Source organism: Bacillus sp. FJAT-25509, assembly GCF_001420605.1.
GTDB lineage: Bacteria > Bacillota > Bacilli > Bacillales > Bacillaceae_G > Gottfriedia.
This window is the reverse complement of record NZ_LJIZ01000016.1, coordinates 230,687-288,357: the sequence shown is the minus strand read 5'-3', so window position 1 is coordinate 288,357 and position 57,671 is coordinate 230,687. Positions and strand designations below refer to the sequence as shown.

Sequence of the window (57,671 nt, the reverse complement as noted above, 5' to 3'; positions counted from 1 at the left end):
TCCACTTGTAAATAAGGATGTACTTTACCATTCACAATGACTGCATCACCAACAAATTCAGGGATTATAGACGTTTGTAGTTCTTTGATTGGCTGATCTGGTTGTTTTGGATAATAAAGTGAACCATCATGATTAAAACTTTTATCTTGTATCAATAGCGGGATATCATATTTCCCATTCGGTAAATTTAATGAACTTTCCTTTTGATCACTAATGAGATAGAATCCTGCTAAACCAGCATAAATATTAAGCCTTGTAATGCCAAGTGCATGATCATGGTACCAAAGCGTAGAAGCGCAATCACAATTATCATATCGATATACTTGCTTACTAAAATAACGTCCAACTTGTTTATAATCTTTTGTAAACCAAGCTTCAGGATAGCCATCGCTTTCAGGCTCAACACAAGCACCATGTACATGCACTACCGTTCTGACTTGAGGGACATCTTTATTTGCACCATGAACAGTATAGTCGATCGGAAATAAGTGTTTATCAGGGAGATCATTGATCCATTTAATAAACACGGTTTCACCTTTTTCTACTTTAATTGTAGGTCCAGGATAACTTCCTTCATACCCCCAAACAGTCGAGTCATTTAACTCACTATGGAGCGATTGCTTAAACTCCGTCATCGTAACTTCATAATAAGTATAGAAATGATCTTTCCAACGTGGTTTTAAAATTGGTGGAATGGGTAGTTCGTCTACGAATTTAGAAAGATTCATTTTTAAAGGCTCTCTGTCATTAAAATTCATCTAGATCCTCCTTTTCTAAAATATTCATATTCCTGTAATAAGAAATAATTGACCAATCAATCACTACAAAAAAAGAATTTAGCTATTAAAATGAGACACTTTTTGAAAAACTCGCCTAAATGGAACTGACTTTGCAATTTTCTTATCATAAAGAGCAGTCAAAAGGTACCCTATATTTGTATCGCTTAATTCATATTTCCTTGCTCCTATACATAACAAGGAATGCTGAGGTGGAAACAATCATTTTTATTTTGAATGTTAGCTATAGTCGTATGAGCGTTAAAAATGATTAAAAATACATACCCAAAGTAATCCGATTTTCCTATTTAAGGAAGAATGTATCTTGTTTTACCTGTTCCGACTAGGATATAATGTTTGTAAGATTTTGAACGGTCTGTAAATTTAAAGAATTAACTAGGAGGAACAGGTTGTGGTGAAGGAAATGAAAGAACAAGTAAAAGTTTTTGCCCTTGGTGGGGTAGGTGAAATCGGAAAAAACATGTATATAGTCGAAGTTGGTGAATTGATTTACGTGTTAGATGCAGGTTTAAAATTTCCTGACCAAGAAATGTACGGAATAGATCATGTCATACCTGATGTAAGTTATTTAGAGAAAAACGCACATAAAGTAGTAGGTGTTTTTATTACACATGGGCATGAAGATCATATTGGTGCGATTCCATATATTATGAATAAACTTCCACAAGTAAAGTTTTACACGAATAAATTAGCTTATTTATTTATTAGAGAAAAATTAAGTGAAAAGGGCATTAAAAACCTTGAGCAATTTGAACTATATGACGAAACCACTTTATTAACATTTGAAAATAGTTCAATTAGTTTTTTTAGGACTACTCATAGTATTCCAGATTCATTTGGATTTTGTGTAAATACACCACAAGGTGCGGTCGTTTTTACTGGAGACTTCAAATTTGATCAATCGAAAAGTCCTTATCCAGGTGCTGATTTAGGTAAACTAGCACTAATTGGAGATAAAGGTGTTTTATGTTTGCTTTCTGATAGCACAAACGCAGAAAGACAAGGGTTTTCGGGGTCTGAGAAGAAAGTATCGGAAGAAATTAAAAAAGAAATTATGAATGCAAAAGGAAGAGTTTTAGTAACTTGCTTTTCTTCAAATATATATCGCATCCAACAGGTTATTAATGCAAGTGTAGCGGCTGGTAGAAAATTAGCAGTAGTCGGAAGCAGTATGATGAAATCGATTGAAATAGCGAAGGAATTAGATTATTTATCGATTCCCGATGATTTAATGATTTCAGTTGTGGATACAGATAATTATAAAGAAAGAGATATTGTCATCCTAACTACAGGTACACAAGGAGAACCGATGGCAGCCCTTTCAAAAATTGCTAAAGGTACGCATAAACAAGTTTCAATCCGAAAAGGTGATACTGTATTAATGTCAGCAACAGCTATTCCAGGAAATGAAATGTTAGTTGCATCTTCTGTTAATCTATTATTTAGAGCTGGCGCAAATGTTATTTATGGCTATAAAAAGGTACATGTATCTGGTCATGGCTATGAAGAAGAATTAAAATTAATGCTTGAGTTAATGAAGCCAAAATATTTCATACCAGTTCATGGTGAATATCGAATGCAAAAAGCACATTCACATATTGCGGAAGAAGTAGGAATGGCAAAAGAAGATATTTTTATTGTTGAAAAAGGGGACATCGTTTCGTTTAAAGATGGTCAAGCTTCTCGTACTGAAAAAGTCGATGTTGGCAACGTTTTAATTGACGGAATTGGTGTAGGTGATGTTGGAAATATCGTATTACGTGATCGTAAGCTACTGTCTCAAGATGGAATACTAATTGTTGTGGTAACATTTAACAAGCAAAAGAAAGCGATCATATCCGGCCCTGAAATTATAACTCGTGGCTTTGTGTATGTTCGTGAATCCGAAAAATTAATAACTAGATCAACTGAAATTGTAAAAGACATAACAGAAAAAATGTTACAGAACGATCAAATTGAATGGACATTATTAAAAAATTCAATTAGAGATGGATTAAGCGCTTACTTATATGAAGAAACAAAAAGAAGACCAATGATTCTTCCAATATTAATGGAAGTATAGTTTTAAATTGTGAGTTACTTCTTATTCTGAGATGGGTATGATTTCCTTATTATTTTCACATACTAACTTGTATGAAAAATGATAGGGGGAACCATTTTGACAAATTCAAATAATGAAACACCTATTCCAAACGAAGAAGCACCTCCAAAGCCAAATGATCAAAAGGATATGAGCATTGTTGAAAAAATTCAACAGCTAGGACAAACAAATGTTCCAGCAAGCAATGATTCAAAAATTCATTGTCTAACGATAATTGGGCAGATTGAAGGGCATGTAGCATTACCACCTCAAAATAAGACAACTAAATATGAACATTTAATCCCGCAATTAGTTGCAATTGAACAAAATCCTAAGATTGAAGGATTATTAATCGTTCTAAATACTGTCGGTGGAGATGTGGAGGCTGGTCTTGCGATCTCAGAAATGATTGCAACATTAACGAAACCTACTGTATCAATCGTTTTAGGCGGTGGACATAGTATCGGAGTACCGATAGCAGTAAGTACTGACTTTTCATTTATTGCTGAAACGGCAACAATGACGATCCATCCAATTCGTCTAACTGGTTTAGTAATTGGTGTACCTCAAACGTTTGAATATCTTGATAAAATGCAAGAAAGAGTAACTCGTTTTGTTACAAAGCATTCAAATATTACAGAAGAACGTTTCAAGGAATTAATGTTTACAAAAGGTAATTTAACAAGAGATATTGGCTCAAATGTAGTTGGTGGAGATGCAGTAAAATATGGACTAATTGATGATGTAGGTGGCATTGGGCAAGCATTAAGTAAATTGCAGGAATTAATTGACGAACGGAAAGAAAAGTCAAATAAAGAGGAGAATGAATTTTGATTCTTTATACAATTATGCCAATTGAATCGATTTTTCCTGTTGATCAACAAGAATACACATCACAGCAGTTTATGGAATACAATGGTGTTCCAATGTTGGTTGATAGTGTTGGGGGTACAGCTTTTGAAATTAAAAGAATTGTCAGTACCGATCCGCAGCATTTTATGCAATATTCACCTGGTCAAAGAATTTTAGTTCTTCCAACTTGAGGTAATTATTAACAATACATGGTAAACATATGTTCTGATATGTTATAATAAATTCAATTTAAGGAAGCAGCCAAAAGGCTGCTTTCTTTGGCGAATCTGCAAATTTTGATGGGGGTGAATTACATGGCAAAGCAGAAGCAGCAAAAATCAAAAGCTCGAAAATCAGTAAGTGGCAATGGTTCAATATGGTATGAAATTAGTGGATTAATATTTTTAGCCCTATCAATCGTAACAATTTTAAAACTTGGTATTGTAGGTAAAGCTTTTGTATTATTCTTGAGATTCTTCTTTGGGGAATGGTACATGCTTAGCTTTCTTTTTATAATCGGTTTATCTGCATATAGCATAATTTATCGAAAAAGACCTCCATTTGTTTCGAGTATTACGATTGGTGGATTGTTAATCTTCTTTAGTATATTGATGTTTAGTCATGTTACTCTATTTGATTTATTAGCAAAAAATAATCAATTTCCTGATCAATCTGTCATAAAAAGTACGCTAGATTTATTCTTAATTGAAGCCAAGGGTAAAATTAGTACGGTGGATCTTGGTGGAGGTATGATTGGAGCGATACTTTTTGCAGTTTTATATTTCTTATTTGATCGAACCGGTGCGATTCTATTCGGAATCATTGCAATAGTCGCGGGAGTTTTATTTATTACTGGTAAGCCACTTGGCGGTTATTTGTATCAATATATAATGCCAAAAGTAAGAAATTTAATTTCAGATACATGGAAGGATTTTACAAATTTCTGGAAACGTGGTCGTGAACAAAAAACTACTAGTAGACGAGCTGAGGCTAAACAAAAGAGAAAAGCAAGGAAAGATTCATATGAAGACAATGATCATGATGAAGAAGTGTCAAATGGTAATAGCTTAAATTATCAAGTTAAAAATTCATATGAAAATGAGAACATCGAGCCGAAAAAAGAAATTCAAATCGAATATTCTCCTACATATCAGGCACCTAAGGAACCAGAATTGATAATTGCAAATAATTCAAATCAAATCCAGGCTCATTTTGCAGAGGAAGACGATCAGTCAATCGAATTGCCAGTTGCAGAAGTAGGAATTGATGATAAGGTAGATTACGTATTACCATCAATGGATTTATTAGCCTATCCAAAGGGTGCTAAAAAACGTGAAAATGAGTCTAAGCTTAAGGAAAATGCGGACAAGCTTGAAAGAACATTTCAAAGTTTCGGTGTAAAGGCTACAGTAACAAAAGTACATCATGGACCTGCGGTAACAAAATATGAAGTATACCCTGAAGCAGGGGTAAAAGTTAGTCGTATTGTAAATCTTAGTGATGATTTAGCACTTGCACTTGCAGCCAAAGACATTCGAATTGAAGCTCCAATTCCAGGTAAATCTGCGGTTGGTATTGAAGTACCTAATACGAATATAACGACTGTATTACTTAGAGAAGTTCTCGAAGCAAAAAATCCGAAATTACAAAATCCATTAGCTGTATCGTTAGGAAAAGATATTGCCGGTGATGCTGTATTTGCAGAGCTTAATAAAATGCCGCATTTACTAGTAGCTGGGGCGACAGGTAGTGGGAAAAGTGTATGTATAAATGGAATCATTGTTAGTATCCTAATGAATGCAAAACCATCTGAAGTAAAGTTAATGTTAATCGATCCGAAGATGGTTGAATTGAATGTTTATAATGGTATTCCACATTTGCTAACTCCTGTTGTAACAAATCCTAAAAAGGCTTCACAAGCGTTACGAAAAGTTGTTAGTGAAATGGAAAGAAGATATGAGCTTTTTTCTCATTCAGGTACTAGAAATATCGAAGGTTATAACGAATTAACTAAACAAAATAATACGATGACTGATTCAAAACAACCTTTATTACCATTTATCGTCGTGATTGTTGATGAGTTAGCAGACTTAATGATGGTAGCTTCGAGTGATGTGGAAGATTCAATCACTAGATTAGCTCAAATGGCACGTGCAGCGGGTATCCATTTAATTATTGCTACACAAAGACCGTCTGTTGACGTTATCACGGGTGTCATTAAAGCAAATATACCTTCTCGAATTGCTTTTAGTGTATCTTCTCAAACAGATTCTCGTACAATACTTGATACTGGTGGAGCAGAAAAACTATTAGGAAGAGGAGATATGTTATATCAACCAATTGGTGCATCTAAACCAATTCGAGTACAAGGAGCATTTTTATCTGATGATGAAGTTGAACGAGTAGTCGAGTTTTCAATCTCTCAACAAAAGGCTCAATACCAAGAAGAAATGATGGTAAAAGAGGAAAAAGATGGGAAATCTGAAGTGAATGATGATCTTTATAATGAAGCTGTTGAGTTAGTATCAAATATGCAATCAGCCTCGGTATCACTACTACAAAGAAGATTTAGAATTGGTTATACAAGAGCTGCAAGATTAATTGATGCTATGGAAGATAATGGTATAGTTGGTCCGTATGAAGGTAGTAAACCTAGGGAAGTATTAATTAGTAAACCAGTGGAAGATGAGCAAGCCTTGTCTTAACAAAAAAGAAAAAATTGTCGAAACATTATTGACATTTTTAGACATAGAATGATATTATTTCTTCAGATAAATTGATAGTCCTCATATAATATCGACATGATGGGTCGGAAGTTTCTACATTGCAACCAATATTTGCAATACTATGGGGAAAAAGCATTATTATGGAGAAATGGTTTATATTTACGAAATCAAAAACTCTTATAATCTAGCTTTTTCACTAAGTGGAACTGTAGATTATAAGAGTTTTTTTATGTTAAATATGAACAAATGATTCATTAACGTAATAAAAAATAAAGCGTTTTCAAAAAAGTGTTGAAATGAGTAAAAAATAACAGTATAGTAAAGAAGGATTATACGACAGATGTCTAACAACTGATGTCTGAAATCCGAAGTTTGGGGGATGGGAAATGAAGATTAAAACAGACACCAGATTACTTTATCTCCAAGTGATGGATCGAATCAAACAAGATATTGAGAACGGTATTTACCTGCCACATCATAAGTTACCATCAGAGTATGAGTTATCTAAAATATTTGGAGTATCAAGAGCAACATTAAGAGAAGCATTAAGAGTTTTAGAAGAAGAAAATATCTTAGTTAGAAGACACGGGGTCGGCACATTTGTAAAACCGAAACCAATTTTTAGGACAGGCATTGAACAATTAAGTAGTGTCTCAGAAATGATTATTGATGCAGGTAAAGAACCTGGTACAATCTTCCTATCTTCTAAACTATTAGTTCCTACGAAAGAAGATTTAAAAAGCTTTACAATCACAGAAGATGATCGTATGCACGTTGTAGAAAGAATTCGAACAGCAAATGGTGAACCTGTAGTTTATTGCATTGATAAATTACCAACTAATTATTTTAAACAGGTTCCATCATATGAAGATCATTCGTTCTTTACTTTCATCAAAAAAGAAACTGGACGTAATATCGAATATTCAAGTGCAAGAATTGAACCAATAGGTTACCACGATAAAGTTTCTCCTTTATTACAGTGTGAACCAGATGTTTCATTATTATTAATCGAACAGTTACATTTTGACGATTTAAACCGAGCAGTATTACATTCTTATAATTACTTCAGAGCGGATCAGTTCAGTTTTAATGTTTTAAGAAAAAGAAATTAAAATTGTATAGCCAAATTAATATTTACGAAAAATAAGTTTTGGCTGGTTTTTCAAATATTGTTTACTGAAATTTCATTAAATTATTAGGGAGGTGGATCGTTAAGTTAACGATTATATACCAAGCTAGTACAAAAGTAAATAAAAATTTAAGGGGGCAAAATTTTTATGAAGATGAAAAAAGCTGGTCTTGTTCTTTCAATGGCCTTAGCAGCAGGTACAATGTTAGGTGCTTGTGGTAAAGGTGGAGATACAAATGACGCAAAAGGTGCATTTAAAGTAGGTATGGTAACTGACTCAGGTACAATTGATGATAAGTCATTTAACCAAGGTACTTGGGAAGGGATCCAAGCAGGAGCTAAAGAATTAGGTTTCAATCTTAAGAATGATACTAAATACTTAAAACCTGCTGGCGAAACTGAAGCTGATTATTTAAAAGAAATTGGTAACTTAAATGATGCGGACTTTAAATTTATCGTTACTCCAGGTTTTAAATTTGAAACAGCAATTTATAAAGCGCAAGATAAATATAAAGATGACAAATTTGTAATTATCGATGGTACACCACACTCTGCTAAAGATTATACGCCAGATGTAAAGAAAAACACTGTTTCAATTTTCTTCTCTGAACATGAAGCTGGTTACCTAGCTGGTATTGCTACAGCAGTTCAATTAAAAACTGGTGATGTTGGATTTATCGGTGGTATGGAAATTCCAGCAGTTCAAAAATACAACTGGGGATTCCAACAAGGTATTAAGTATGCAAACGAAAACCTTGGAACAAGCATTTCTTTAAAAGCTAATAACGTAGTATATTCTGGAAGCTTTACAGACAAAGCAGCAGGTCAGCAAATTGCAGCTCAGATGTATGACCGTGGAGTTAAAGCAATTTTCTCTGCAGCAGGTGGAGTAGGACAAGGTGCTATTACTGAAGCTAAAAACAGAGTAGCTAGTGGTAAAGTAGCATGGGTTGTTGGTGTTGACGTAGATCAGTACTCTGATGGTGTTTATAAAGATAACAAATCAGTAATCTTAACTTCAGCTATGAAAGGTGTAGCTAAAGCAGCATCTGATATGGTAAAAGCTGAAAAAGATAAAAAATTCCCTGGTGGACAAACTTTAACTTACGATGCAAAAAATGATGGTATTGGTTTACCAAAAGAAAATCCAAACTTAAGTTCTGAAACTTTAACAAAAGTTCAAGATGTATTTAACAAAATTAAGTCTGGTGAAATTGTAGTAGCAAGTGAAAGAGGAAATTTAATTAAGTAATTAAATTTCTAATGAATAAATGATAGAAGAAGCATAGGAAAGGAGACCCTTTTATATGCTTCTTCTACCCTATAAATAATTTTGACTTTTCATGCTTTAATCAATTGTAAGCACTTATATTGGTAAAGCTTCCAATTGATTAGGGCATGACTATCGGGTGAGAGAGTAAACCCCTCCCTAAATAAAAAATATAGAAAAATATTTCGAAATCAAGTAAAACTTTAAAAATAAATGACTTCGTAATATACAAGGAGGAAAATTATGGAATATGTAGTGGAGATGCTAAATATAACAAAAGAGTTTCCTGGCATTATAGCGAATGACAATATTACACTACGATTAAAAAAAGGGGAAGTTCATGCTTTATTAGGTGAAAACGGAGCAGGGAAATCAACTTTAATGTCCGTCCTTTTTGGAATGTACACACCTGAAAAAGGAATTATAAAAGTAAAAGGTAAAGAAGTTAAAATTTCAAATCCCAATGTTGCAAATGAATTAGGAATCGGAATGGTTCACCAACATTTTAAATTAGTTTCAAATTTTACAGTCACAGAAAATATTATTCTAGGTCTTGAACCTAAAAAAGGTCTAGTAGTAGATATCAAGACTGCAGCAAAACGTATTGAAGAGCTTTCTAAAACTTACGGTTTAAACGTAGATCCTTATGCAAAGATTGAAGATATTACAGTAGGGATGCAACAAAGAGTCGAAATTTTAAAAACTTTATATCGTAATGCTGAAGTACTAATCCTAGATGAGCCAACAGCAGTACTTACTCCACAAGAGATACAAGATTTAATGAAGATTATTAAAAACTTGATTAATGAAGGCAAGTCAATCATTATCATTACACATAAGTTAAAAGAAATTAAAGCTGTTGCAGATCAATGTACAGTCATTCGTCACGGAAAATACATCGGTACTGTTGATGTAAAACAAACTTCTGAATCTGAAATGGCATCTATGATGGTCGGACGTCAGGTGTCTTTCAAGGTAGATAAAGTAGAATCAAAACCTGGCGAAGTTGTACTAGATGTAAATAATTTAAGTGTCAAAAATAATAAAAAAGTTTTAGGTTTAAAAAATGCTACTCTTCAAGTTCGAGCAGGTGAAATCGTTGGGATTGCCGGAGTTGAAGGGAATGGACAATCTGAACTTGTTGAAGCAATTACAGGTTTAAGACCGATTGAAGAAGGTTCTATTTTATTAAAAAATCAAGATATTACAAAACACAGTATCCGTGAGCGAATTAAAAGCGGTATTGCTCATATTCCAGAGGATCGTCAAAAAAGAGGACTTGTACTTGAATATACAATTGAAGAAAACGTTGTTCTAGAAATTTATAATCAAGAACCATTCTCTAAATATGGTGTTTTAGATAAAGCTGCGATTGCCAAACATGCAAAGAAAATCATTGAAGAATTCGATGTACGCTCTGGTGAAGGTGCGAAAACAGTCGTTGAATCCATGTCTGGAGGAAACCAGCAAAAAGCAATCATCGGTCGCGAAATCGAACTTAAGCCTGAGTTATTAATTGCATGTCAGCCAACACGTGGATTAGACGTTGGTTCGATTGAGTATATTCATAAGAGATTAATAGAGCAAAGAGATAGTGGAAAAGCTGTTCTACTAATCTCGTTAGAACTAGACGAAGTTCTTAATTTATCTGACCGCATTGCAATCGTAAATGCAGGAGAAATCATTGATATCGTTAATGCCAAAGACACAAATGAAGATGAATTAGGATTAATGATGGCTGGTATAAGGAGAGGTGAAGGGGCATGAAAAAGGGAGGAATTATTTCTTTAATTGCCGTAGTATTAGGTTTACTGGCTGGAGCATTATTAATTTTTGTAACAGGTAATGATCCGATTGAAGGGTTTAATTATTTATTCCAAGGTGGATTAAAAGATCCGGAGCGTATTGGTAATACACTTGCTACTGCTACTCCGTTAATTTTAACAGGACTTTCTGTTGCGTTTGCATTCAGAACAGGTTTATTTAATATCGGTGCAGCTGGCCAAATGCTTTTTGCAGGGTTTTGTGCTTCAGCAGTTGGTTTAACAGTAGATTTACCAACGTTGATCTTAGTTCCGTTTATGGTAATTGTTGCTTTTATTGCAGGAGCAGCTTGGGCATTTATTCCTGGACTACTAAAAGCTAGGTTTAATGTTCACGAAGTAGTTTCTACGATCATGATGAACTGGATTGCTTACTGGACAGTTTATTATTTAGTACCACAATATTTTAAAGGTAGTACTGAAACAGAGTCAAAAATGCTTGCAGATGCTGCAACATTAAAAATGCCATTTTTATCAAATTTATTTGGTGGTTCATATATTAACTTCGGTTTATTTATCGCAGTTATTATGGTAATCGTTGTTTCATTCATTATTAATCGTACAGTATTGGGTTATGAATTAAAGGCTGTAGGTTACAACCGTAGTGCTGCTGAATACGCGGGTATTTCAGTAAATAGAAATGTTATTTTATCAATGATGATTTCAGGTGGACTTGCTGGACTAGCGGGTGTTGTTCAATTCGCTGGTAATGCATCACTAATTCAAATTGGGGTTTTACCTACAGAAGGATTCGACGGAATTGCCGTGGCACTTTTAGGAATGAATACACCAATTGGCGTATTTTTCTCAGCTATTTTCTTTGGACTATTATATTCTGGTAAAGGATTTATGAGTGCAATGACTTCAATTCCACCAGATATTGCTGATGTTATCATTGCAATCATTATCTATTTCTCTGCAACTAGTATTTTAATTAAAAAAGTTATCGATCGAGTATCCAAATCACGCAAATATAAAAACAGCAATGTAGGAGAGAAGGTGAAATAAGGCATGGATTTAATTATACAAATTTTCCCATATGCAATTGCCTATACGATTCCATTATTAATCGTAGCATTAGGTGGTTTATTTTCTGAGCGAAGCGGTGTCGTAAATATTGGTTTAGAAGGTTTAATGGTTGTCGGTGGTTTCGCTAGTGCCTTAACAATTTCAAAACTTCAAGTAAATCATCAAGGTGAAGTTTGGGTAATCTGGGTAGGAATTCTTGTTGCAGTTCTTGCAGGTGCTTTATTTTCTTTACTACATGCGTTTGCAAGTATAAATTTACACGCAGATCAAGTAATAAGTGGTATCGCAATTAATATGATTGCAGGTGCTTTAACAATCTTCTTAGCAAGAAATATTACTGGTTCAGGAAACATCAGTATTAACGGTATTACACGTACTGATATCCCAGTCTTAAAGAACATTCCGATACTTGGGGATTTATTCTTTAAAAACACGTATACTACAACATGGTTAGTAATTGCCATTTTACTCGTTAGTACATTTGTACTTTATAAAACTCGTTTAGGCTTACGTCTACGTGCATGTGGTGAATACCCACAAGCAGCTGATGCAGCAGGTATTAATGTATACCGTATTCGTTACCTTGGCGTTATTATTTCTGGGGCATTTTCTGGATTAGGTGGAGCAATTATTTTAGTAACTTACTCTGGCGAATTTACAGGAAGTGTTGCAGGTCTTGGTTTCTTAGCAATTGCAGCATTAATTTTTGGACAGTGGAAACCACTTGGGATTTTAGCTGCGACATTATTCTTTGGTGTAGCTACAACAATTGCCAACGTATCGCAAGTTATTCCAAGTTTAGCTCATATACCACCATTAGCACTAAAGTTATTCCCATACGTAGTAACTTTAATTGCATTAGTTATATTCTCAAAAACATCTCAAGCACCAAAATCAGTTGGTGTTGCATATGAAAAAGGTAAACGATAAATAATTGTTTTTGAAGCTTCCTATTTAATTAGGAGGCTTTTTTTTATTCTTTTAAAAATGTGTTGTCAATTAATTACGAATAATATCGTTTTTAAGAAAGTTAAATTATAATTCGTTTTTTTCAAAATTGATAAATATATATACAACACATCCATATAAGATTCTGATAAATTGGATACTTTTTAGAATAAATGATAAATCGGTCTATTAATCGTTATTATTTAAATCAATAAAAAAAAGACAATATTAAAGATTATTTTTTTAAGATTTTACATTTATTTTTTGTAAATGATTGGAACGTAAGGTGCGAGACTCCTGTGGGAAAAGAGGGAAGGGTGAGACCTCGCAGGCGCGCCGAGGAGGCTCACCTCTCTCCCCACGGAAAGGGAGCATCCTGGAGTGGAAATCAACGAAGTACTTATTTTAGAAGAACAGATTACGGAAATCAACCTCGCACAACTTACTTTATTAAGAAAAATCTTGATATTTAAATGACTGTTCCTTTTGCAGCAGTAGGATGAAGCTTCCTTTATAAAATCCGAAGCTTCTTTTTATTTGAAATAATTATTTTGGGTAAACTAAGCAGTAGGTTTTATTTTTGGTAAAATTAGAGATACAATGAAGATATTGGAAATAAATATGAGTAAATAGTATTTGTCTAAGGAGGGTTCAATTTGAATTTGTTACAGTACAAAAATAGTGATATTAACGGTATTAAACTACATGTGGTAACAACTGAAAAATTTAAAACAAATTCGATTACATTAAAAGTACGTGGAAAACTTGAAGAAGATACAGTATCTTATCGAGGAATTTTACCTTATGTATTGCAAAGTGGAACAAAAGATCTTCCTACTAATGGTGAAATTAGAAGAAAATTAGAAGATTTATATGGGGCGACCTTCTTTGTAGACGTATCAAAAAAAGGTGATTATCATGTTATGTCATTTACAATTGACATTGCAAATGAAAAATACCTTTCAAATCAAGGTTCATTATTAAATGAAGCGCTTTCGCTTATTGCTTCTATTTGGCAAAATCCATTTTTAGAAAATGGGGTATTTTCAGCTAAGCATGTTGAAACTCAAAAAAGAACTCAAGTACAACGAATTCAGTCCATTAATGATGATAAATTGAAATATGCAAATCAACGACTAGTGGAAGAAATGTTTAAGGGTGAACCTTATGCATTACTTGCAAATGGGAGAACAGAAGATGTTAATTCAATCACGGCTGAATCATTATATAAATATTATGAAAAAGCCCTGCAGGAGGATTTAATTGATCTTTATATAGTTGGTGATGTCGCTTTTGACCAATGTAAACAATTAGTGGAAGAAAACTTTAGAAATACAACTAGTGAAAAACTTAGAGTTGAGACGGCAAAAGCAACGCCGACTGATACTCCAAATGAAGTTATTGAAGAGCAAAAATTAAATCAGGCTAAGTTACACATCGGTTATACTACTGATATTTCGATTAAAGACCCAGATTATTTTGCCCTTCAAGTGTTTAATGGACTTTATGGTGGATTTTCACATTCAAAATTATTTATCAATGTTCGAGAAAAAAATAGCTTAGCATACTATGCTGCTTCTCGTTTTGAAAGTCATAAATCAATTTTAATGGTCATGTCTGGTATAGCAAGTGAAAATTATGAAAAAGCAACAACAATCATTGCTGAACAACTTGAAGAGATGAAAAAGGGAAATTTCACTGAAGAGGAAATTGATCAAACAAAATTAGTGATCAAAAACAGTCTATTAGAAAGTATGGACACAGCTTATGGAATCATTGAAACATTATTCAATGACCAAGCTGCGGGAAATGAACGTCCAATCGAGGATTGGTTTCCTGAAATCGAAAAAGTTACAAAAGATGAAATTGTATCTGTAGCTAATAAAATAAAACTTCACACAACTTATTTCTTAAAAGGTCAGGAGGGAGCATAATGGAAAAAAAGTATTTTGAACAATTGAATGAAACGCTTTATTTCGAGGAGCTTGAAAACGGATTAAAAGTATATATTCTTCCTAAACAAGGCTACAACAAAACATATGCGACCTTTACAACTAAATACGGTTCGATTGATTCTGAATTTATTCCTTTAGGAAAAGATGAAAAATTAGTTGTACCAGATGGGATTGCTCATTTTTTAGAGCACAAATTGTTTGAAAAGAAAGATGGAGATGTATTCCAGGTTTTTAGTAAACAAGGAGCTTCTTCTAATGCGTTTACAAGTTTTACACGAACTGCTTATTTATTTTCAGCAACGAATAATGTAGAACAAAATTTAATGACTCTAATTGACTTTGTTCAGGATCCATATTTTTCTGATCAAAGTGTTGAAAAAGAAAAAGGGATCATTGGTCAAGAAATTAAAATGTACGAAGATAACCCTGATTGGAGACAATATTTTGGGATGATTGCAAATTTATATGGTAAACATCCTGTTAGAACAGATATTGCTGGTACGGTTGAATCAATTTCAAAAATTACAAAAGAATTACTTTATACTTGTTATGAAACTTTTTATCACCCAAGTAATATGTTGTTTTTTGTTGTAGGTCCAGTAGACCCTGATAAAACAATGAATTTAATTAGAGATAACCAAAGTAAAAAAACTTTTAAAGATGCAAATGAAATAAAGAGATTTTTCCCTGAAGAAACGCCTGAATCTGCAGAAAAGAAAAAAGTGTTACATATGAATGTCCAATCATCGAAAGTACTCGTTGGGGTAAAGGATTTCTCTGCACCTAAAGGTGGTAGCGAATTACTAAAGCATGAATTATCAATTTCCGTATTACTTGATTATTTATTTGGCAAAGCCTCAAATACGTATCAACAAATGTATGAAGATGGTTTAATCGATGATACATTCTCATATGATTACTCTGCAGAAAATGGTTTTGCTTTTGCAATCATCGGAGGAGATTCTACTTCACCTGAAAAACTTTCTGAAAAAATAAAAGAAGTATTATTAGACTCAAAAAATCATCAGTGGGAAAAAGAAATTGTCGATCGCGTAGTTAAAAAGAAAATCGGCGGATTTTTACGCTCATTAAATTCACCAGAATATATTGCTAATCAATTTACACGATACGCGTTCTTAGATATGCATTTATTTGACATCGTATCTGTGTTACAATCTATTTCTGTAGAGGATCTAAAAGAAAGTGCTAGTCATCTAATAAATGAAGACTATATGAGTGAATTTTTTGTTCTTCCTCATTGAATAAATTAAAAGCATCCTTTTTAGGATGCTTTTTGAAATTTAAAGAAAATATTTAAGGGTTTATAAAGAAACTAAGTGTAATATTGAATTTTTAAGAGTTTTCCTCGCATCTTTTTACCTTTATATTTCTTAATACTCTTTAAACCTGCATTAAAACCACGAATAAATGGAGAATATAATAAATGAGAAAAAGAATTCTAGTAATTGGAGCTAGTGGTGACATTGGCTTAGCAATTTCGAAAAAATTAATCAATGAAAAATATGATTTAGTTGTCCACTATAATAGTAAGAAAGAGCCACTTAATGAACTGATCGAATTGGCTAATGAGATTGAGGTAAATTGCCAATTCGTACAAGCGGACTTATCAGTTGAAAATGGAGTTGAAATTTTAACATCACAAATAATTGATAAAATAGATTCAATTGTATATGCATCTGGTTTTTCTATCTTTGGTTTGATTAACGATGTAAGTGATGAAGAGATTGATCGAATGACTCAATTACATATTAAAAGTTTGATCAAAGTAGTCAATAATTTTCTTCCTAACATGGTGGCTAAAAAATCTGGCAGTATCGTCGTTATTTCGTCTATATGGGGACAAATTGGTGCATCATGTGAGGTATTATATTCAACTACAAAAGGTGCTCAAAATGCCTATGTAATGGCATTAGCTAAAGAGTTAGGGCCAAGTGGAATAAAAGTTAATGCTGTTGCTCCAGGTGCCGTAAAAACGAATATGTTAAATTCCTTTAGTGAAGAAGATTTAAAAGAAATTGCAAATGAAATTCCAATGAATCGTTTAGCTCTTCCAAATGAAATTGCGAATACTGTAAATTACCTAATTTCCGAACAATCTTCTTATATAACTGGCCAAATTCTTGGAGTAAACGGCGGTTGGCATACTTCATAGTAAAATTTCACGTCGAAAGTTATTTATTTCACATATTTTACCTTTTATATTATGGCGAAATCGTTTATTATTAAATGTAGAGTTAAGTAGTTAACAAATAGGGGGTATAGGTATGGAGTTAATCGAATGGTATTTTGAGTATGAAATACATAAGAATCGCCCTGGACTACTTGGAGATATTGCATCACTAATCGGTATGCTAGGGATTAATATTTTAACAATCAATGGTGTCGACACAATGAGACGCGGCATGTTACTTGGTTGCGATAATGATGATCAAATTACTAGATTTGAATCAATTTTAAATACTATGGACAATATAACAATAATTAAACTTAGAAAGCCAACTCTAAGAGATCGTTTAGCTGTAAGACATGGTACTTATATTCAACGTGATGTAGATGATAAAAAGACTTTTCGTTTTGTCCGCGATGACTTAGGTATGCTTGTTGATTTTATGGCAGAGTTATTTAAAATGCCAGGCCATAAGCTAATCGGAATTAGAGGGATGCCTCGTGTTGGTAAAACTGAATCAGTTGTAGCAGCAAGTGTATGTGCAAATAAACGCTGGTTATTTGTTTCATCAACATTAATTAAACAAACATTAAGAAGTCAATTAATAGAAGACGAATATAATTCAGATAATGTATTTATTATTGATGGTATTCTTTCTCATAGAAGAGCAAATGAGCAGCATTGGCAATTGGTTCGCGAAATTATGGCAATGTCTTCTGTGAAAGTAGTGGAGCATCCTGATGTATTTGTACAGCAAACTGAATACTCTTTAGAAGATTTTGATTACATAATTGAATTAAGAAATGATGAAAATGAAGAAATTAAATATGAACTTGTAGACCAAATGGATAAAAATGGACACAACTCGTTCTCAATGTTTGATTTTTAAAGTAAGTTGGGGTGTAACTTGTGACAGAATTAGGAAAATATTTAAGAGAAGCAAGAGAAGCGAAAGGCTTATCAATTGACGATGTACAAGAGTTAACGAAGATTCAGAAACGTTATCTTGAAGCAATTGAAGAAGGTAATTATGAAATATTGCCAGGGCAATTTTATGTTCGTGCTTTTATAAGACAATATGCAGAAACAATTGGTGTTGACGTTTCTGGATTTCTAACTGAAAAGCCAGCGGTAGAGGAATCAACTGTGGTAAATACAGTAGAAGAAGTAAAGCATGAAGAAATCCCTAGTAGAGCATCGAAGCTTAAAGAACCATTAAACAATGTTAAGTCATCAAGAATAATGGATTATTTACCAAGGATACTAGTAGCGATTCTGATTCTTGGAATCTGCATTGCTATTTATATGATGTTCCCATCAAAAAATGATGGAAAATCTGCGGATACGAATCAATCTCAAACTAACTCTAATTCTGAAATTGAAAAACCAAAAAATAATGCGTTAGATCAGGCTAAAACTAATAATACGAAAAAAACAGGGAAACCGAAAAATGATGTGACTGAGCAACCGCCAGCACAAAAAATTACTGTTGACTCTGCAGCAGGTAAACGAACTACTATTTCTTTATCTGGTACTGATGTATTTAAATTAGAAGTAGTTGCAAATGGTGAAAGTTATGTGGATTTAAAAAATGCTGATGGAAAAATGTTCTATAGCGGAATTTTAAAACAAGGACAAACTCAGAACTACGACTTAACACAAGAAAATGAAGTAACAGTAAATATTGGTGCTTCTAATAATGTTGAGCTACGAATTAACGATGAGGTATTTAAATATCCAGTTAGTCCAACAAATGCTGTTCACCAAAAGATTACGATTAAAAATTTAAAAATGAATCAATAGTCATCTTTAAGATGGCTTTTATTCATTTATTATAAATGCTTCATTTTTAGAAAGTTTTGGAGGGTTTTACCATGAATTTACCAAATAAAATCACAGTGTCAAGGGTTTGTCTAATTCCATTATTTATGATTGCCGTTTTAATCGATTTTGGATGGGGAAATGTTACATTAATGGGTGATTCGATACCAGTTAATCATTTAGTAGGAGCTGCAATTTTTATTATTGCCTCTGTTACTGATTTTATTGATGGATATTACGCAAGAAAATATAATTTAGTTACTAATTTTGGTAAGTTTCTAGATCCACTTGCTGATAAATTACTTGTTTCTTCAGCGTTAATTATCTTAACTGATTTTCATTATGTTCCTGCGTGGATTACGATTGTCATTATAAGTAGGGAGTTTGCTGTAACCGGTTTACGAATGATTTTAGCTGGTTCTGGAGAAGTACATGCTGCTGCAATGCTAGGTAAAATTAAGACTTGGGCTCAAATAGTTGCGATTTCAGCATATTTCTTACATGACTTCCCATTGAATTTCTTACCATTTTCGATTGCGGATGTATCACTTTGGGTCGCATTATTCTTTACAGTATATTCTGGTTGGGATTATTTTTATAAAAATAGAGATGTTCTACTTAAATCAATGTAATTAATAATATAGGGGGAAATGATATGAAGCGTGCTGAAATCATCGCAGTAGGTACTGAGCTACTTTTAGGCCAAATTGCAAATACGAATGCTCAATTTTTAGCTAAACATTTATCTGCATTAGGATATCACCATCATTTCCAAACAGTTGTAGGAGACAATTCCGATCGACTTAAAAGTGCATTAGAAATTGCTTCATCAAGAAGTGATTTAATCATCTTAACTGGTGGACTTGGACCAACAAAAGATGATTTAACGAAAGAAGTTGTCTCTGAATATGTTCAAGAGTCACTTGTTTACCATGATCAATCACTAGAATATATTGAACAATATTTTATTAAAGTAAATCGCCCAATGACTGAGAATAATAAAAAACAAGCATTAGTCATTAATAATGCACATGTTTTATTGAATAAAAACGGTATGGCACCTGGAATGGTTTATGAAGCGAAAGAAAAACAATTTGTATTATTACCAGGACCACCGAAAGAAATGATTCCGATGGTTGAGAAAGAACTTATTCCTTATTTTTTAAAAGGAAAGGAAGCAAGTACGATTATTTCGAAAGAGCTTAAGTTTTTTGGTATCGGTGAATCAATTTTAGAAACTGAAATTCTTGATTTACTTGAAAATCAATCAAATCCAACAATTGCTCCTTTAGCGAGTGAGGGAGAAGTAATGCTTCGAGTTACTGCAAGTGCTAGTAATGAGCAAGAGGCAGTTAAACTAATTGGACAAGCTGAAGAAAAAATACGTGAGCGTGTTGGGCAGTTTATATATGGTACAAATAATGAAAACTTATTTACAGTTTTATCAAGAAAGTTAAAAGATTTTAAACTGACCATTTCTGCTGCTGAAAGTTTAACTGGAGGTCTATTCAGTAAAAGAATGACAGATATTCCTGGGAACTCGTCCATTTTTAAAGGTAGTGTTGTTTGTTATTCTAACGAAATGAAACAAAACCTTTTAAATGTGCCGTCAGATATTCTTAATAAAAATGGTGCAGTCAGTGCAGAGTGTGCAAAATCACTAGTTGAAAATATTCAAAGATTAACAGGAAGTAATATTTCAATTAGTTTTACTGGTGAAGCAGGACCGTCTACATTAGAAGATGTGCCGGTAGGAAAAGTATTTATCGGTATTAAAATTGGTGATTCTGATTCAATTGTAAAAGAGTTTCAATTTAGTGGCACTAGAGAACAAATAAGGTTATCAAGTGTTAAAAATGGCGCGAACATGTTGATAAAATTAATTAATTCAAGTTTTGAAAGTCAAGACTTATAAAATGAAATAGAATATTTTATAATAAAAAAGCTCGGTTAATATAGCCGAGTTTTTTAATTTTATAGTTACGATATTAATAAAAATCTAGTTTTATAGACCGAAAAATACGAAACAAGCGTTTCTATTCTTAAAAAAATAAGTTTAAATACGAAAAATATCGAATAAACGTTCTATTTTTTTGTTGGCAAACGAACAAAAAACAGTTATTATATAGTTAAGAGATAAATGAGTCCTGAAGGAGGAATTTAAATGAGTGATCGTCAAGCTGCATTAGATATGGCTTTAAAACAAATCGAAAAACAATTCGGTAAAGGTTCAATTATGAAACTTGGGGAACAAACTGACCGCCAAATTTCAACTATTTCTAGTGGATCGTTAGCACTAGATGTAGCGTTAGGTGTAGGTGGATATCCGAGAGGAAGAATTATCGAAGTATACGGCCCTGAAAGTTCAGGTAAAACAACTGTAGCATTACATGCAATCGCTGAAGTTCAAGCAAATGGAGGACAAGCGGCGTTTATAGATGCTGAGCATGCATTAGATCCGGTTTATGCTCAAAAATTAGGTGTAAATATTGATGAGTTATTATTATCTCAACCAGATACAGGTGAACAAGCACTTGAAATCGCTGAAGCATTAGTACGTAGTGGTGCAATTGATATTATCGTAATTGACTCAGTAGCTGCATTAGTTCCAAAGGCGGAAATTGAAGGTGAGATGGGTGATGCTCACGTAGGTCTACAAGCTCGATTAATGTCACAAGCATTACGTAAACTTTCAGGTGCAATTAACAAGTCAAAAACGATTGCATTCTTCATTAACCAAATTCGTGAAAAAGTTGGGGTTATGTTCGGTAATCCTGAAACAACTCCAGGTGGACGTGCGTTAAAATTCTACTCTACAATTCGTTTAGAGGTACGTCGTGCTGAGCAATTAAAACAAGGTAATGATATTGTAGGTAACAAAACAAAGATTAAAGTTGTTAAAAATAAAGTAGCACCACCATTTAGACAAGCAGAAGTTGACATTATGTACGGAGAAGGTATTTCTAAAGAAGGCGAAATTCTTGATATTGGATCTGATCTAGATATCGTTCTTAAGAGTGGAGCATGGTATTCTTACAATGAAGAGCGTCTTGGACAAGGACGTGAAAATGCTAAGCAATTCTTAAAAGAAAATAAAGAAATTCGTGATACGATTAAAGAATCGATCCGTCTTCACCACGGTTTAGATAACCCTGTTACTATAACTGAAACAGATGACGAAGAACAATTCTCTTTATTAAATGATAAATGAGTAATCATAAGTTAGTTTAAAACAGCACAAAATGCGGGCGCTTATTAAAAGTGCCTGCATTTTTTTATATTATTAATTTCTTTGATTATCTAAAAAGCAGTATTTATTGAGAAGTAAAAGTTTTTAATTGAAATATAGATAATAATTTCACGAATATGAAATAGCTATTCAAACGGAAGGATTCACTGTCCTATAGTCAATGCGTAGTGTCACCATAAGGAGCGACTATGAAGATGGAAATTAATTCACACATGGTAAGTAAGGTGTTCTGCATTGGAATTAGGCATATTTTTATAATCTGGCCTTATAAAAAAACAGACAATATTTAATTTCTTTTATATTTATAAGCAGTACTTTATATATGAAAAATTCTATCAATTCACTTACTAATTAGAACTTAATAAAAAATTTAATGAATAAAATTTAGATTCTCATGTATGAAATCTAGTAAAAATGTAATAAATATTGATAAATCAAGTAAGTAAGCGAGTTACAAGGCTTGACATCATTTGGTAAGAGATTTAATATTTAAGTGTATATTCTAAAAAAATATTACTATTTTGTAAAAAATTGAATTGAAGTGTGCTGTATGTTGATGCAATTATTTATACAATATAACAGCCGACAAAAATGAAACTAACTAAATAGCAAGAGGAGGTGAAATCATGGGTGCAAATACTATAATTTTGATCATCTTCGCATTGCTTGCCACATTCGGAGTCGGTTATGCTGTCGGATTTTTTGTCCGTAAGTCCATTGCAGAAGCTAAAATAAATGGCGCAACTAATCATGCAAATCAAATTATTGAAGATGCAAAACGTGATTCAGAAACAATTAAAAAAGAAGCTTTATTGGAAGCAAAGGACGAAATTTTCAATATTCGTACAGATGCAGAGAACGAAATTCGAGACCGTCGTAGTGAACTACAAAAGTCAGAAAATCGTTTGATGCAAAAAGAAGAGAACTTAGATCGTAAAGATGATGGACTTTCAAAACGTGAGTCTGTTCTTGAAAGAAAAGAGGAATCTCTTGTTTTAAAACAACAGCAGATAGAAGAAATGGAAAGCAAGATAGAAGCATTAATTGCTGCTCAACAAGAAGAGTTAGAAAGAATTTCTAGCTTAAATCGTGAAGAAGCAAGACAATTAATACTTACTAAAGTCGAAAATGAATTATCCCATGAAACAGCAATACTAGTAAAAGAAACAGAAGCTCGAGCAAAAGAAGAAGCAGATAAGAAAGCAAAAGATATTTTATCATTAGCAATCCAGCGATGTGCTGCAGATCATGTTGCTGAAACAACTGTATCAGTTGTAAATCTTCCAAATGATGAAATGAAAGGTCGTATTATTGGCCGTGAAGGACGAAATATACGTACTTTAGAAACGTTAACTGGTATAGATTTAATTATTGATGATACGCCTGAAGCTGTAATATTATCAGGTTTTGATCCAATTCGTCGTGAAACTGCACGAATTGCACTAGATAAATTAGTACAAGATGGTCGAATCCATCCTGCACGAATTGAAGAAATGGTTGAAAAATCAAGACGAGAAGTAGATGAGTACATACGAGAAGTCGGTGAACAAACTACTTTTGAAGTTGGTGTTCATGGAATTCACCCTGACTTAATTAAAATATTAGGTCGTCTGAAATTTAGAACTAGTTATGGTCAAAATGTGTTAAAGCATTCGATGGAAGTAGCGAACCTAGCTGGACTTATGGCTGCTGAACTTGGTGAGGATGCAAAACTTGCAAAACGTGCAGGTTTACTTCACGATATTGGTAAAGCAATTGACCATGAGGTAGAAGGTAGTCACGTTGAAATCGGTGTCGAATTAGCAACTAAATATAAAGAACATCCAGTAGTTATCAATAGTATTGCATCTCATCATGGAGATGCTGCGCCAACTTCGATTATTGCGGTTCTTGTAGCTGCTGCAGATGCATTATCTGCTGCTAGACCAGGAGCACGTAGCGAAACATTAGAAAACTATATCCGTCGTTTAGAAAAACTTGAAGAGATTTCTGAATCATACGAAGGTGTAGAAAAATCATTCGCTATTCAAGCAGGTCGTGAAGTACGCATTATGGTAAAACCAGATACAATTGATGATTTACAAGCTCATAGATTAGCGAGAGATATTAGAAAACGTATTGAAGATGAACTGGATTATCCAGGTCATATAAAAGTTACGGTTATTCGTGAAACTCGAGCTGTCGAGTATGCAAAATAAAGTGGTATATGCCACTTTATTTTCTTTTTTGTAACAAAATAAAGTATTTTTAAAAATAGCTCCAACTAATACAAATCTGAAATGAATCTTAGTTGAATGGCATAGATGAAAGATTCAGATTGTGCTAGTAATGGGGCTTTTCGTATTTTTGGGTAATCTAAAAGTAAAATCAGTGCTGTTTATTTACAGTGGCAAGTTGGAAGGATGTAACGAAATGAGAATAATGTTTATAGGCGATGTAGTTGGTTCAAATGGTAGGGCAATGGTAAAGGCAAATATTCAAGCTTTAAAAAGGAAATACAATCCTTCAGTAACAATCATAAATGGTGAAAATGCAGCGCATGGTAAAGGAATAACGGAAAAAATTTACCGAGAATTTTTAGAATTAGGTGCTCAAGCAGTAACACTTGGTAACCATGCATGGGATAAAAAGGATATTTTTGAATTTATTGATCAAGCAAAATACTTAGTTAGACCAGCTAATTTCCCTGAAGGTACACCTGGTAATGGATTAGTATTTTTAAATTTTAATGATGTTGAAATAGCTGTTATAAATTTACAAGGTAGAACATTTTTACCACCACTTGATTGTCCTTTTAAAAAAGCTGATGAGCTAATAAAAATCGCTAAAAAACGAACAAACATCATTTTTGTTGATTTTCATGCTGAAGCAACAAGTGAAAAAATTGCTATGGGCTGGTATTTGGATGGAAGAGCAACAGCGGTTGTTGGTACACATACACATGTTCAAACGGCTGATGAGCGAGTTTTACCTGCTGGTACAGCGTTTATTACGGATGTTGGAATGACTGGTCCATATGATGGGATTCTAGGCGTTACAAAAGAAGCCGTTATTAAAAAATTCTTAACGAACTTACCAGTGAGATTCGAAGTAGATGAAGGTAGAGGTCAGCTAAGTGGTGTAATCATCGAATTAGACAAACAAAGTGGTCTAGCAAAATCGATAAAAAGAATACAAATAAATGATGATCATCAAGAGCTATAAGATTAATTAAAAGAATTGTGAAAATTTTTAAAAAACTTTTAAATATTTGCAGGAATAACTTCTTGTTATCGAGAATAGTTTTTATTGTACACAATAATAGCTTTGTAAGTACAAGGAGGATCAGGAATGGAAATATTAAAAGTTTCAGCAAAGTCAAACCCTAATTCTGTAGCAGGAGCACTTGCAGGTGTATTGAGAGAGCGTGGTTCAGCAGAAATTCAAGCAATTGGTGCTGGCGCGTTAAACCAAGCTGTAAAAGCAGTTGCAATTGCAAGAGGATTCGTTGCACCAAGTGGTGTAGACCTTATTTGTATCCCTGCATTTACAGATATTCAAATCGATGGGGAAGAGCGTACAGCGATTAAATTAATCGTAGAGCCTCGTTAATAATAACAACCTGTTAGCCAAAAGCGACAGGTTGTTTTATTTTTAATTAAAGAAAGATTAAGTAATAACGAGTAAGATTACGCAAATTTGTAATTAAAAAGTGGAGCTAACACTTTAGCTCCGACTTAAAGCTCGTCAGTCGACGAGTTTTTTTGTGTATAAATATTCCTTTTATTATTGAATTTATTAATATGATACACTAGTTTCAATAATCGAAAAAATGGAAGGGTGTTAATTTATGAAAGTTTTTGATGCTCATTGTGATGTATTGATGAAATTACTAGAAAAGCCATCGATCAATTTTGAAAATGATGATTCACTACAAGTTTCAGTTAATCGATTAAAACAAGGGAATAGTAAAATACAATGTTATGCTATTTATATTCCAGAAAATGTACATAAACTAATCAAATTTGATGCTGCTCTTCAATGTGTCACTCTTTTTTATGAAAAAGTAGCAACAGAAAATAATAATATTAAAGTTATCCGAACAAAAGAAGATGAAGTTGGATTAAAAAATCACGAAATGGGTGCTATTTTGACGCTAGAGGGGTGTGACGCACTTTTAGGTGATATTAATCGTCTAAAGATATTACATCGTCTAGGCGTACGTAGTGTCGGTTTAGTATGGAATTATGCAAATGAAGCTGCAGATGGAATTCTTGAAGAAAGAAATGGGGGTTTAACTAATTTTGGAAGAAGTGTAGTTCATTACTTAAATGAGCATAATATGTGGTGTGATCTTTCTCATTGTACTGAAGCTGCGTTTTGGGATGCATTTGAACAAGCAAAATATCCAACTGCGACTCATTCAAATGCTAAAGCGATTTGTAAACATCCTAGAAATTTAAATGATGAACAACTAAAGGCAATGTTTAATAGAGGAGCCATCGTAGGGATTAATTTCTATCCTACTTTTTTAGTCGATGAAGGTGTCGCAACGATTTCTGATATTCTTAGACATATCGATTATATGTGCTCTTTAGGTGGAGAAAATTTTATCGCGATGGGATCAGATTTTGATGGAATAGATACTCATCCAACAAATTTACATCACGTAGGACTTTATCAAAATTTAACAAATGAATTGCTTAAACACTATACAGAACAGCAGGTTAAAGGCTTTATGTATGAGAATTATTCATCATATATCCATTACAAATAACACGTTACTTGTTCAGAATAATAAAAATATAAAAATTAAAGGAATAATTTCTTTCAAAATCATTGATTTTTTTGGTTAATAGGTCTATAGTTGAAAGCGAATTAACTCATATCAAAAGATATGTTTTAAATCGCTTTCATTCTTTTATAATAAAATGAATGATATGCAAAAAAATTATCCATTTATAATTTAATTTATTACTGAATGAGGGCATTCAAAGGGGTGTAGGAAATGATTGAACAACTTTCGTGGAAAGTTGGAGGACAACAGGGTGAAGGTATCGAAAGTACAGGTGAGATTTTTGCAATTGCGTTAAACCGTTTAGGTTACTACTTATACGGATATCGTCATTTCTCTTCTCGTATTAAAGGTGGTCACACTAATAATAAAATTCGTGTAAGTACAACTGAAGTTCGTGCAATTTCAGATGACTTAGATATTTTAGTAGCATTTGACCAAGAAACAATCGATGTAAACTTTTATGAATTACGCAAAGGCGGTATTGTAATCGCTGATGCTAAATTTAATCCGACAATTCCAGATTCAACTGACGTAACACTTTATTCAATTCCATTTACAGAATTAGCTACTGAACTAGGTACTTCATTAATGAAAAACATGGTTGCAGTTGGAGCTTCAAGTGCAATTTTAGGTCTATCTATTGAAGTTTTCAGAGAAGTTGTAGATGAAATTTTTGGTAAAAAAGGTCAACAAATTGTTGAGAAAAACATAGAAGCAATCGCACGTGGAGCAGAAGAAATGAGAGAAATGCTTGGCGTGAATGTAAATAAAATGCAATTATCAGAAGCTGATGGTAAAAAACGTATGTTCTTAATCGGTAACGATGCAATCGCAATGGGTGCATTAGCTGGTGGTTCTCGTTTTATGGCAGCGTATCCAATTACGCCAGCATCTGAAATTATGGAATACTTAATTAAAAAATTACCTCAGTATGGTGGAGCAGTTATTCAAACTGAAGACGAAATTGCTGCATGTACAATGGCAATCGGTGCTAACTATGCTGGTGTTCGTACATTAACATCATCTGCAGGTCCTGGTCTTTCATTAATGATGGAAGCAATCGGTCTTTCTGGTATGACTGAAGTTCCTTTAGTAATCGTTGATACTCAACGTGGTGGTCCAAGTACTGGTCTTCCAACTAAACAAGAGCAGTCAGACTTAATGGCTATGATCTACGGAACTCATGGTGAAATTCCGAAAGTAGTAATCGCTCCAAGTACAGTAGAAGAAGGATTCTACGATATGGTGGAAGCGTTTAACGTAGCTGAAGAATTCCAAGTACCTGTTATCGTAATTACTGACTTACAACTTTCTTTAGGTAAACAAACTGTTGAGCCACTTCAATTCGATAAAGTTCAAATTCGCCGTGGTAAGTTTGATTACAAACAAGAATTACCAGTATCTGAAAACAAAGAGTACTTCAAACGTTATGAAGTGACTGAAGATGGAGTTTCTCCTCGTGTAGTACCAGGTATGAAAGGTGGAATTCACCACGTAACTGGTGTTGAGCATGATGAAATGGGTAAACCATCAGAATCACCAATTAACCGTAATCAACAAATGGATAAACGTATGCGTAAGTTAAATAACCTAAAATTCCCTAACCCAGTGTTAGTGAACTCTAAACACGACGATGCTGATGTATTACTAGTTGGTTTCAACTCAACTCGTGGTGCGATTGAAGAAGCAATGGTTCGTTTAGAGCAAGATGGTATCAAAGTTAACCATGCTCATATCCGTCTAATTCACCCATTCCCAACAAACGAATTAATGCCTGAGCTTAAAAAAGCTAAACGTGTAATCGTTGTTGAAAATAATGCTACTGGTCAATTAGCAAGCATTATTAAAATGAACTGTGGTCATGCAGAAAAGATTTCAAGCTTACTAAAATATGATGGAAATCCTTTCTTACCAAAAGAAATTTACAATACTTGCAAGGAAGGAGTTGTTCTAAATGGCAACATTTAAAGAATTTCGTAATAATATCAAACCAAACTGGTGCCCAGGATGTGGAGACTTCTCTGTACAAGCATCTATTCAACGTGCAGCAGCAAATGTTGGTTTAGAACCTGATAACCTTGCAGTAATTTCTGGTATTGGATGTTCTGGTCGTATTTCTGGATATATTAACTCATACGGTTTACATGGTATCCATGGTCGTTCACTTCCAATTGCACAAGGTGTAAAAATGGCTAACCGTGATCTAACTGTTATCGCTTCTGGTGGTGACGGTGATGGATTCGCTATCGGTTTAGGTCATACAATCCATGCAATTCGTCGTAACATCGACGTTACGTATATCGTAATGGATAACCAAATCTATGGTCTTACAAAAGGTCAAACATCACCGCGTAGTGATGTAGGATTCAAAACTAAGAGTACGCCACACGGTTCTGTTGAATCTGCACTTTCAGTAATGGAAATGGCATTAACAGCTGGTGGAACATTCGTAGCACAAAGTTTCTCAAGTGATTTAAAAGAATTAACTTCATTAATTGAGCAAGGTATTAACCACAAAGGTTTCTCTTTAATTAACGTATTCAGCCCATGTGTAACTTACAATAAAGTAAACACATATGACTGGTTTAAAGAAAATCTTGTTAAACTTTCTGATGTTGAAGGATATGATCCATCAAACAAAGAAATGGCTATGCAAACATTAATGCAAAATAAAGGTTTAGTAACTGGTCTTATTTACCAAAACAAAGATCAAAAATCATACCAACAATTAATCTCTGGATACAGTGAAGAACCATTAGTTGAATCAGAACTACAATTAGAAAAAGCACAATTCGACAAATTAGTTGCTGAATTCATGTAATAAATAAAAAACTCCTCATTTTTGAGGAGTTTTTTTATTTTATATCTTAAATATATTTATTATGAAGGATACTCCCAATTTATGTTGAAGTAATTTGTAGTTAGGAGTGTTTTTGATGATGAATATTAAAATAAGAAGACCGAAAAAAGAGGACATTAAAGAGTTAAATCAATTTTTTAAAATAGTAATTACTGACACTTTTTCAAAAGAAGGTATTAGCAATCAGGTTGAAAGTATGAATGATGAAATCGAAACAAAAGGAAAATATTTAGAAAATGATCTTGAAAGTAATGGTGAGGAACGATTTTTTTTGATTGCTCTAGATAACGAAATGATTATTGGTTCGATTGAATTCGGTCCAGCTAGTGATCTTATATTAAATTGTACAAACCATGCATTAAAAGGGCTACTTGAGATCGGCACTGTATTTGTACATCCAGACTATCAAAAAAATGGAATAGGAAATTTATTATTAAATAAAATGTACGTTACTTTAAAGAATAAAGGGATAAAAGAGTTTTGTTTAGATAGTGGCTATACTAATGCCCAAAAAATCTGGAAAAAGAAATTTGGGGAACCTGATTATTTATTAAATGATTATTGGGAAAAAGGATATGATCATATGATTTGGAAAATTAAAATCAGTGATATATTAAAATAGTAAAATTAAGGAGAAAAAATGAGGTTTCACATTTTAAAACGTTCTCAACTATGGCGATATAAGAAGTGAAAGGTATTTCAACTTAAGTTTTCATTTGTATTTGATTTAATTGTTCTTTTTAATAGAAAAGTAATAAATTTTTATTCGATTTAGTAAACATAAGAGCAATTTTATTTGTTTTCAATTTAAAAGATTTAAATTATTAGGACATTATACCTTAACGGGTATAGGTAATTTTTAAGTTTAATTGCAGTTCTATCAAATTTATTTGCAGTTTTGCGATTTTTAATTGCAGTTTTGCCAACATACTTAACGATTCTCTAAGAATATTTCCCACAATAAAAAATGTAGGGTTCCTATTTGGGTTACACTCCTTTTTTAATTAAAGAGTAAAACATAAATAATTTCTTAAATTTAAAAAGTAGGGAAATAAAGGAAATCGTTTGATAGTATCGAATTTCTTAATTAAAAATAATTGAAGGGAGAAAAATCTTGTTATTCTCACTCGTACCTGCTTTATTAACTTTTATATTGGTAAGTATTCTTTCACCCTTTTTAATTGCTACGTTAAGAAGATTGAAGTTGACACAGCCTATAAGAGCGGAATTACCAGCTGAGCACCATAATAAAAAGGGGACTCCTTTAATGCTAGGAAGTATATTTCTGATTGGTATTTTAGTAGCTTTCCTTAATTATTCTAGTCCACTAATGCTTTTTTTAGTTGGAACTTTTATTTTATTCAGTGTTGTTGGTTTTCTTGATGACTTTTGGAAAGCATCAAAACAGGATCCAGGGGGAATATCAGCTAGAACAAAACTAGTTTTTCAATTTTCTTTTACTATTTTTTTACTTATAGTATTAATTAATTATTTTAAATTAGACACAGCCTTTCGTATTTCGGATTCTATAAGTATTTTTTTACCATTATGGGTATATTTGGCTCTAATCACTTTATTTATTGTAGGGTCAGCTAATGCTATTAATTTTACTGACGGGATGGACGGACTCCTTGGTATGGTATCAATCCCTACCTTCTTTTTCTTTTTTCTGATTTCAGATCATATTGAAGTGAAAATTTTTAGTTTAATAATGATCGCTAGTTTAGCTGGTTTTTTAATTTATAACTTATATCCAGCTAAAGCATTTATGGGCGATACCGGTTCAATGGCAATTGGTGGTTCTTTATCTTTTTTAGCGATAATAGAAAAAGTAGAAATCTTGATTCCTATGTTGTTTTTTATTTATTTAGCTGAACAGTTTTCCGTTATTTTTCAAGTTTTTTACTTTAAAAAAACTAGAAAAAGGCTATTTCTTATGGCCCCTATACATTTTCACTATGGAATTAAATATGGTTGGTCAGAAAATATCATTGTCATGAATTTTACGATTGTTTCCTGGACAGGTTGTTTTTTAAGTTATTTATATTTTTATTTTTTTATGTAAGCTGAGGACCCATATCATACTGAGAATTTTTAATTTAAGAGGATCCTTTGATGGATTCTCTTTTTATGTTGCAAAAAAGTACTATTAAAACACGAGGGTCACGGGTCACGTTCCAAGTGTGAGTACCTTATATTGGAAATCAATATTCTTCTATAAATAATTAAAGCGCTTTATTATTTAAAGAATTGTTTTTTAAATAATGAATAAAATTATTCAAATATACTAGTATTATCAGCTTTCTTTTTTGCGTAAGTCACATTGTATATTGTAGAATAACGTTATATACTTAAGTAATGTGTAGACGCTCGAGAAGAAAGGAGATTGTTTCATGAACGAACAACAACGCCTTCAAGGCACTAATATAAATAATACAAAAGATAAAAATGATAAAGATTACAGTAAATATTTTGAAAAAGTTTACCAAGCTCCATCTTTAGCTGATGCGAAGCGTCGAGGTAAAGAAGAAGTTACGTATGATCGTGGTTTCGAAATTCCTGAAGAAATGAGAAATTCAGGTGTAGGTAAGAAATTCTTAATCCGTACTTATGGCTGTCAAATGAATGAGCATGACACTGAAGTTATGGCAGGTATTTTAACGACGATGGGTTATGAAATCGCTACATCAGTTGAAGATGCTGATATTATTCTATTAAACACATGTGCAATTCGAGAAAATGCTGAAAATAAAGTGTTTGGTGAAATTGGTCACCTAAAACCGTTAAAACTTCAAAGACCAGATCTATTAATCGGTATTTGTGGTTGTATGTCTCAAGAAGAAGCAGTTGTTAATCGAATCTTACAAAAACATGCATTTATTGATATGGTATTTGGTACACACAATATTCATAGATTACCATTTATTATTCAAGAAGCGATGTTTAGTAAAGAAATGGTTATTGAAGTATGGTCAAAAGAAGGGGATGTAATCGAGAACCTTCCAAAAGTGCGTCGTGGCGAAATTAAAGCTTGGGTTAATATTATGTATGGCTGTGATAAATTCTGTACGTACTGTATTGTTCCTTACACTCGTGGTAAAGAACGTAGTCGTCAACCAGAGGATATCATCAATGAAGTACGTGAATTAGCTAGACTAGGCTATAAAGAAGTTACATTATTAGGTCAAAATGTTAATGCTTACGGTAAAGACTTAGATGATGGTAAATATGGTTTAGGTCATTTAATGGATGAAATCCGTAAAATTGGCATTCCACGTGTTCGCTTTACAACAAGTCATCCACGTGATTTTGATGATCATTTAATAGAAGTTTTAGCAAAAGGTGGCAACTTAATGCCACATATTCATTTACCAGTTCAATCTGGTAGCTCTGAAGTTCTAAAACTAATGTCACGTAAATATGATCGTGAACAATACTTAGAACTTGTAAGAAAATTAAAAACAGCAATGCCACAAATTTCATTTACTACAGATATTATTGTTGGTTTCCCAAATGAAACGGATGAGCAATTCGAAGAAACGATGACATTATATGAAGAAGTTGGTTTTGATTTAGCATTTACATTCATTTATTCACCACGTGAAGGTACACCAGCTGCAAAAATGGTAGATAATGTATCAGAGAGTGTGAAAAAAGAAAGATTACAACGTCTTAACAATGTTGTAAATGAAAAAGCTGCTGAATTTAATAAACGTTTTGAAGGTCAAATACTTGATGTATTAGTAGAAGGAGAAAGTAAGAAAAACCCTGATGTACTTGCTGGGTATACTCCTTATAATAAACTTGTAAACTTTAGAGGTCCTAAATCAATCGTTGGTCAAATTGTAAAAGTTAAAGTTACAAAAGCTAAAACATGGTCATTAGATGGAGAATTAGTAGAAGAAACTGTAGAGGTGCTATAATGGGAAAATATACAAAAACTGATATCGTTGAACGTGCAAAAGAATTAGCAGTAATGATTTCTGAAACAGAAGAAGTAGACTTTTTTAAACGTGCTGAAGCGCAAATTAATGAGAGTGAAACTGTAAGAACTTATATTGAAGAAATTAAGTCATTACAAAAACAAGCTGTTAATTTAGAGCACTGGGGTAAGAAAGAAGCACTTAAAAAGGTTGAACAAGAGCTTGATGAATTAAACGTAAAGCTAGAAACAATTCCAGTTGTACAAGAATTCCAATCTTCTCAAGTAGAAGTTAATGATTTACTTCAATTAATCGCTCACACGATCTCAAATGGTGTGACAGACGAAATCATTAAATCAACAGGTGGTAACTTATTAAGCGGTGAGACAGGTTCAAAAGTAGCACATGGACCTGATGCTTGCAAAACAGATAGCTGCAGCCATTAATAAAAAAAGACTCAAGAAAGCAATTAATTTTGCTGCCTGAGTCTTTTTTTTATGTATAGCTAATAAAGTAATTACTAAATAGCCTAAATATCATATTTTTCATGTTTATTTTTTAAATTCTTCAATTTAGAGTCAACTTTATTAGGCTGTCGTCATACAATTTATCATCACATGTTTTTTTAACTTGTATAAAAGAATTTTCATGTCATTAACACATTCCGCATATGTCACGCATAGAATGAAATGAAAATGGAACGAGGAGGGTCACACCTATGTCTGAACGCGAACATAGAGAGATTATAACGAAGGCAGTCGTAGGAAGAGGCAAGAAATATAACAAAGTCACACATACAATCACACCAAATCATACTCCATCAAGTATTTTAGGCTGCTGGGTTATAAACCATGTATATGATGCAAAAAAATGTAAAGATGGAGTAGAAGTATCTGGTAAATATGATATTAATATTTGGTACTCCTATGGTGACAATACGAAAACAGAAGTAGTTCCAGAGTCTGTTAAGTATACTGAAGTAGTAAAGTTGAGACACAGAGATGAAAACTTTACTGGCGAAGATTGTGAAGTGATTGCTAGATCATTAAAACATCCAAATTGTTTAGATGCAATTATTTCTCCAAATGGAAATCGATTTATTGTAACTGTAGAGAAAGAAGTTTTAGTTGAAGTTGTAGGTGAAACGAAAATAGTCGTACTGGTTGCACCACATGGTGTACACGACGATGACGATTTCTTTGATGTAGATGATGAGTTTGAAGATTTAGATCCAGATTTTGTTTTAGAAGGCGAAGAAGAGTAAGCTAGGCTAGGAAGGTGATACTTCCTAGCTTTTTTATTTTATAAAGATTTTGCATTTCAAATCAGAAATCAACCGAAGTTTTCTTTTTCTTAACTTTCGAACTTTCTAAGCCTTTTCGCAAAATGTGATATAATATGCGAAGAATGTTTTTTGATGGAGAGGATAGTATGGCAACATATACGCCAATGATTGAGCAATATTTAAATATAAAGAAAAATTACCAAGATGCATTTTTGTTTTTTAGACTTGGTGATTTTTATGAAATGTTTTTTGAAGATGCAATTAAGGCATCTCAAGTTTTAGAAATTACTTTAACCGGACGAGCAGGAGGAACTGAAGAACGAATTCCGATGTGCGGAGTACCATTCCATTCTGCTGCTGGATATATAGAACAATTAGTTGAAAAAGGATATAAAGTAGCTATTTGTGAACAAGTCGAAGATCCAACTGTTGCAAAAGGAGTAGTTCGAAGAGAAGTTGTTCAGTTGATTACTCCAGGGACGCAAATGGAAGGTAGATCGATTGATGAAAAGCAAAATCATTATATCTCAACATTATCAGAAGTAACACCAAGTTCATATGCTTTAGCTTGGATTGATTTGACGACTGGTGAGGGCAATGCTTTATTACTTAGTGGATCAATTGAAGAAGCAGTTTTAAAAATTGCAGCAACTGGTACGAAAGAAGTAGTCGTAAATGAAGATTTTTCTTCTAAAGCGATTCAAACACTTGAAAAAAGCTTTTCAATTACCGTTTCATTTGAAGAGAACGATCGTTTATCAGAGGAGTTTACAAATGTTGTAAAGTCAATTGATCAAACTAGTTTAAAAGCTACTGCTGCAAGATTATTAAATTATTTATCGAGAACACAAAAACGAACACTTTCTCATCTTCAAGAAATAATAGTCATTCATCAACATGATTTTTTAAACATGGACATGTATTCGATGAGAAATCTTGAATTAGTTGAAACACAACGTTCAAAAAACAAACAAGGTTCTTTGAATTGGTTATTAGATGAAACGAAAACAGCGATGGGTGGAAGATTACTAAAAAAATGGATTCAACGTCCACTAGTAAGTACTAAACAAATCGAGCATCGTTTGACGATTGTGGAATTGCTAATGGAAAACTATTTTATTCGTGAAGACCTGAAAGAATTATTAAAAGATGTATATGATTTAGAGCGATTAGCTGGTAAAGTCTCATTTGGTAATGTAAATGCAAGAGACTTATTACAATTAAAACGTTCACTTCAAACAGTACCTTCAATTATTCATGCTTTAAAATCAATTAGTCATGAAACGATCGATGAGCTAATTAATCAGATCGATCCATGTGAAGAGCTTCAAATGCTTTTAGAGAATGCAATTATTGAAGATGCACCTTTATCAATTAAAGAAGGAAACATTATTAAAGATGGCTTTCATAAAACATTAGATGAATATCGATTCGTTAGTAAGAACGGTAAAAGTTGGCTAATGGAATTAGAGCAAAGAGAAAGAGAAATTACGGGGATTAAGTCTTTAAAAATTGGATATAATCGAATCTTCGGCTACTATATCGAGGTAACTAGATCAAATATTAGTCAAATACCAGAAGGTCGTTACGAACGTAAACAAACGCTAGCGAATGCAGAACGCTTTATTACTGAAGAGCTAAAAGAAAAAGAAACGATGATTCTTGAAGCTGAAGAAAAAATGATTGGATTGGAATATGAGTTATTTATTTCAATACGAGAGCAAGTAAAACAATATTTATCTAGACTTCAAACATTAGGACAAGTAATTAGTCAAATTGACGTTTTACAAAGTTTTTCAGTAGTAAGTGAAAAAAATGGATATATTAGACCAGCATTCACCGACGAAAGAGAATATATCGTGAAGAATGGAAGACATCCAGTAGTTGAAAAGGTACTTCTAGGTTCAGAATATATTCCGAATGATACAAATTTTGATGTTGATACTCATCAATTTTTAATTACAGGACCTAATATGGCTGGTAAAAGTACGTATATGAAACAAGTTGCGTTAATAAGTATATTGGCTCAAATTGGATGCTATGTACCTGCTGAATATGCGAAATTACCTATTTTTGATCAAATATTTACTAGAATTGGTGCTGCAGATGATTTAATTTCTGGACAGAGTACATTTATGGTCGAAATGTTAGAAGCTAATTATGCAATCACGAATGCAACAGATAAAAGTTTAATCTTATTTGATGAAATTGGTAGAGGAACATCAACATATGATGGAATGGCTTTAGCACAATCGATGATCGAATATATACATGATCATATCGGAGCAAAAACGCTTTTTTCTACTCACTATCATGAATTGACGGTATTAGCTAATCAACTTAAGTTTTTGAAAAATATTCACGTAGCAGCAAAAGAGCAAGATGGAAAAGTATTATTCCTTCATAAAATCTTTGAAGGTGCAGCGGATCAAAGCTACGGTATCCACGTTGCCGAATTAGCAAATCTACCAAAAGATGTAATCATTCGAGCAAAGGAACTATTAAATGATTTAGAATCAAATAATCATTCTTTTGTTAAAGAAGAAATCATAAACAAAGAACAAGTTATGATAAATAAACAAGAAACTAAAAAAGAAATTGATCAAACAGCTGACAAAGAAGATATTGGATCTCAATTAAGCTTATTTGACGATAATCAACCAAAGGTTAAAGAAGTGATTAAAAACCACCCAGTGATTGATCAATTAAAAGGTATCAATATACTAGAGCTAAATCCAATGGAAGCATTTAATTTATTATATGAACTACAAAAGCAAGTTAAAAAATAAAAGAGGGCCAATTGGCCTTTCTTTTTGTTAATAGTTAAAATTATGATAACTGCATAATGTACTATACCTTTTTTTAATGTAAGGTTCATTTATCTAGAGAGGAGGTTCACTTATGTCAAAGATACAGAAGTTAGATGAAATTTTAGCCAATCAGATAGCAGCAGGTGAAGTTGTAGAACGTCCTGCATCAGTAGTTAAGGAATTACTTGAGAATGCAATTGATGCAGTTAGTACACGTATTACAGTTGAAATTAACGACGGTGGACTCTCACGAATTTTTGTAAGTGATAATGGCGAAGGGATGACAAAGGAAGATAGTATCCTTGCATTCGAGCGACATGCAACTAGTAAAATAAAAGATGAAAATGACTTGTTTCGAATACGTACATTAGGCTTCCGAGGTGAAGCATTACCGAGTATTGCATCTGTTAGTTATGTTACAGTAAAAACATCAACCGAAGACGGACCTGGAATTGAAACAATTTTAAAAGGTGGCGTTTTGCAATCTCAAAAAGAAATTGCTAAATCAAAAGGGACAAGTATTGAAGTTTCAAATTTATTTTTTAATACACCAGCTAGATTAAAATATATGAGAACGGTTCAAACAGAATTAAGTAATGTGACGGACGTTGTCTATCGATTAGCATTAGCAAATCCACAAATCGCTTTTGATTTGAAACATAATGATAAATTAATGTTCCGTAGTAATGGAAATGGCGACGCAAGACAAATTCTTGCTTCATTATATGGTCTACAAATTGCAAAAAACATGGTTCATTTTAAAGGTGAGTCATTAGATTTTCAAATTGAAGGCTATTTATCTATGCCAGAATATACACGAGCAACTAGAAACTATATATCACTATATGTAAATGGAAGATATGTAAAACACTATGGCGTAAATAAATCAATTAGTGAAGGCTATCATACTTTGCTACCAATTGGCCGTTTTCCAATCGTTTCGTTATTTATTAAAATGGACCCTCAATTAGTCGATGTAAATGTACATCCAACAAAACAAGAAGTTCGTTTTAGTAAAGAGGATCAATTATTTACATTAATTACTGAAAGTATAAAAAAAGTTTTTAGAGGCCGTTCCCTTATTCCAGAGATAAAGTCAACAGTACCAAAGGAAAAAGTATTTAGTGAACAATCTACATTTTCGTTTGAACATTCTTCTATAAAAGAAGACGTAGAAAAGAAATTACCGTTCTCGCTTCAAGACCGTTATAATACTAATTCGAATTATTCAGATGAAACTAATGAAACTGTCAATGTAGAAAATTCAACTGAATTCGATTCAATTACTCAAATTGATTCATCAACCCCAACCGATTATGAGAGTCTTTATTTTGAAAAGCATGAATCGAATAAAGATGTAAGGTATTCAAATTTTGTAAATGAAGACGACCAATCAAATAAAGAAGAAACAGTTATTGTTAACGAAGATGTATATGATGAGCAAAATATAGACCAATTACCTCCTTTATATCCAATCGGGCAAATGCACGGAACATATATAATTGCTCAAAATGAAAAAGGCTTATATTTAATTGATCAACATGCCGCACAGGAACGTGTTTACTATGAATATTTTAAGGAAAAAATAGGGGAAGTTGCATCAGAACTACAAACTTTATTAATTCCAATCACATTTGATGTTTCACCAGAGCAAGCTATTTTATTAGACCAATACCATGATGAACTCCAAGAAGTTGGACTTTTTATCGAGAAGTTCGGATCGAATAGTTATGTCATTCGTGAACATCCAAATTGGTTTCCAGAAGGGCAAGAGGATACATTAATCGATGAAATGATTCAAGAACTATTAAAACGCGGAACAATTAATATCAAAAAACTGCGTGAAGAAAAAGCCATCATGATGAGCTGTAAAGCGTCAATAAAAGCAAATCAATATATAACAAACGATGAAATTTTTAATCTATTAGAATCGTTGAGAAAATCAAGCAATCCATTTACATGCCCACATGGACGTCCAATCGTGATTCATTTTAGTTCATATGAACTTGAGAAAATGTTTAAGCGCGTTATGTAATATTATATTTTTAAAGTGCTGTTGTCCCATAAATCAGGTTAACTGAATATGGGACAACAGCACTTTTATATATGCGGGAGGTATTTTTTGCTGGACCATCTATTTGAAGTCGATTCTTTTTATAAAACTTAGCAGATTTTTATCTGTTTTTTATTCGATTTAGTAAGAAGAGCTTATTTGCAAATGTTCCAATTGTAAGTAGCCAGTTTTGGTTCGTAATACCTTAACTGGTATGGGTAATGTTTTACTTTATGCGATTCTTCGAGATTTAATTGCAGTCTTACTAATTTTATTTGCGGTTATCAGATTTTAATTGCGGTTTTGCTATATTTATTTGTGATTTTCAGATTTTAATTGTATTTAGTTGATTATTTGATACAAAAGTTTAAAAAAGGGTATTCTTAATAATGTTGCCTACTACTTATGGGCGGAATAAGTCTATTCTTTTTTGTAAACTTTCTAAGACTTCTTCTGGAATTTTCCTTATCTTAATATCTTCACCTAAATAAAGTAGCCAATTTGTAAACTCGGTTAATTCTCCAGAATTTTTAACATTTATATAAGTTCTTAGAATGGCTGTGGATTGGTAAGGATTTGTATAAGAAATTGAGACTTTTAAAGGATGGTACTTTTTAAACTGAGCAATCGCCATCGGGCCAAGTTCAAATATAAGATTAATTTCTTCTTCTTGCTTACTTAGTATTTCTAAAATTCTTTTTTTACTTAATCTTTTTTTTGTATGGTGTGGTATGACATCGATGAGATTGTCGACAGGGAAAATCTTTTTCTTTTCATCCAATAAGTCAAAGCCTTCAATTAGCCAAAAGCCTTTTTCATGATATAGATGCAAAAGATAAATCGGATAAGAAATTAATTCAGACTCTTCTTTGATGGTAATCAATAAACAAGTATCCAATAGAAGGATTTGGATGAGTTTTTCTAACATTGGATGAGGTAAATCTGATAGATCAAGTAAGTCGGGATTTTTTGGATTAGTCCCTTCAAAAAGCAATATTTGATTTAAATGAACAAGTTCATCTTGTTGGTTTTCTGTGATGAGACCAAGTAATTTTTCTGTTAAAGATTGACGACTTTTTAGATAAGGGAGTTGTTTATTTCTTGTGGCCATAAATGCAATAAATAGAGCTTTTATCTCATTATCTGTAAAGCGAACAGTTGGAAGGACAGAGTTGTTCATTACAAAATAACCCCCATCTCTTCCAACTTCAGCGACAAGAGGCATACCCATCGCTTCAATTTCTTTGACATCTCTTAGAGCAGTTGAACGGGAGATGTTAAATTCTCGCATGATTTCTGAAATTGTGAATTTTGCTCGATTGTTTATATATCGCATGATGATATTAATACGTTCAACTTTTTTCATCGGTATCTCCTAAACAGTATCATTTTTTGACATGATTTAAGTTTATTATAAACTTATCAGCTGATGAAATAAATCGCTTGATAAATTTAAAAAAAGGAAGGTTTTGAATATGACAAGTTATAAATTAGAAGAAAAAGACAGTTTTAGAGTTTTAGGTATTGGTATTGAACTTAAAAGCGATTATACAGATTATGCAGGGATCAACAAAGAAAAGGAAAACTTCTGGGGTGCGATTAAAGAAGATGGTAGATTGAAGGCTTTAAAAGCCATTGCTACAAATGACTATATTTTTTCTGTAAACGAAGCTGTGAATAACAAGATGATGCATTATGCTGGAGTCATGACAGAAGCAACAGTACCTGAGGAATCTAGAGATATCCAATTCCCTAAAGGAGTATACCTAGTTGTAGAAGGAGAAGGGAATACAGCTGATGAATTGTGTAATAACCTTGCTGGCATCGCCTTTGGTCAAGTATTACCAGAAGTAAGGGATTTTGCATATGTTGGTGGGCCAAATGCAGCGGTTATTATGGGAAATCGAAACGGCTTAGTCTTTGGAGAAATGTGGATTCCTGTTGTAAAGAAATAATGAATTAAAGGGGAATATTAAATGGGTAAAATCTCTGGTGAAGAATACAATCGTATATTGAGATTATTCCGTTTAAATAGTAAAGAAGTATGGACGGTTACTACATTTGTTCATACTTCTTTTTTTTTTGTGTTTAGCACCCTACGCTAGATCTAAATAGCCCCAACTGTCTCTACAAAAAAGTAAACTTTTGAGCACCCTCTTATAAAATGCTACTTAACAACTCCAATCACAAAACCATCAAATCCTTTTAATCCAACTGTCTGAATTGCAGTTGAGTCAATACGTGGGTCAGAAGCTAATAGATCCATTAATTTTCGTACACCTTTGACACTTTCATCTTGATTTGTTTGATAAATCACTTCACCGTTTCTAACAACATTATCTACAATTATTAATGCCCCAGAGGTTGCTAATTTTAATGCCCAATTTAAATAGTGGGGATTATTTGGTTTATCGGCATCAATAAATATGAAATCAAAAATTGAATTTGATTCTTTTAGAGATGGTAGTGTATCTAATGCTTTTCCGATTATAATTTCCACTTTATTTTGCAATTTTGCTTCTATGATATTTTTTTCGGCTACTTTTGCATGCTCATGGTTAATTTCTAATGTTGTTAATTTTCCATCTTCGGGAAGTGCACGAGCTAACCAAATACTACTATATCCACCTAAAGTACCGATTTCTAAAATGTTTTTAGCGCCTTTAATTTTTGCTAATAGATAAAGTAATTTACCTTGAGTAGGAGACACATCTATACTAGGTAGACCGGCATGATAATTTGCAAGTAATACATTTTCTAAAATAGAATCATTCGGAATTAGTTTTTCTATGAAATATTCATCAACATCGTTCCAAATTACGTTATTAGGCAAGATTACTTCCTCCTTACATTGTACTGTTTAAAAAAAAGTATATGGGATTGTTTCATAAAAATGCTTCTACAGGAAAAAAGTCATATACAATAAAATTATATTAACTAGTACTTAATCGGTTTGTTTTATAAAATTGTGTTTGCTAAAATAGATAGGTAGTAAAATTAACCAGTAGAGGAGATTTTTACATGATTAATAAAATCGGTAAAGTTACTGTTTATGTAGAAAATCAAGAGCAAGCAAAAGATTTTTGGATTAATAAAATGGGGTTTGTTTTAAAAATAGAAATGCCAATGGGACCAGATGCGAAATGGATTGAAGTAGGTCCAAGCGAAAGCGAATTTACTACTTTAGTTCTTTACTCTAAATCTTCTATGGAACAATTTAAACCAGATAAAATAGCTCATCCATCTGTACTTTTTAGTACAACGGATATTGAAGCAGCTTATGAAAAAATGAAACAAAACGGCGTAAAAGTTGATGATTTGATGAAAATGCCATACGGTTCAATGTTTAATTTCTACGATCAAGATGGTAATGATTATTTATTAAGAGAAGACAAATAATACATAATAAAAAGAGTTGTATCCAATTAGGGAAACAACTCTTTTTTACTTAAATAAGATGTTCGAATTTAACTCGTTTATTTAAATAGTACATAATCGGTATACCAACAACCATCACTACAAATTCACCAATGGCTGTAGTTAAATAAGTCATTGGGAAAGGTAAATGAAATGCTAGCTTTAATTCGATTGCGATTAAGAACATAGTAATCGTAAAGACAACAGTGTTAACAATCATTCTCGGAATAATACCTTTTATAAATTTTGATGTAGCAATTGTAATTAATAAAGAAATAATCGATTGGCCAACACCAAAGACTAAATCATATGCCATTATTGGAGAAAAGAAAAAATTAGCTAGTATAACTCCTAAAACTACTCCATATATGTACTTTTTATTAAAAACGACTAAGTGATTAAATATTTCGGATACACGAAACTGTACGTTCGTAAACCCGAACGGTTGAATAAAGTACGTTACTGCAATATATAGTGCAGCAAATACTCCATTAACAGTAATTGTCTTTAACTTCATTTTGTTTCTCCTTAGTTTTTTTTCGTGGGAGGTTTTCGAACCACGTAAAAAATATTTTTTTAAACGTAAGAATAAATATTATACTTAAAAATATTTTTAGTCAATAATAAAAAAGAAATTAATTATGAAAATAAGTAAAAAAAAATACTTTATTAAGAATATATTATACTGGTATAATTAGTGAATCAAAACAATTTATTTTTCTTTCAGTTTAAAGTGAAAGGACTGACAAAATGACAATTCCTTCTAATCCATATATATTAGTATTTGGTGTTTCTATATGTGATATTATCGGATTTACGAAAAAAAATTATCGTCCATATGATTCAAATCCAGGCAGTGTAAAAGTATCGTTTGGTGGTGTTTGCCGTAATATTGCAGAAAATATGGCAAAGATTAACATAAACACAAAGTTTATTTCAGTCATCGGTGATGATATCAATGGAATCAACATGTTAAATCACGCAAAAAACTTGAACATAGATATGGAAGATACATTAATTATTAAAGGTGAATCTACCCCAACCTATTTAGCTATTTTAAATGAAAGCGGAGAAATGGTCTCTGCAGTAGTAGATTTAGATATCACAAACAATTTTACAATGGAGTTTATTGACTCCAAAGCAGAAGTTATTCGAAATGCTGAATATATGGTAGTTGACGCGGATAATCCAATTATTTTGGCTTATTTATTAACAAATTTCCATAAGGATACAAAATTTATTTTAGATCCAGTTTCTGCTTCAAAAGCTTCAAAAATAAGAGATTATATTCAATATTTTCATACGATTAAACCAAATCGCCATGAAGCTGAAGTATTATGTGGATTTGAAATTACTTCTGTTGAAGATGTACGAAAAGCTGGCAGATATTTTAGAGAATTAGGCGTAACAAATGTTTTCATTAGTTTAGATGCAGAAGGAATTTATTATAATGATGGAGTAGAAGAAGGAATTATCCAAGCAGATGGAGTTTCTGTTGTGAATGTAACAGGAGCGGGAGATGCTTTAGTTGCTGGGATCGGATATGGCTATATGAATAATATGAGCATTATCGAAACCGTTAAATATTCTGTTTCAATGTCTTCTATTACAATCTCACATGTCGATACGATTAACCCGAATATGTGTTGTAACGTTGTAGATCACCATATTAATGAACTTAATTGGGTAGAAATGCAATTTTAGTTGAGAACCTTTTAGTAGGTTCTTTTTTTGTTTTTGATTAGAAAAGGTGCTAGTATTTTAAGGTTAATAGCAGTTAAATTTAAATCTGCAATTAAAATTAGTAAATCAGCAAATATAATAAGTGAAACTGCAAATAAAATTGATGAATTCGCAAATAAAATGATCTAACTGCAAATAAGGCCACAAACAACCTTTAAATAATATAAAAAGGCTGATTTTTAAAAAAAAATGATAATATTATTAAATCAACAACATAAGAAAAGAACCTCGCTTTATGCAAGGTTCTTTTCCTCATTAAAGAGAGCGTACTAAAATATCTCTAGCACTTTCCTTATCTAAAATTTTGTAACCACCAACTACTGGTTTTACGAAGGATTTTTCTACTAATTCGTCTAAACGTGAGTCGTCAATTTGGTAATCTGCTAATCGGTTTGGTGCACCGATTGAGTTCCAAAAACTTCTTAGTGCTTGGATTCCTTCTTCTGCAACTTGCTTTGTTGTTTTTCCTTCTTCTGAAATTCCAAAAACATTTGTTGCTAGCATTTTAATTCTGCTTGGATCATAGTCTAAGCAATGGCTTAACCAGTTAGGGAATAGGATTGCTAATCCACCGCCGTGTGGAATATCGTAAATGGCAGATACTGCGTGTTCAATTTGATGTGATGCCCAGTCGCCGCCATCTGTACCATTTAATAATGTATCATTAAAGGCTGTCGTTCCAGCGTACATAATTGTTTCACGTAAATCATAGTTTTCTAAATCCTTAACAAGCTTTCCACCAGCTTCGATTACAGTAATTAATAAACTTTCGATAAAGCGATCAATCATAGGTGTATTGCTAACACGGTGGAAATATTGCTCTAATGCATGTGACATAATGTCGACAATTCCATAGATTGTTTGATCGATTGGAACCGAGAATGTATAAGAAGGGTCTAATATTGAAAATTTAGGAAAAACGAGTGGATTACTCCATCCTCTTTTTTCATTTACATCCAAATTTGATATAACTGATGTGCAGTTCATTTCTGAACCAGTTGCAGCTAAAGTTAAAACAGTACCAAAAGGAGTTGAACTTGTTGGTTGAGATTTTCTAGTAATAACATCCCACACATCTCCTTCATATGGAACGCCAATTGCAATAGCTTTAACACAGTCGATTACACTACCGCCGCCTACAGCTAAAATAAAATCAATTTTTTCATCTCTACAGATTTGAATACCTTTATTCACCGTTGTTAGTCTCGGATTTGGTTCAACTCCAGAAAGTTCAAAAATCGTTTTACTACTTAATTGGTTCATAACGTCATCATATACGCCATTTTTTTTAATACTGCCGCCACCATAAACAATCAGGATACGGTTATAATCTTGTACTTCATTTGATAATTGTTCAATTTGATTTTTCCCAAACCATAATTTAGTTGGGTTATGTTGTAAAAATGGATTCAAGGTCTTGCTCCTTCTAGTTGTACTTACTTATTTTTTAGTGTTGTATTTAGCAATTCAGCTTGTTGAATGGCTAATTGATCTTCTACTATTGCTCCAGGTGAATTTCCTGTTCCAATAATATATCCTTCAAGTGTTGCTCCAACAAATTCGAATATATGTTTAAATTGTAAAATTAATGGTAGTGCTTTAATTTTTGGCTGATCGCCACCAACAATTACGACATACATTTTTTTGTTTTTCATTTTTTCAGCGAATTGGAGATCTTTATTACGAAGACTTTGAGACCAACGATCAATAAAGTTTTTCATGTAACCACTCATACCATACCAATATAAAGGTGTTGAAAAAATAATCGTATCATGCTGTAGCATTTCTTTAATAATTTCTTCGTAATCATCATCAATTGGTTGGAAGCCATTGGGCTCGTGTCTTTGGTCGTTAATCGCCTTAATATTTTTATGACGTAATTGCACTTCCGTTTTGGCAACATCTTTTGTAATGAGATTTGTTAGCTGCTCTGTATTTCCGTTTTCCCTAGAACTACCATGAATGATAAACATATTGTTTCCACTCCTTTTTGAATAAATTATGATTGTAATTATGAATGATTACGATCCTAAAATAAAGTACGTACTAAAAAGTGCCTATAAAACTATTTGGAAAATCTAAGTCTATAGGACTAAGTTTGTTTTTTTTATAACTGATAAATATTTGAACTATAATTTATTTGTATGCTATATTTTATGAACCTTTACTGTTGACTGCAAAATCATTGATAGGACAATAGTTATAATATCCACAAAATATGGTGATTTTGTAGTTTTCATTTGTACTAAAAAAATTGACTAAAATTATCTTAATTTTAATTAAATAGTAATTAGCAATGATGGAGGATATATGAAAGAATATAATATGCCGATTGAAGCAGCGATTGAGGTAATAGGTGGTAAGTGGAAGTGTATTATTCTTTGCCATTTAGAAACAGGTAAAAAAAGAACGAATGAGCTTAGAAAACTGATGCCTAAAATAACTCAAAAAATGTTAACACAGCAATTAAGAGAGTTAGAAGCGGATGGACTAATTAATCGTATTGCTTATGATCAAATTCCGCCTAAAGTGGAATACGAATTAAATGAATACGGTAAATCAATGAAACCAATTTTGGATCTTTTATGTGCATGGGGCAGAAATCATATAAAGAAAAGTAATACGAATTAATCCTAAAAGTTAAAAAATTAAGAAACGACAAAAAATTTATTTAATTGAAAATTTTTTGAAGGAATTTAAAAAGAAGTGTAGAAATATTTATTTTAAAGACTACTATATAAATGTAAAATCGGCTCATAAAACGATCATTACATTAATATAGTAGTAAAGGTTGTGTGTTCGTTAGGGAATTTCCCATATATTTCTAAATGGTATTCTTGGCGAATTGTCATCCTTGTTAAGAATTTTTTTTATGCGGTTATTTGTTTTGTAAGCGTTTACTTAACGCTCTTACATAGTTTTTTCTTTTCTTTACAAAAATCGTAATTTATAGGGGGAAATTAAAATGAAACAAGATGAATTAAAACAAACAAATACTAACTATGATGTTTTTCCAGTATCAGATGTTCATCATTTAGAACTATATGTAGGGAACGCGAAACAAACAGCTTATTTCTTCGCAAACACTTTTGGATTTACACCAGTAGCATACTCTGGTTTAGAAACAAAAGTACGTGATAAAGTTTCTTACGTATTAAAAAATGGTACAATTCGTCTAGTTATTACTGGATCTTTAAAAGAAGATACTAAAATTGCTGAGTTTATTAAAAAACATGGCGATGGTGTTAAAGATATCGCTTTATTAGTTGATGATATCGAAGCAGCGTATCAAGGTGCAGTAAGCCGTGGAGCGATTAAAATTTTACCTCCAACTGAAGTTAGTGATGAATATGGTACAGTTAAAAAAGCTGTAATCGGAACTTATGGTGATACAATTCACACATTAATCGAAAAAGGCGACTACAATGGTCCTTTCTTACCAGGATATAAAGATCGTGCTTTCACAATTCCAGTAAATGAAACAGGTTTAATCGCATTAGACCATGTAGTTGGTAACGTTGAAAGAATGGAAGAATGGGTTTCTTATTATGAAAACGTAATGGGATTCCAATCAATGATCCATTTTGACGATGACGATATTAGCACTGAGTATTCTGCATTAATGTCAAAAGTTATGACAAATGGTAGCAGAATTAAATTCCCAATTAATGAACCAGCTGAAGGTAAAAAGAAATCACAAATTCAAGAGTACTTAGACTATAACAATGGACCAGGCGTACAACATATTGCTTTATTAACTGAAGATATCGTTGATACAGTTACTAAGCTTAGAGCTCTAGGTGTAGAATTCTTAAAAACACCAGATACGTATTATGATATGTTAACAGAGCGCGTTGGAAAAATTGATGAAGATATTGAGAAATTAAGAGAATTAAAGATTTTAGTTGACCGTGATGATGAAGGGTATTTATTACAAATCTTTACTCGTCCAATCGTTGACCGTCCAACTTTATTTATTGAAATTATTCAACGTAAAGGTGCTAGAGGATTCGGTGATGGTAACTTTAAAGCATTATTCGAATCAATCGAGCGTGAGCAAGAACTTCGAGGAAATCTATAAGGAGTTGTAACAATGGAAATTAGACCGGATACTTTACCATGGCAAGATGCTTATAAGCTGTTAATTGGTTCAGTGTTGCCTCGTCCGATTGCATTTGTTTCAACTGTAAACTTAGAAGGTGTAGCGAATGTTGCACCTTTTAGTTTCTTTACAGCGATTTGTGCTGACCCGATGTTAGTGTGCTTTGCACCTATGATTAGAGGTACAGACGGCGAGAAAAAAGACACATTAAAAAATATTGAACTGACGAAGCGATTCATTATTAATATTGTAAGTGAAGAAATTTGCGAACAAGTTAATAATGCTGCTGCAGATTTTCCGTATGGAGTAGATGAATTTGAACAAGTTGGCCTTACAAAAGTCGATGGGACAACTGTACAAGTTCCTCGAGTAAAAGAAAGTTTAGTAGGACTAGAATGTGAGCTTCATGAGCTACTACATTTTGGTGAGAACAAAGGTGCTGGAAGTTTAGTAATTGGTAAAGTCGTTAATGTTCATATAAATGATGAATTATATGCAGATGGCAAAATCAATACTGAAAAGCTAAATCCAGTTGGCCGCCTTGCTGGACATTCTTACACACGTGCTATTTCTGATACTTTTGCAATTGAAAGAAAAAGGTGAAGGTATGAAATTTATAACTTTTCAATATGATGGTAATGAGCGTGCAGGTTTATTAGTTGAAGATCAAGTAATCGACCTTAATAAAGCTAGTAATGGCCGAATTCCAGCAGATTTACTAACGATTCTAGAAAACTATGATTTATATAAAAATGAAATAGCAGAAATATCAGGAGAAGGTATTCCACTTTCTTCTGTTCAATTGCGAGCACCATTACCAAGACCACAAAGTATCCGTGATTTTTATGCCTTTGAGGAGCATGTAAAAACTGCTCGCGGCAGAAGAGGTCTAGAGATGATACCTGAGTGGTATGACGTACCAGTTTTCTATTTTACGAATCATCGAGCGGTTATTGGACCTGAAGATTATGTAAGCATTCCAACTAATTGCAAAAAGATGGATTTTGAATTAGAAATCGCTTGTATTATCGGTAAAGAAGGTAAAGATATCCCTGTTGAAGAAGCCGATGATTATATTCTTGGCTATACAATTTTGAATGACTGGAGTGCTAGAGATATTCAAGCACATGAAGTAAAAGTTGGCTTAGGTCCATCAAAAGGTAAGGATTTTGCTACTTCTCTAGGACCTTGTATTGTAACAAAAGATGAAATTGAGAAATTCAGAACAGGTAAAAGCTATGATTTGAAGATGACAGCTGCAGTTAATGGAAAAATCATTTCTAGTGGCAATTTTTCTACAATTTATTATTCCGTTCCAGAATTAATTTCTCATGCATCAAAAAATGTAACGCTATATCCAGGTGATGTAATTGGCTCCGGAACGGTTGGAACAGGTTGTATCTTAGAACTTGGTGAAGAAAAACATCGCTGGTTAGAAGATGGAGACGTTGTTGAGTTAAGCATTACTGGTTTAGGTACATTACGAAATACTGTAAGAAAGTGAGGGGAAGCGTGTGTATTATCGTAGTCTAGGTAAGATTCCAAAGAAAAGACATATTCAATTTCGAAAAGAAGATGGGTCATTATACAGAGAGCAGGTAATGGGTACAAAAGGATTTTCAGGCACTCAATCTATTTTATATCATAACCATATGCCTACTTCAGTTAGTGAAACATCATTTTATAAATCACTTCAAATCGAATTTGAAGAACAGACATCATTACAACACCGCCATATTCGTACAAACAATTTAGAGCGTACAGGCGATGCTTTAGAAGGAAGAGTATACGTTTTAGGTAACTCTGATCTATTAATTGCAGTTGCAAACGTAACAGAGGAAAGCAAACATTTTTATCGAAATGGTGAAGGAGATGAAATGTTCTTTGTCCATTATGGTTCAGGTGAAATCCAAACAATGTTCGGAACAATCACGTACCGTAAAGGCGATTATATCATGATCCCTATTGGAACAATTTACAAAGTAGTTCCAAATGATGATACGAAGTTTTTAATTGTTGAGTCTAATAGCCAATTAACAACTCCAAGACGTTATCGAAATGAATATGGCCAAATGCTTGAGCATAGCCCATTTTGCGAACGTGATTTTAGAGGACCAGAAACGTTAGAGACATATGATGAAAAAGGTGAATTTACTGTTTTAACTAGAGCAAGAGGAAACCTTTATAAACATGTCTTAACTCATCATCCATTTGATGTAGTAGGATGGGATGGGTATTTATATCCATGGGCATTTAATATTGAAGATTTCGAACCGATTACAGGAAGAATTCATCAGCCACCACCAGTACATCAAACATTCGAAGGACATAATTTTGTAGTGTGCTCATTTGTTCCAAGGATGTATGATTATCATCCTGAAGCAATTCCGGCACCTTATGTTCACAGTAATGTAAACAGTGATGAAGTCCTTTACTATGTAGAAGGAAACTTTATGAGTAGAAAAGGAATCGAACAAGAGTCTATTACATTACATCCATCAGGTATTCCACATGGACCACATCCAGGTAAAACTGAAGGTAGTATTGGAAAGAAAGAAACATTAGAACTAGCAGTTATGATTGATACATTCAGACCACTTTACGTAGTAAAAGAAGCACATCAATATGAAGATCCGGCTTATATGGGTAGTTGGCTTGAAAAGTAGAGTCTTATGATTCTACTTTTTATTTGAATTTGAAGCAAGCTATTTTCAAAATAACGCAGGCAATATGGAACTAGATAATTTGAAATATTCTTGAAAATAGGACTAGATTAACAGCTTAATAATATGATAAACTGACAACATTATACAAAACTTTGAATAAAAGGAGAAATAAGCATGTACGTGAAACCACAAATTTTGACTCTTCAAGCATACACACCAGGAAAGCCAAGTGAAGTAGTCATGCGTGAATATGGTCTAGACAAAGTTGTAAAACTTGCATCAAATGAAAACCCATTCGGATGTTCTCCTAAAGTTTTTGAAGAACTACGTAATGTAGTAAGTAAGTTTGCGATTTATCCAGATGGTGCGACAGAAGAAATTAGTAAGAAACTAGCGAATTTCTTAAATATACAGCCAGATCAATTAATATTCGGAAGTGGTGCTGACGAAGTTATTCAAATGATTAGTCGAGCGTTGCTAACGAAAGAACATAATATTGTACAAGCATCTCAAACTTTTTCACAATATGCTCATCACGCAGTTATAGAAGGTGCTGAAGTAAGACCAGTTCCTTTAGTTAAAGGTGTACACGATTTAGATTCTATGCTTGCACAAGTAGATGCGAATACTAAAATTGTTTGGATTTGTAATCCAAATAACCCAACAGGTACATATATTGGAAGCCGCAAATTAGTCGAGTTTTTAGAAAAAGTACCAAGCACTACTTTTGTAGTTGTTGACGAAGCTTATGTTGAATATGTATCAGCATCAGATTTCCCTGATACAATCTCATTACTAAATAAATTTGAAAATCTAATCGTTTTAAGAACTTTTTCAAAAGCATACGGCCTAGCATCATTCCGAATCGGCTATGGTATCGCAAATAGCAAATTAATTCAAGAATTAAATATTGCTAGACTTCCATTCAACACTTCAATGCTATCTCAAGTAGCAGCAATAGCAGCACTTGAAGACCAAGTCTTTATTAAAAACTGTGTTGAACAAAATAAAAAAGGCATGGATCAATACGAAGAGTTTTTCAACAGTTATGGTATCGAATACTATCCATCTCAAGCAAACTTTATATTTGTGCCACTTGAAAACAGCCAGGAAATCTTTAAGGATTTAGAATCAAAAGGATACATTATCCGTTCTTTCCCTAATGGAATCAGAATTACAATCGGAACTGCTGCTGAAAATGAAGGATTAATCTTACATTTGAAGCCAGCATTAACGAAAAATACTTCTACAATCTAATGAATAAGTAAATCGTCAAAGATGGGGCCTAATACCCTACTATATAGCTAATATAATCACACGAAAAATCCGCTACAAAAAATGGAGCGGATTTTTCTTTTTTATAAAATAGGTGATGTGAGAAAGTAAAATCTCCTTTCCCATTTTATAAACAGCTACTTAAACGAAGAAATAGAGGATAAATACTAACTTATCCTCTATTTCTATATTTAATAATTTAGTTATTATACAGTTAAAACTTGAAATGCTTGTCTTAATGCTTCCAATCCATCTTTATAAATCCCATGGAATAGATTGATTACTTCCTCATCAGTTACATCCACAGGAGTAAAACTACCAGACCACTCAACAATTGATTTATTTCGATCTGAATGCTCTTGAACACGTATTGTCGATTGATAGTTTGTAACTGGGAATGGTGCTTTCATTATTGAGTACGTATAAAAACGCTCTTTATCATTGAATGCTTCAAGGCGTTCAACAATTGCATCGCCATCCGGATTTGCCAAACTACGAACACGTCCACCTTCTAATAATTCACTACTTGGGATATATGGTAACCAATCTGGTAGCGAATTGAAACCGCCAATTAATTGCCATACTTTTTCAGGATTTGCTGGAATTTCCATTGTAACGATTGTGTTAGCCATTTTATATCGCTCCTATCATATAGTTATTATTTAATGTCGATTGGTAGTGGTGCATTTTCTGATACTAGTTTTTGTTCTCTCATTTCATGCCAGAATGTAGCTGGAATTACTTCATTTAATGCTGCTTGGTCTTCGGCAATTCGCTCTGGTTTACTTGCACCTGGAATGACTGTTGCAACTGCTGGATTTGCTAATGAGAATTGAAGAGCTGCAGCTTTCACACTGATACCATGTCGATTTGCAATTCCTTTGATTTTCTCAACTTTCGAGATAATTTCAGGTGATGCTTTTTGATACTCGAAGTGAGTTCCACCAGCTAGAATACCTGAGCTATATGGTCCACCAACGATAATATCAACATTTTGTTTAGCAGCTTCAGGCATTAATCGTTGAAGCGCACGATCGTGATCCAAAAGTGTATAACGACCAGCTAATAAACTAACATCGGGTTTGTATTCACCTAATTCTAATGCGATTTCGATTGGTTCTACTTTATTAACACCAAGTCCCCAAGATTTAATAACACCTTCATCTCGTAATTGAGAAAGTACGCGGAAAGCTCCAGTGCGAGCAATTTCAAACTGTGCAATCCAATCGTCACCATAAAAGTCTTGTGCAATATCATGAACATAGACAATGTCTAAACGATCTGTTTTCAAACGATTTAAACTTTGTTCGATTGAACGTAAAGTTGCGTCAGCACTATAATCGTTCACAAGCTTATTCTTACGTCCAAATTCAAAAACTCCACCTTTTTCACCTAAGTCTCGTGCAGAAACGTCTTCTAGTTCATCTAAAATTAAACGTCCCACTTTTGTACTTAAAACATAATCATCACGATTGTATCTTGATAATACTTCTCCAAGGCGGATTTCAGCTAGACCTGCACCATATAGTGGCGCTGTATCAAAGTAGCGAATGCCATTATCCCAAGCTGCTACAACAGTTGCGTATGCTTCCTCATCAGGGATGTTACGGAACATATTTCCGAGTGGGGCAGTTCCAAAACCTAATTTTCCTTGAAATAAGTTATTCTCTTTCATATAAATCCTCCTATATATATTAATCTTCATGTAAAATATGAAGTTAAGTTAAATTTTAGTTAGAGAATAGAAATTAGATGATTAAAGATGACCTCTAAGGAATCTATTCTCTACAGTTGTTATTATGGAATAAATTTATAAAGAAAAAAAGAACGTACTTTAAAGTGCGATAGTAACTTGTATGTTCTATAGGCACATTTTGGTTACATAAGAACTTAGTAGTAATTGTTCATAATTACAATTTGTGACCTGATGGATTAGAACAGATTAAAATCAAAAATGTCATCGTCTGCAATGGACATTAAATGAAATGACTCCGGTTGAGTACCGGAGTCATTTCAAGAAATCTCTTTTTAAGTTTACTCTTTATAGGGAGCAATACATTTTTAAAAACACATGTATTAACTAGGAAATTTTATACCTAATAATTTTTCACTGATTTCCCATAGACATTGCTAACTAATATAAATTGGTAGGTGAATAAGGTGGAATATACGTTTCTTGGATTATTGTTAATCATTGTTTTTGTTCTGATTACAACGGTTATTGATAAACTTAATAAATTAGAGAATCGAATGAAAAATATAAAGATTACTTTAGATCAGATTGCTACGGTAATAGAAGTACCCGAACATCCAATTAATAATGAATTGCGTAAACTCATAAATGAAGGAAAAGAAATTCAAGCAATTAGAGAAGTTCGAACTGTTTTAGGACTTTCATTATTAGAAGCTAAACAGTATGTAGATGCTTTAAAAATGTGATTTCTTTTCCTACATAAAACGAATAAAAGCAAATAATTTACGAATTGTATATAGCGAAATCAGAATGGAGTCTAGCATTATTCAATATTTGGTAAAATTTGATTTCGTTCTAGTAAAATCCATAATTGTTCCGTGATTTCTTCTGCGGTAATTGGCATTGATTGAGTGATCCACCATTCAATCACCCCAATTGTTGCAGAAGACCAAAACTGAATAAGGAACTCTTTGTTCATATTTTGATTCAATTCATTTAAATTCAATTGATCTCTCATTCCATCTTTCATTACACTTAATAATTGATTTCTGAATGTGGGAACCCCAGTATTCGTTAACAAAGTATGGTAAAAGAAAGAGTTTTTCTCTAAATAGATAAACGTCCTTAGTAAAGGTGTTTTAGATGGAAAACTTCCGGAGCCTTTAGGCAAACAAGATATTAATAATTCTTTTATCTCTCTTTCTATACATTGCTCTAATAAATCGAATTTGTCTTTGTAATGCAAATAAATTGTCCCTCTATTGACGTCCGCTTTTTCTGCAATTGAATTAATGGTGATACTTTCAAAATCATTCTCCGCCATTAAACTAATTAGTGCATCCTCAATCGCTTTTTTAGATTTTCTGATTCTCTTATCCATAAAATACTCCTTCATTTATCATTTCATATAAGAATTGCTTTAGTAGATTAATTATAATGAACAACTGTCTAAAAAGAAATAAATGTACTTTATTAAACTTTTGTTGAACAAATAGATTTAATTTGTTCATTATTAAACAAAATCAGCTTGATTAACCATTGATACAGCGATCGTCTGTTGCTAAACTTCTAGATATTAGACGTTTGTTCAATAAAAAACAAATGTCCAGTATTATTTCCGTAAATCTTTAGCGATTAAGATTCGATAGAATAGGAGTACTATGATGAAAGTATTAATTTTTGGTGCTGGCGTTTTGGGAAGTTATCTTGCTCACTCTTTAGTAAAAGGAGGGAATGATGTAACTGTTTTAGCTAGAAGTAAAAGATATGAACAATTGAAACAAGATGGACTTGTTATTCGTCATTATTTCCAACGAAAAAATACCGTTGATTCAGTTAACATTATTGATAAACTTGAACAAGACGACTACTACGATCTTATATTTGTCGTAATGAAATATAATCAATTTCCTTCTGTCCTACCGGAATTAGCACAAAATATAAGTAAAAACATCGTGCTTGTTGGGAATAATGCTGATTCGGCAAATATGCAAAGATTCCTAAATAAAAATAGCATCGTCAAAAAGAATATAGCCTTTGGTTTTCAACTTAGTGGAGGGAAACGTGAAGAAAGTGGGCGTATCATTTCGATTCGTGGTGGGGGGCAAATGGTAATCGGTAGTTTGGAAGGTGACATACCTTTTAAAGCAACTTTAGAGAAAGCTTTTAAAGAAGCAAAGTATAAATTAACATATCATGATCATATTGATGGCTGGCTTAAAAGTCACCTCATACCAATTGTTGCGATGAACTCAATCCATTATCTAAATAACTTTGACTTTAAAAAAATAGCAAATGATAAGAATGCATTACTACAGATGATTTCTGCAATGGATGAGGGCTTTATGGTGTTAGAAAAATTGGGATACAAAATTGATCCAGCTTTTCAAGTGAAATTGGTACGTAGATATCGAAATATTGCATACCATGGATTGAAAATATTTCATAAACTTCCAATGAATAATATGATTGAAGGATCCTTTAGTGAGATTGAAGCCATTTATAGAACATTCGATCAGTTACAAAAGGAAGCGAATATTTCAACACAAATTTGGGATGACCTTAAAAAGCAATCGATTAATCAGTATAGAGATGAATTTATACACTAAGGTTTACTTCAGTAATAAGGTATATTATATTTATTGAATAGATTCTCTTTAAAGACAACAAAAGTAGGTGAACAAAGTGGGAAAATATCAATTGGATACGAAAGGTCAGCAAGCTGTTGCAAAGTTTCATGAAAAACAGACGCCTGCCAAATTTGATAAAAAGCAGCAACTTGAAAAAATGCGTGCGGAGTATTTGAAAAATAAGCAAAAAAAAACAGATAAATAATGTGAATGAAGACATAGGAAGACTAAATTCTCCCTATGTTTTTTTATTTGAAGTTTTTTAAAAATTGATAAATGAGTTTATTATTCTCATAAATTTCAGATTCGGCGACAAAAAACTTGTCATCACATATTCATACTCCACTCAATAGAGCAGTAGTTATTTTGGATAAACCAGTAATCTCTAACAGAAATTTTTAAAACATTTGGATACTCACTTAGCGGGATTTAGAGTGTATAATGAAAATATTATCGTAAAATTTGCTAATACACTTATTAGGCAGAATGTGATTTTAAAATACACCAAAACAGTATTGGAGCATTTATGAATAAACTTAAAGAATTTTATTGGGATATGTTATATAGGT

At 32.7% G+C, this 57,671-nt stretch carries 54 protein-coding genes and 2 riboswitches (2 of these 56 running past the window's edge); of the genes, 45 read left to right on the top strand and 9 right to left on the bottom strand.

Going from position 1 to position 57,671, the window contains the following annotated elements; all coding sequences use genetic code 11:
* Nucleotides 1-728: the 5' portion of a multicopper oxidase family protein gene (locus AN960_RS10635; RefSeq protein WP_056471174.1), read on the bottom strand. 805 nt of this gene lie to the left of the window's left edge; only the first 728 of its 1,533 coding nucleotides appear in the window; it begins with the start codon at nucleotides 726-728; its stop codon lies off the left edge, out of view.
* Nucleotides 729-1,188: 460 nt separating this feature from the next.
* Here AN960_RS10635 and AN960_RS10630 point away from each other — a divergent pair, with 460 nt between their 5' ends.
* From AN960_RS10630 to mutL, 30 genes are all read left to right on the top strand, one after another.
* On the top strand, nucleotides 1,189-2,859 hold the full coding sequence (locus AN960_RS10630) for a ribonuclease J (protein ID WP_056470780.1): 1,671 nt from the start codon (nucleotides 1,189-1,191) through the stop codon (nucleotides 2,857-2,859).
* A gap of 168 nt (nucleotides 2,860-3,027) precedes the next feature.
* On the top strand, nucleotides 3,028-3,711 hold the full coding sequence (locus AN960_RS10625) for a ClpP family protease (RefSeq protein WP_286131700.1): 684 nt from the start codon (nucleotides 3,028-3,030) through the stop codon (nucleotides 3,709-3,711).
* Nucleotides 3,708-3,920: a YlzJ-like family protein gene (locus AN960_RS10620; protein WP_056470775.1), complete on the top strand. Its 213-nt coding sequence runs from the start codon at nucleotides 3,708-3,710 to the stop codon at nucleotides 3,918-3,920. Before AN960_RS10625 ends, AN960_RS10620 begins: the two co-directional genes overlap by 4 nt.
* Before the next feature lie 123 nt (nucleotides 3,921-4,043).
* Nucleotides 4,044-6,434 carry a DNA translocase FtsK gene (locus AN960_RS10615; RefSeq protein WP_056470772.1) on the top strand — a complete coding sequence of 797 codons (2,391 nt, stop codon included), beginning with the start codon at nucleotides 4,044-4,046 and terminating at the stop codon, nucleotides 6,432-6,434.
* 61 nt (nucleotides 6,435-6,495) lie between these two features.
* Nucleotides 6,496-6,597: riboswitch (purine riboswitch) on the top strand.
* Between the two features lie 244 nt (nucleotides 6,598-6,841).
* A complete protein-coding gene (locus tag AN960_RS10610) occupies nucleotides 6,842-7,567 on the top strand; it encodes a GntR family transcriptional regulator (protein ID WP_056470769.1) in 726 nt (241 codons plus the stop codon).
* A 171-nt stretch (nucleotides 7,568-7,738) separates the two neighbouring features.
* A complete protein-coding gene (locus AN960_RS10605) occupies nucleotides 7,739-8,836 on the top strand; it encodes a BMP family lipoprotein (RefSeq protein ID WP_216600075.1) in 1,098 nt (365 codons plus the stop codon).
* Between the two features lie 261 nt (nucleotides 8,837-9,097).
* Nucleotides 9,098-10,621: an ABC transporter ATP-binding protein gene (locus tag AN960_RS25450; protein ID WP_056470763.1), complete on the top strand. Its 1,524-nt coding sequence runs from the start codon at nucleotides 9,098-9,100 to the stop codon at nucleotides 10,619-10,621.
* Entirely contained in the window at nucleotides 10,618-11,685 is a 1,068-nt protein-coding gene (locus AN960_RS10595; RefSeq protein ID WP_056470760.1) for an ABC transporter permease, read from the top strand. The genes AN960_RS25450 and AN960_RS10595 overlap by 4 nt, the downstream gene beginning before the upstream one ends.
* Before the next feature lie 3 nt (nucleotides 11,686-11,688).
* Nucleotides 11,689-12,636 carry an ABC transporter permease gene (locus tag AN960_RS10590; RefSeq protein WP_056470758.1) on the top strand — a complete coding sequence of 316 codons (948 nt, stop codon included), beginning with the start codon at nucleotides 11,689-11,691 and terminating at the stop codon, nucleotides 12,634-12,636.
* 680 nt (nucleotides 12,637-13,316) lie between these two features.
* The gene (gene yfmF / locus AN960_RS10585) at nucleotides 13,317-14,588 is read left to right on the top strand and encodes an EF-P 5-aminopentanol modification-associated protein YfmF (protein WP_056471171.1); all 1,272 of its coding nucleotides are present in this window, start codon (nucleotides 13,317-13,319) and stop codon (nucleotides 14,586-14,588) included.
* Nucleotides 14,588-15,871, top strand: a complete 1,284-nt coding sequence (gene yfmH, locus AN960_RS10580) for an EF-P 5-aminopentanol modification-associated protein YfmH (protein ID WP_056470755.1) — start codon at nucleotides 14,588-14,590, stop codon at nucleotides 15,869-15,871. The genes yfmF and yfmH overlap by 1 nt, the downstream gene beginning before the upstream one ends.
* 182 nt (nucleotides 15,872-16,053) lie before the next feature.
* The gene (gene ymfI / locus AN960_RS10575) at nucleotides 16,054-16,782 is read left to right on the top strand and encodes an elongation factor P 5-aminopentanone reductase (RefSeq protein ID WP_056470751.1); all 729 of its coding nucleotides are present in this window, start codon (nucleotides 16,054-16,056) and stop codon (nucleotides 16,780-16,782) included.
* A gap of 112 nt (nucleotides 16,783-16,894) precedes the next feature.
* Nucleotides 16,895-17,686, top strand: a complete 792-nt coding sequence (locus AN960_RS10570) for a DUF3388 domain-containing protein (RefSeq protein WP_025568772.1) — start codon at nucleotides 16,895-16,897, stop codon at nucleotides 17,684-17,686.
* A gap of 20 nt (nucleotides 17,687-17,706) precedes the next feature.
* The gene (locus tag AN960_RS10565) at nucleotides 17,707-18,600 is read left to right on the top strand and encodes a helix-turn-helix domain-containing protein (protein ID WP_056470749.1); all 894 of its coding nucleotides are present in this window, start codon (nucleotides 17,707-17,709) and stop codon (nucleotides 18,598-18,600) included.
* Nucleotides 18,601-18,671: 71 nt separating this feature from the next.
* Nucleotides 18,672-19,250, top strand: coding sequence for a CDP-diacylglycerol--glycerol-3-phosphate 3-phosphatidyltransferase (gene pgsA / locus AN960_RS10560; protein WP_056470746.1), 579 nt, complete (start codon nucleotides 18,672-18,674; stop codon nucleotides 19,248-19,250).
* 23 nt (nucleotides 19,251-19,273) lie between these two features.
* Nucleotides 19,274-20,533 carry a competence/damage-inducible protein A gene (locus AN960_RS10555; protein ID WP_056470743.1) on the top strand — a complete coding sequence of 420 codons (1,260 nt, stop codon included), beginning with the start codon at nucleotides 19,274-19,276 and terminating at the stop codon, nucleotides 20,531-20,533.
* 249 nt (nucleotides 20,534-20,782) lie between these two features.
* Nucleotides 20,783-21,829, top strand: a complete 1,047-nt coding sequence (recA, locus tag AN960_RS10550; protein ID WP_056470739.1) for a recombinase RecA — start codon at nucleotides 20,783-20,785, stop codon at nucleotides 21,827-21,829.
* Nucleotides 21,830-22,494: 665 nt separating this feature from the next.
* The gene (rny, locus tag AN960_RS10545) at nucleotides 22,495-24,066 is read left to right on the top strand and encodes a ribonuclease Y (protein WP_056470738.1); all 1,572 of its coding nucleotides are present in this window, start codon (nucleotides 22,495-22,497) and stop codon (nucleotides 24,064-24,066) included.
* A 214-nt stretch (nucleotides 24,067-24,280) separates the two neighbouring features.
* Nucleotides 24,281-25,072, top strand: a complete 792-nt coding sequence (gene ymdB / locus AN960_RS10540; RefSeq protein WP_056470734.1) for a 2',3'-cyclic-nucleotide 2'-phosphodiesterase — start codon at nucleotides 24,281-24,283, stop codon at nucleotides 25,070-25,072.
* 126 nt (nucleotides 25,073-25,198) lie between these two features.
* Nucleotides 25,199-25,459, top strand: coding sequence for a stage V sporulation protein SpoVS (gene spoVS / locus AN960_RS10535; protein ID WP_044893696.1), 261 nt, complete (start codon nucleotides 25,199-25,201; stop codon nucleotides 25,457-25,459).
* Nucleotides 25,460-25,697: 238 nt separating this feature from the next.
* Nucleotides 25,698-26,624 (top strand): dipeptidase, encoded by a 927-nt coding sequence (locus AN960_RS10530; protein ID WP_056470731.1) that lies wholly within the window; start codon nucleotides 25,698-25,700, stop codon nucleotides 26,622-26,624.
* Nucleotides 26,625-26,855: 231 nt separating this feature from the next.
* Nucleotides 26,856-28,613 carry a 2-oxoacid:acceptor oxidoreductase subunit alpha gene (locus AN960_RS10525; protein WP_056470728.1) on the top strand — a complete coding sequence of 586 codons (1,758 nt, stop codon included), beginning with the start codon at nucleotides 26,856-26,858 and terminating at the stop codon, nucleotides 28,611-28,613.
* Nucleotides 28,600-29,466 (top strand): 2-oxoacid:ferredoxin oxidoreductase subunit beta, encoded by an 867-nt coding sequence (locus AN960_RS10520; RefSeq protein WP_056470726.1) that lies wholly within the window; start codon nucleotides 28,600-28,602, stop codon nucleotides 29,464-29,466. Before AN960_RS10525 ends, AN960_RS10520 begins: the two co-directional genes overlap by 14 nt.
* A gap of 115 nt (nucleotides 29,467-29,581) precedes the next feature.
* Nucleotides 29,582-30,127, top strand: a complete 546-nt coding sequence (locus AN960_RS10515) for a GNAT family N-acetyltransferase (protein ID WP_056470723.1) — start codon at nucleotides 29,582-29,584, stop codon at nucleotides 30,125-30,127.
* A 492-nt stretch (nucleotides 30,128-30,619) separates the two neighbouring features.
* A complete protein-coding gene (gene mraY, locus AN960_RS10510) occupies nucleotides 30,620-31,570 on the top strand; it encodes a phospho-N-acetylmuramoyl-pentapeptide-transferase (RefSeq protein WP_156339666.1) in 951 nt (316 codons plus the stop codon).
* A 328-nt stretch (nucleotides 31,571-31,898) separates the two neighbouring features.
* Complete coding sequence (miaB, locus tag AN960_RS10505; RefSeq protein WP_056470718.1) at nucleotides 31,899-33,428, top strand: tRNA (N6-isopentenyl adenosine(37)-C2)-methylthiotransferase MiaB; 1,530 nt, start codon at nucleotides 31,899-31,901, stop codon at nucleotides 33,426-33,428.
* A complete protein-coding gene (locus AN960_RS10500) occupies nucleotides 33,428-33,874 on the top strand; it encodes a YlbF/YmcA family competence regulator (protein ID WP_056470717.1) in 447 nt (148 codons plus the stop codon). The genes miaB and AN960_RS10500 overlap by 1 nt, the downstream gene beginning before the upstream one ends.
* 272 nt (nucleotides 33,875-34,146) lie before the next feature.
* On the top strand, nucleotides 34,147-34,692 hold the full coding sequence (gene cotE, locus AN960_RS10495) for an outer spore coat protein CotE (protein WP_056470714.1): 546 nt from the start codon (nucleotides 34,147-34,149) through the stop codon (nucleotides 34,690-34,692).
* Between the two features lie 167 nt (nucleotides 34,693-34,859).
* On the top strand, nucleotides 34,860-37,502 hold the full coding sequence (mutS, locus tag AN960_RS10490) for a DNA mismatch repair protein MutS (protein ID WP_056470711.1): 2,643 nt from the start codon (nucleotides 34,860-34,862) through the stop codon (nucleotides 37,500-37,502).
* Between the two features lie 112 nt (nucleotides 37,503-37,614).
* Complete coding sequence (gene mutL / locus AN960_RS10485; protein ID WP_056470708.1) at nucleotides 37,615-39,558, top strand: DNA mismatch repair endonuclease MutL; 1,944 nt, start codon at nucleotides 37,615-37,617, stop codon at nucleotides 39,556-39,558.
* 421 nt (nucleotides 39,559-39,979) lie between these two features.
* On the opposite strand, the gene AN960_RS10480 is transcribed toward mutL, so the two are convergent.
* On the bottom strand, nucleotides 39,980-40,942 hold the full coding sequence (locus tag AN960_RS10480; RefSeq protein ID WP_056470705.1) for a helix-turn-helix transcriptional regulator: 963 nt from the start codon (nucleotides 40,940-40,942) through the stop codon (nucleotides 39,980-39,982).
* A gap of 109 nt (nucleotides 40,943-41,051) precedes the next feature.
* On the opposite strand from AN960_RS10480, the gene AN960_RS10475 reads away from it, so the two are divergent.
* Nucleotides 41,052-41,531, top strand: a complete 480-nt coding sequence (locus AN960_RS10475; protein ID WP_056470702.1) for a GyrI-like domain-containing protein — start codon at nucleotides 41,052-41,054, stop codon at nucleotides 41,529-41,531.
* Between the two features lie 21 nt (nucleotides 41,532-41,552).
* Nucleotides 41,553-41,681: a hypothetical protein gene (locus AN960_RS25065; RefSeq protein WP_286131690.1), complete on the top strand. Its 129-nt coding sequence runs from the start codon at nucleotides 41,553-41,555 to the stop codon at nucleotides 41,679-41,681.
* Nucleotides 41,682-41,743: 62 nt separating this feature from the next.
* Here AN960_RS25065 and AN960_RS10470 read toward each other — a convergent pair whose 3' ends face one another.
* Nucleotides 41,744-42,409 (bottom strand): O-methyltransferase, encoded by a 666-nt coding sequence (locus AN960_RS10470; protein WP_056470699.1) that lies wholly within the window; start codon nucleotides 42,407-42,409, stop codon nucleotides 41,744-41,746.
* A 188-nt stretch (nucleotides 42,410-42,597) separates the two neighbouring features.
* Here AN960_RS10470 and AN960_RS10465 point away from each other — a divergent pair, with 188 nt between their 5' ends.
* Nucleotides 42,598-42,975 carry a VOC family protein gene (locus tag AN960_RS10465; RefSeq protein ID WP_056470696.1) on the top strand — a complete coding sequence of 126 codons (378 nt, stop codon included), beginning with the start codon at nucleotides 42,598-42,600 and terminating at the stop codon, nucleotides 42,973-42,975.
* Between the two features lie 49 nt (nucleotides 42,976-43,024).
* On the opposite strand, the gene AN960_RS10460 is transcribed toward AN960_RS10465, so the two are convergent.
* Nucleotides 43,025-43,510, bottom strand: coding sequence for a QueT transporter family protein (locus AN960_RS10460; protein WP_056470694.1), 486 nt, complete (start codon nucleotides 43,508-43,510; stop codon nucleotides 43,025-43,027).
* 5 nt (nucleotides 43,511-43,515) lie between these two features.
* Nucleotides 43,516-43,560, bottom strand: a riboswitch (PreQ1 riboswitch).
* Nucleotides 43,561-43,743: 183 nt separating this feature from the next.
* Between AN960_RS10460 and AN960_RS10455 the strand changes: the two genes are divergently transcribed.
* Together AN960_RS10455 and AN960_RS24455 are read left to right on the top strand one after the other, a co-directional pair.
* Nucleotides 43,744-44,697: a carbohydrate kinase family protein gene (locus AN960_RS10455; RefSeq protein ID WP_056470690.1), complete on the top strand. Its 954-nt coding sequence runs from the start codon at nucleotides 43,744-43,746 to the stop codon at nucleotides 44,695-44,697.
* A gap of 27 nt (nucleotides 44,698-44,724) precedes the next feature.
* Nucleotides 44,725-44,865 carry a hypothetical protein gene (locus tag AN960_RS24455; protein ID WP_156339665.1) on the top strand — a complete coding sequence of 47 codons (141 nt, stop codon included), beginning with the start codon at nucleotides 44,725-44,727 and terminating at the stop codon, nucleotides 44,863-44,865.
* A gap of 126 nt (nucleotides 44,866-44,991) precedes the next feature.
* Here the strand turns inward: AN960_RS24455 and AN960_RS10450 are convergent, their stop codons facing one another.
* A complete protein-coding gene (locus tag AN960_RS10450; protein WP_056470688.1) occupies nucleotides 44,992-46,149 on the bottom strand; it encodes an iron-containing alcohol dehydrogenase in 1,158 nt (385 codons plus the stop codon).
* Between the two features lie 23 nt (nucleotides 46,150-46,172).
* Nucleotides 46,173-46,709: a flavodoxin family protein gene (locus tag AN960_RS10445; protein WP_056470685.1), complete on the bottom strand. Its 537-nt coding sequence runs from the start codon at nucleotides 46,707-46,709 to the stop codon at nucleotides 46,173-46,175.
* Between the two features lie 337 nt (nucleotides 46,710-47,046).
* On the opposite strand from AN960_RS10445, the gene AN960_RS10440 reads away from it, so the two are divergent.
* The 6 genes from AN960_RS10440 (at nucleotide 47,047) to hisC (ending at nucleotide 52,761) form a co-directional block, all read left to right on the top strand.
* On the top strand, nucleotides 47,047-47,367 hold the full coding sequence (locus AN960_RS10440) for a winged helix-turn-helix transcriptional regulator (RefSeq protein ID WP_056470682.1): 321 nt from the start codon (nucleotides 47,047-47,049) through the stop codon (nucleotides 47,365-47,367).
* Between the two features lie 334 nt (nucleotides 47,368-47,701).
* A complete protein-coding gene (gene hppD, locus AN960_RS10435; RefSeq protein ID WP_056470680.1) occupies nucleotides 47,702-48,817 on the top strand; it encodes a 4-hydroxyphenylpyruvate dioxygenase in 1,116 nt (371 codons plus the stop codon).
* Nucleotides 48,818-48,829: 12 nt separating this feature from the next.
* Nucleotides 48,830-49,441 (top strand): flavin reductase family protein, encoded by a 612-nt coding sequence (locus AN960_RS10430; protein ID WP_056470678.1) that lies wholly within the window; start codon nucleotides 48,830-48,832, stop codon nucleotides 49,439-49,441.
* Between the two features lie 4 nt (nucleotides 49,442-49,445).
* Nucleotides 49,446-50,342 (top strand): fumarylacetoacetate hydrolase family protein, encoded by an 897-nt coding sequence (locus AN960_RS10425; RefSeq protein WP_056470676.1) that lies wholly within the window; start codon nucleotides 49,446-49,448, stop codon nucleotides 50,340-50,342.
* 10 nt (nucleotides 50,343-50,352) lie between these two features.
* Nucleotides 50,353-51,504, top strand: a complete 1,152-nt coding sequence (locus AN960_RS10420; RefSeq protein WP_056470674.1) for a homogentisate 1,2-dioxygenase — start codon at nucleotides 50,353-50,355, stop codon at nucleotides 51,502-51,504.
* Between the two features lie 174 nt (nucleotides 51,505-51,678).
* Nucleotides 51,679-52,761 carry a histidinol-phosphate transaminase gene (hisC, locus tag AN960_RS10415; protein ID WP_056470673.1) on the top strand — a complete coding sequence of 361 codons (1,083 nt, stop codon included), beginning with the start codon at nucleotides 51,679-51,681 and terminating at the stop codon, nucleotides 52,759-52,761.
* Between the two features lie 224 nt (nucleotides 52,762-52,985).
* Here the strand turns inward: hisC and AN960_RS10410 are convergent, their stop codons facing one another.
* Both AN960_RS10410 and AN960_RS10405 read right to left on the bottom strand, forming a co-directional pair.
* Nucleotides 52,986-53,411 carry an SRPBCC family protein gene (locus AN960_RS10410; protein WP_056470670.1) on the bottom strand — a complete coding sequence of 142 codons (426 nt, stop codon included), beginning with the start codon at nucleotides 53,409-53,411 and terminating at the stop codon, nucleotides 52,986-52,988.
* A 26-nt stretch (nucleotides 53,412-53,437) separates the two neighbouring features.
* Nucleotides 53,438-54,454 (bottom strand): aldo/keto reductase, encoded by a 1,017-nt coding sequence (locus AN960_RS10405; protein ID WP_056470667.1) that lies wholly within the window; start codon nucleotides 54,452-54,454, stop codon nucleotides 53,438-53,440.
* Nucleotides 54,455-54,939: 485 nt separating this feature from the next.
* On the opposite strand from AN960_RS10405, the gene AN960_RS10400 reads away from it, so the two are divergent.
* A complete protein-coding gene (locus tag AN960_RS10400) occupies nucleotides 54,940-55,218 on the top strand; it encodes a hypothetical protein (protein WP_056470664.1) in 279 nt (92 codons plus the stop codon).
* Nucleotides 55,219-55,295: 77 nt separating this feature from the next.
* Here the strand turns inward: AN960_RS10400 and AN960_RS10395 are convergent, their stop codons facing one another.
* The gene (locus AN960_RS10395) at nucleotides 55,296-55,853 is read right to left on the bottom strand and encodes a TetR/AcrR family transcriptional regulator (RefSeq protein WP_056470661.1); all 558 of its coding nucleotides are present in this window, start codon (nucleotides 55,851-55,853) and stop codon (nucleotides 55,296-55,298) included.
* Between the two features lie 283 nt (nucleotides 55,854-56,136).
* Here AN960_RS10395 and AN960_RS10390 point away from each other — a divergent pair, with 283 nt between their 5' ends.
* The 3 genes from AN960_RS10390 to AN960_RS10380 all read left to right on the top strand — a co-directional run.
* Entirely contained in the window at nucleotides 56,137-57,081 is a 945-nt protein-coding gene (locus AN960_RS10390) for a ketopantoate reductase family protein (RefSeq protein WP_056470658.1), read from the top strand.
* A gap of 76 nt (nucleotides 57,082-57,157) precedes the next feature.
* Nucleotides 57,158-57,307 (top strand): hypothetical protein, encoded by a 150-nt coding sequence (locus AN960_RS24770; protein WP_056470655.1) that lies wholly within the window; start codon nucleotides 57,158-57,160, stop codon nucleotides 57,305-57,307.
* A 321-nt stretch (nucleotides 57,308-57,628) separates the two neighbouring features.
* Nucleotides 57,629-57,671: the beginning of a hypothetical protein gene (locus AN960_RS10380; RefSeq protein WP_056470651.1), read on the top strand. The gene runs 311 nt beyond the window's last position; only the first 43 of its 354 coding nucleotides appear in the window; it begins with the start codon at nucleotides 57,629-57,631; its stop codon lies beyond the right edge, outside the window.

Excerpts from the sequence above, each read along its gene's own strand:
- AN960_RS10625 (WP_286131700.1), top strand. The coding sequence starts at position 3,028 with ATGAGCATTGTTGAAAAAATTCAACAGCTAGGACAAACAAATGTTCCA.
- AN960_RS10615 (WP_056470772.1), top strand. The coding sequence starts at position 4,044 with ATGGCAAAGCAGAAGCAGCAAAAATCAAAAGCTCGAAAATCAGTAAGT.
- AN960_RS10610 (WP_056470769.1), top strand. The coding sequence starts at position 6,842 with ATGAAGATTAAAACAGACACCAGATTACTTTATCTCCAAGTGATGGAT.
- AN960_RS10605 (WP_216600075.1), top strand. The coding sequence starts at position 7,739 with ATGAAAAAAGCTGGTCTTGTTCTTTCAATGGCCTTAGCAGCAGGTACA.
- AN960_RS25450 (WP_056470763.1), top strand. The coding sequence starts at position 9,098 with ATGGAATATGTAGTGGAGATGCTAAATATAACAAAAGAGTTTCCTGGC.
- AN960_RS10595 (WP_056470760.1), top strand. The coding sequence starts at position 10,618 with ATGAAAAAGGGAGGAATTATTTCTTTAATTGCCGTAGTATTAGGTTTA.
- AN960_RS10590 (WP_056470758.1), top strand. The coding sequence starts at position 11,689 with ATGGATTTAATTATACAAATTTTCCCATATGCAATTGCCTATACGATT.
- yfmH (WP_056470755.1), top strand. The coding sequence starts at position 14,588 with ATGGAAAAAAAGTATTTTGAACAATTGAATGAAACGCTTTATTTCGAG.
- ymfI (WP_056470751.1), top strand. The coding sequence starts at position 16,054 with ATGAGAAAAAGAATTCTAGTAATTGGAGCTAGTGGTGACATTGGCTTA.
- AN960_RS10570 (WP_025568772.1), top strand. The coding sequence starts at position 16,895 with ATGGAGTTAATCGAATGGTATTTTGAGTATGAAATACATAAGAATCGC.
- pgsA (WP_056470746.1), top strand. The coding sequence starts at position 18,672 with ATGAATTTACCAAATAAAATCACAGTGTCAAGGGTTTGTCTAATTCCA.
- AN960_RS10555 (WP_056470743.1), top strand. The coding sequence starts at position 19,274 with ATGAAGCGTGCTGAAATCATCGCAGTAGGTACTGAGCTACTTTTAGGC.
- recA (WP_056470739.1), top strand. The coding sequence starts at position 20,783 with ATGAGTGATCGTCAAGCTGCATTAGATATGGCTTTAAAACAAATCGAA.
- rny (WP_056470738.1), top strand. The coding sequence starts at position 22,495 with ATGGGTGCAAATACTATAATTTTGATCATCTTCGCATTGCTTGCCACA.
- ymdB (WP_056470734.1), top strand. The coding sequence starts at position 24,281 with ATGAGAATAATGTTTATAGGCGATGTAGTTGGTTCAAATGGTAGGGCA.
- spoVS (WP_044893696.1), top strand. The coding sequence starts at position 25,199 with ATGGAAATATTAAAAGTTTCAGCAAAGTCAAACCCTAATTCTGTAGCA.
- AN960_RS10530 (WP_056470731.1), top strand. The coding sequence starts at position 25,698 with ATGAAAGTTTTTGATGCTCATTGTGATGTATTGATGAAATTACTAGAA.
- AN960_RS10525 (WP_056470728.1), top strand. The coding sequence starts at position 26,856 with ATGATTGAACAACTTTCGTGGAAAGTTGGAGGACAACAGGGTGAAGGT.
- AN960_RS10520 (WP_056470726.1), top strand. The coding sequence starts at position 28,600 with ATGGCAACATTTAAAGAATTTCGTAATAATATCAAACCAAACTGGTGC.
- AN960_RS10515 (WP_056470723.1), top strand. The coding sequence starts at position 29,582 with ATGATGAATATTAAAATAAGAAGACCGAAAAAAGAGGACATTAAAGAG.
- miaB (WP_056470718.1), top strand. The coding sequence starts at position 31,899 with ATGAACGAACAACAACGCCTTCAAGGCACTAATATAAATAATACAAAA.
- AN960_RS10500 (WP_056470717.1), top strand. The coding sequence starts at position 33,428 with ATGGGAAAATATACAAAAACTGATATCGTTGAACGTGCAAAAGAATTA.
- cotE (WP_056470714.1), top strand. The coding sequence starts at position 34,147 with ATGTCTGAACGCGAACATAGAGAGATTATAACGAAGGCAGTCGTAGGA.
- mutS (WP_056470711.1), top strand. The coding sequence starts at position 34,860 with ATGGCAACATATACGCCAATGATTGAGCAATATTTAAATATAAAGAAA.
- mutL (WP_056470708.1), top strand. The coding sequence starts at position 37,615 with ATGTCAAAGATACAGAAGTTAGATGAAATTTTAGCCAATCAGATAGCA.
- AN960_RS10480 (WP_056470705.1), bottom strand. The coding sequence starts at position 40,942 with ATGAAAAAAGTTGAACGTATTAATATCATCATGCGATATATAAACAAT.
- AN960_RS10475 (WP_056470702.1), top strand. The coding sequence starts at position 41,052 with ATGACAAGTTATAAATTAGAAGAAAAAGACAGTTTTAGAGTTTTAGGT.
- AN960_RS25065 (WP_286131690.1), top strand. The coding sequence starts at position 41,553 with ATGGGTAAAATCTCTGGTGAAGAATACAATCGTATATTGAGATTATTC.
- AN960_RS10465 (WP_056470696.1), top strand. The coding sequence starts at position 42,598 with ATGATTAATAAAATCGGTAAAGTTACTGTTTATGTAGAAAATCAAGAG.
- AN960_RS10460 (WP_056470694.1), bottom strand. The coding sequence starts at position 43,510 with ATGAAGTTAAAGACAATTACTGTTAATGGAGTATTTGCTGCACTATAT.
- AN960_RS10455 (WP_056470690.1), top strand. The coding sequence starts at position 43,744 with ATGACAATTCCTTCTAATCCATATATATTAGTATTTGGTGTTTCTATA.
- AN960_RS10445 (WP_056470685.1), bottom strand. The coding sequence starts at position 46,709 with ATGTTTATCATTCATGGTAGTTCTAGGGAAAACGGAAATACAGAGCAG.
- AN960_RS10440 (WP_056470682.1), top strand. The coding sequence starts at position 47,047 with ATGAAAGAATATAATATGCCGATTGAAGCAGCGATTGAGGTAATAGGT.
- hppD (WP_056470680.1), top strand. The coding sequence starts at position 47,702 with ATGAAACAAGATGAATTAAAACAAACAAATACTAACTATGATGTTTTT.
- AN960_RS10430 (WP_056470678.1), top strand. The coding sequence starts at position 48,830 with ATGGAAATTAGACCGGATACTTTACCATGGCAAGATGCTTATAAGCTG.
- AN960_RS10425 (WP_056470676.1), top strand. The coding sequence starts at position 49,446 with ATGAAATTTATAACTTTTCAATATGATGGTAATGAGCGTGCAGGTTTA.
- hisC (WP_056470673.1), top strand. The coding sequence starts at position 51,679 with ATGTACGTGAAACCACAAATTTTGACTCTTCAAGCATACACACCAGGA.
- AN960_RS10410 (WP_056470670.1), bottom strand. The coding sequence starts at position 53,411 with ATGGCTAACACAATCGTTACAATGGAAATTCCAGCAAATCCTGAAAAA.
- AN960_RS10405 (WP_056470667.1), bottom strand. The coding sequence starts at position 54,454 with ATGAAAGAGAATAACTTATTTCAAGGAAAATTAGGTTTTGGAACTGCC.
- AN960_RS10395 (WP_056470661.1), bottom strand. The coding sequence starts at position 55,853 with ATGGATAAGAGAATCAGAAAATCTAAAAAAGCGATTGAGGATGCACTA.
- AN960_RS10390 (WP_056470658.1), top strand. The coding sequence starts at position 56,137 with ATGAAAGTATTAATTTTTGGTGCTGGCGTTTTGGGAAGTTATCTTGCT.